57 protein-coding genes, 2 tRNA genes and 1 other RNA gene (1 of these 60 cut by a window edge) are annotated in these 54,976 nt (G+C 71.2%); 35 read left to right on the top strand and 25 right to left on the bottom strand.

Annotated elements, in window-relative coordinates; genetic code table 11:
* Positions 1-1,060, bottom strand: partial view of a PHP domain-containing protein gene (locus AB0A90_RS32935; RefSeq protein WP_357255573.1) — the 5' portion only. The gene continues 11 nt to the left of window position 1, outside the view; 1,060 of the gene's 1,071 nt are visible here — the first part of the coding sequence; it begins with the start codon at positions 1,058-1,060; the stop codon falls past the left edge of the window.
* 29 nt (positions 1,061-1,089) lie between these two features.
* Positions 1,090-1,866, bottom strand: coding sequence for a peptidoglycan DD-metalloendopeptidase family protein (locus AB0A90_RS32930; protein WP_357255571.1), 777 nt, complete (start codon positions 1,864-1,866; stop codon positions 1,090-1,092).
* A 70-nt stretch (positions 1,867-1,936) separates the two neighbouring features.
* Between AB0A90_RS32930 and AB0A90_RS32925 the strand changes: the two genes are divergently transcribed.
* The 3 genes from AB0A90_RS32925 to AB0A90_RS32915 all read left to right on the top strand — a co-directional run bounded on the left by AB0A90_RS32925 (position 1,937) and on the right by AB0A90_RS32915 (position 3,819).
* Complete coding sequence (locus tag AB0A90_RS32925) at positions 1,937-2,320, top strand: hypothetical protein (protein WP_357255596.1); 384 nt, start codon at positions 1,937-1,939, stop codon at positions 2,318-2,320.
* Positions 2,321-2,699: 379 nt separating this feature from the next.
* Positions 2,700-3,227, top strand: a complete 528-nt coding sequence (locus AB0A90_RS32920; protein ID WP_357255569.1) for a tRNA adenosine deaminase-associated protein — start codon at positions 2,700-2,702, stop codon at positions 3,225-3,227.
* A gap of 145 nt (positions 3,228-3,372) precedes the next feature.
* Complete coding sequence (locus AB0A90_RS32915) at positions 3,373-3,819, top strand: nucleoside deaminase (protein ID WP_357255594.1); 447 nt, start codon at positions 3,373-3,375, stop codon at positions 3,817-3,819.
* Positions 3,820-3,829: 10 nt separating this feature from the next.
* Here AB0A90_RS32915 and AB0A90_RS32910 read toward each other — a convergent pair whose 3' ends face one another.
* Both AB0A90_RS32910 and AB0A90_RS32905 read right to left on the bottom strand, forming a co-directional pair.
* The gene (locus AB0A90_RS32910) at positions 3,830-4,984 is read right to left on the bottom strand and encodes a HAMP domain-containing sensor histidine kinase (protein ID WP_357255566.1); all 1,155 of its coding nucleotides are present in this window, start codon (positions 4,982-4,984) and stop codon (positions 3,830-3,832) included.
* Entirely contained in the window at positions 4,981-5,637 is a 657-nt protein-coding gene (locus AB0A90_RS32905; RefSeq protein WP_357255565.1) for a response regulator transcription factor, read from the bottom strand. Before AB0A90_RS32905 ends, AB0A90_RS32910 begins: the two co-directional genes overlap by 4 nt.
* 131 nt (positions 5,638-5,768) lie before the next feature.
* On the opposite strand from AB0A90_RS32905, the gene AB0A90_RS32900 reads away from it, so the two are divergent.
* From AB0A90_RS32900 to AB0A90_RS32885, 4 genes are read left to right on the top strand one after another with little or no spacing between them, the layout of a single operon-like run.
* Entirely contained in the window at positions 5,769-6,293 is a 525-nt protein-coding gene (locus tag AB0A90_RS32900; RefSeq protein WP_357255563.1) for a hypothetical protein, read from the top strand.
* Positions 6,290-7,375 carry a peptidoglycan-binding domain-containing protein gene (locus AB0A90_RS32895; protein ID WP_357255561.1) on the top strand — a complete coding sequence of 362 codons (1,086 nt, stop codon included), beginning with the start codon at positions 6,290-6,292 and terminating at the stop codon, positions 7,373-7,375. The genes AB0A90_RS32900 and AB0A90_RS32895 overlap by 4 nt, the downstream gene beginning before the upstream one ends.
* Positions 7,372-8,067 (top strand): ABC transporter ATP-binding protein, encoded by a 696-nt coding sequence (locus AB0A90_RS32890; protein ID WP_357255559.1) that lies wholly within the window; start codon positions 7,372-7,374, stop codon positions 8,065-8,067. The genes AB0A90_RS32895 and AB0A90_RS32890 overlap by 4 nt, the downstream gene beginning before the upstream one ends.
* Positions 8,067-9,266: an ABC transporter permease gene (locus AB0A90_RS32885; protein WP_357255557.1), complete on the top strand. Its 1,200-nt coding sequence runs from the start codon at positions 8,067-8,069 to the stop codon at positions 9,264-9,266. Before AB0A90_RS32890 ends, AB0A90_RS32885 begins: the two co-directional genes overlap by 1 nt.
* Before the next feature lie 159 nt (positions 9,267-9,425).
* Here the strand turns inward: AB0A90_RS32885 and deoD are convergent, their stop codons facing one another.
* Positions 9,426-10,133, bottom strand: a complete 708-nt coding sequence (gene deoD, locus AB0A90_RS32880; RefSeq protein WP_030328147.1) for a purine-nucleoside phosphorylase — start codon at positions 10,131-10,133, stop codon at positions 9,426-9,428.
* Positions 10,134-10,208: 75 nt separating this feature from the next.
* Here deoD and AB0A90_RS32875 point away from each other — a divergent pair.
* Positions 10,209-10,295: transfer RNA gene (locus AB0A90_RS32875), tRNA-Ser, on the top strand.
* Positions 10,296-10,364: 69 nt separating this feature from the next.
* Here the strand turns inward: AB0A90_RS32875 and AB0A90_RS32870 are convergent.
* Positions 10,365-10,829, bottom strand: a complete 465-nt coding sequence (locus tag AB0A90_RS32870) for an SUKH-4 family immunity protein (RefSeq protein WP_357255555.1) — start codon at positions 10,827-10,829, stop codon at positions 10,365-10,367.
* Positions 10,830-10,979: 150 nt separating this feature from the next.
* On the opposite strand from AB0A90_RS32870, the gene AB0A90_RS32865 reads away from it, so the two are divergent.
* Together AB0A90_RS32865 and AB0A90_RS32860 are read left to right on the top strand one after the other, a co-directional pair.
* Complete coding sequence (locus AB0A90_RS32865) at positions 10,980-11,597, top strand: hypothetical protein (RefSeq protein ID WP_357255553.1); 618 nt, start codon at positions 10,980-10,982, stop codon at positions 11,595-11,597.
* Positions 11,594-12,712 (top strand): NYN domain-containing protein, encoded by a 1,119-nt coding sequence (locus AB0A90_RS32860; RefSeq protein ID WP_357255551.1) that lies wholly within the window; start codon positions 11,594-11,596, stop codon positions 12,710-12,712. Before AB0A90_RS32865 ends, AB0A90_RS32860 begins: the two co-directional genes overlap by 4 nt.
* Here the strand turns inward: AB0A90_RS32860 and AB0A90_RS32855 are convergent.
* Together AB0A90_RS32855 and AB0A90_RS32850 are read right to left on the bottom strand one after the other, a co-directional pair.
* The gene (locus tag AB0A90_RS32855; RefSeq protein ID WP_357255548.1) at positions 12,679-13,815 is read right to left on the bottom strand and encodes an ice-binding family protein; all 1,137 of its coding nucleotides are present in this window, start codon (positions 13,813-13,815) and stop codon (positions 12,679-12,681) included. The two genes, AB0A90_RS32860 and AB0A90_RS32855, sit on opposite strands and share 34 nt — an antisense overlap.
* Positions 13,816-13,930: 115 nt before the next feature.
* Positions 13,931-14,875, bottom strand: coding sequence for a TetR/AcrR family transcriptional regulator C-terminal domain-containing protein (locus tag AB0A90_RS32850; protein ID WP_357255546.1), 945 nt, complete (start codon positions 14,873-14,875; stop codon positions 13,931-13,933).
* 180 nt (positions 14,876-15,055) lie between these two features.
* On the opposite strand from AB0A90_RS32850, the gene AB0A90_RS32845 reads away from it, so the two are divergent.
* On the top strand, positions 15,056-16,681 hold the full coding sequence (locus tag AB0A90_RS32845) for a carboxylesterase family protein (RefSeq protein ID WP_357255544.1): 1,626 nt from the start codon (positions 15,056-15,058) through the stop codon (positions 16,679-16,681).
* Positions 16,682-16,714: 33 nt separating this feature from the next.
* Here AB0A90_RS32845 and AB0A90_RS32840 read toward each other — a convergent pair whose 3' ends face one another.
* Both AB0A90_RS32840 and AB0A90_RS32835 read right to left on the bottom strand, forming a co-directional pair.
* Complete coding sequence (locus AB0A90_RS32840) at positions 16,715-17,209, bottom strand: hypothetical protein (protein ID WP_357255542.1); 495 nt, start codon at positions 17,207-17,209, stop codon at positions 16,715-16,717.
* Between the two features lie 69 nt (positions 17,210-17,278).
* The gene (locus AB0A90_RS32835) at positions 17,279-17,935 is read right to left on the bottom strand and encodes a TetR family transcriptional regulator (protein ID WP_357255540.1); all 657 of its coding nucleotides are present in this window, start codon (positions 17,933-17,935) and stop codon (positions 17,279-17,281) included.
* A gap of 90 nt (positions 17,936-18,025) precedes the next feature.
* Here AB0A90_RS32835 and AB0A90_RS32830 point away from each other — a divergent pair, with 90 nt between their 5' ends.
* Positions 18,026-18,898 (top strand): SDR family NAD(P)-dependent oxidoreductase, encoded by an 873-nt coding sequence (locus tag AB0A90_RS32830; RefSeq protein ID WP_357255538.1) that lies wholly within the window; start codon positions 18,026-18,028, stop codon positions 18,896-18,898.
* Between the two features lie 50 nt (positions 18,899-18,948).
* Here AB0A90_RS32830 and AB0A90_RS32825 read toward each other — a convergent pair whose 3' ends face one another.
* Entirely contained in the window at positions 18,949-19,506 is a 558-nt protein-coding gene (locus AB0A90_RS32825; RefSeq protein WP_357255536.1) for a hypothetical protein, read from the bottom strand.
* A 90-nt stretch (positions 19,507-19,596) separates the two neighbouring features.
* A complete protein-coding gene (locus tag AB0A90_RS32820; protein ID WP_357255535.1) occupies positions 19,597-20,292 on the bottom strand; it encodes an alpha/beta hydrolase in 696 nt (231 codons plus the stop codon).
* A gap of 85 nt (positions 20,293-20,377) precedes the next feature.
* Here AB0A90_RS32820 and AB0A90_RS32815 point away from each other — a divergent pair, with 85 nt between their 5' ends.
* Positions 20,378-20,947, top strand: coding sequence for a TetR/AcrR family transcriptional regulator (locus AB0A90_RS32815; RefSeq protein ID WP_357255534.1), 570 nt, complete (start codon positions 20,378-20,380; stop codon positions 20,945-20,947).
* 103 nt (positions 20,948-21,050) lie between these two features.
* Here the strand turns inward: AB0A90_RS32815 and AB0A90_RS32810 are convergent, their stop codons facing one another.
* Together AB0A90_RS32810 and AB0A90_RS32805 are read right to left on the bottom strand one after the other, a co-directional pair.
* Positions 21,051-21,245 carry a DUF397 domain-containing protein gene (locus AB0A90_RS32810; protein ID WP_357255533.1) on the bottom strand — a complete coding sequence of 65 codons (195 nt, stop codon included), beginning with the start codon at positions 21,243-21,245 and terminating at the stop codon, positions 21,051-21,053.
* A complete protein-coding gene (locus AB0A90_RS32805) occupies positions 21,236-22,003 on the bottom strand; it encodes a helix-turn-helix transcriptional regulator (protein ID WP_357255532.1) in 768 nt (255 codons plus the stop codon). The genes AB0A90_RS32810 and AB0A90_RS32805 overlap by 10 nt, the downstream gene beginning before the upstream one ends.
* 200 nt (positions 22,004-22,203) lie before the next feature.
* On the opposite strand from AB0A90_RS32805, the gene AB0A90_RS32800 reads away from it, so the two are divergent.
* Positions 22,204-22,443, top strand: coding sequence for a flavin reductase (locus AB0A90_RS32800; protein ID WP_357255530.1), 240 nt, complete (start codon positions 22,204-22,206; stop codon positions 22,441-22,443).
* 76 nt (positions 22,444-22,519) lie between these two features.
* Here AB0A90_RS32800 and AB0A90_RS32795 read toward each other — a convergent pair whose 3' ends face one another.
* Both AB0A90_RS32795 and AB0A90_RS32790 read right to left on the bottom strand, forming a co-directional pair.
* The gene (locus tag AB0A90_RS32795; protein ID WP_357255528.1) at positions 22,520-23,356 is read right to left on the bottom strand and encodes a class I SAM-dependent methyltransferase; all 837 of its coding nucleotides are present in this window, start codon (positions 23,354-23,356) and stop codon (positions 22,520-22,522) included.
* A 387-nt stretch (positions 23,357-23,743) separates the two neighbouring features.
* Positions 23,744-23,828 (bottom strand) — tRNA-Ser (locus tag AB0A90_RS32790).
* Between the two features lie 82 nt (positions 23,829-23,910).
* Here AB0A90_RS32790 and ffs point away from each other — a divergent pair.
* Together ffs and AB0A90_RS32780 are read left to right on the top strand one after the other, a co-directional pair.
* Positions 23,911-24,000, top strand: an RNA gene (gene ffs, locus AB0A90_RS32785) — signal recognition particle sRNA small type.
* Between the two features lie 203 nt (positions 24,001-24,203).
* Positions 24,204-27,125 carry a DNA polymerase III subunit gamma and tau gene (locus AB0A90_RS32780; protein WP_357255526.1) on the top strand — a complete coding sequence of 974 codons (2,922 nt, stop codon included), beginning with the start codon at positions 24,204-24,206 and terminating at the stop codon, positions 27,123-27,125.
* Positions 27,126-27,183: 58 nt separating this feature from the next.
* Here AB0A90_RS32780 and AB0A90_RS32775 read toward each other — a convergent pair whose 3' ends face one another.
* Positions 27,184-27,855, bottom strand: a complete 672-nt coding sequence (locus tag AB0A90_RS32775; RefSeq protein ID WP_357255524.1) for a DUF998 domain-containing protein — start codon at positions 27,853-27,855, stop codon at positions 27,184-27,186.
* Positions 27,856-28,057: 202 nt separating this feature from the next.
* Here AB0A90_RS32775 and AB0A90_RS32770 point away from each other — a divergent pair, with 202 nt between their 5' ends.
* The 8 genes from AB0A90_RS32770 to AB0A90_RS32735 all read left to right on the top strand — a co-directional run bounded on the left by AB0A90_RS32770 (position 28,058) and on the right by AB0A90_RS32735 (position 35,752).
* The gene (locus AB0A90_RS32770; protein WP_238433593.1) at positions 28,058-28,366 is read left to right on the top strand and encodes a YbaB/EbfC family nucleoid-associated protein; all 309 of its coding nucleotides are present in this window, start codon (positions 28,058-28,060) and stop codon (positions 28,364-28,366) included.
* Positions 28,367-28,374: 8 nt separating this feature from the next.
* Positions 28,375-28,968, top strand: coding sequence for a recombination mediator RecR (gene recR, locus AB0A90_RS32765; RefSeq protein ID WP_357255522.1), 594 nt, complete (start codon positions 28,375-28,377; stop codon positions 28,966-28,968).
* A gap of 96 nt (positions 28,969-29,064) precedes the next feature.
* Positions 29,065-29,517 carry a hypothetical protein gene (locus AB0A90_RS32760; protein ID WP_357255520.1) on the top strand — a complete coding sequence of 151 codons (453 nt, stop codon included), beginning with the start codon at positions 29,065-29,067 and terminating at the stop codon, positions 29,515-29,517.
* Positions 29,518-29,756: 239 nt separating this feature from the next.
* Positions 29,757-31,427 (top strand): ABC transporter substrate-binding protein, encoded by a 1,671-nt coding sequence (locus tag AB0A90_RS32755; RefSeq protein WP_357255518.1) that lies wholly within the window; start codon positions 29,757-29,759, stop codon positions 31,425-31,427.
* 96 nt (positions 31,428-31,523) lie between these two features.
* Positions 31,524-32,531, top strand: a complete 1,008-nt coding sequence (locus AB0A90_RS32750; protein ID WP_357255516.1) for an ABC transporter permease — start codon at positions 31,524-31,526, stop codon at positions 32,529-32,531.
* Positions 32,532-32,596: 65 nt separating this feature from the next.
* A complete protein-coding gene (locus AB0A90_RS32745) occupies positions 32,597-33,556 on the top strand; it encodes an ABC transporter permease (RefSeq protein ID WP_357255591.1) in 960 nt (319 codons plus the stop codon).
* A gap of 112 nt (positions 33,557-33,668) precedes the next feature.
* Positions 33,669-34,655, top strand: coding sequence for an ABC transporter ATP-binding protein (locus AB0A90_RS32740; RefSeq protein WP_357255515.1), 987 nt, complete (start codon positions 33,669-33,671; stop codon positions 34,653-34,655).
* Positions 34,652-35,752: an oligopeptide/dipeptide ABC transporter ATP-binding protein gene (locus tag AB0A90_RS32735; RefSeq protein WP_357255513.1), complete on the top strand. Its 1,101-nt coding sequence runs from the start codon at positions 34,652-34,654 to the stop codon at positions 35,750-35,752. The genes AB0A90_RS32740 and AB0A90_RS32735 overlap by 4 nt, the downstream gene beginning before the upstream one ends.
* Before the next feature lie 86 nt (positions 35,753-35,838).
* Here AB0A90_RS32735 and AB0A90_RS32730 read toward each other — a convergent pair whose 3' ends face one another.
* On the bottom strand, positions 35,839-36,228 hold the full coding sequence (locus AB0A90_RS32730) for a hypothetical protein (protein ID WP_357255589.1): 390 nt from the start codon (positions 36,226-36,228) through the stop codon (positions 35,839-35,841).
* Complete coding sequence (locus AB0A90_RS32725; RefSeq protein ID WP_357255512.1) at positions 36,222-36,863, bottom strand: HNH endonuclease family protein; 642 nt, start codon at positions 36,861-36,863, stop codon at positions 36,222-36,224. The genes AB0A90_RS32730 and AB0A90_RS32725 overlap by 7 nt, the downstream gene beginning before the upstream one ends.
* A gap of 107 nt (positions 36,864-36,970) precedes the next feature.
* Here AB0A90_RS32725 and AB0A90_RS32720 point away from each other — a divergent pair, with 107 nt between their 5' ends.
* A complete protein-coding gene (locus AB0A90_RS32720; protein ID WP_357255510.1) occupies positions 36,971-38,464 on the top strand; it encodes an MFS transporter in 1,494 nt (497 codons plus the stop codon).
* Positions 38,465-38,494: 30 nt separating this feature from the next.
* Here AB0A90_RS32720 and leuA read toward each other — a convergent pair whose 3' ends face one another.
* Together leuA and AB0A90_RS32710 are read right to left on the bottom strand one after the other, a co-directional pair.
* Positions 38,495-40,246, bottom strand: coding sequence for a 2-isopropylmalate synthase (leuA, locus tag AB0A90_RS32715; protein ID WP_357255508.1), 1,752 nt, complete (start codon positions 40,244-40,246; stop codon positions 38,495-38,497).
* A 237-nt stretch (positions 40,247-40,483) separates the two neighbouring features.
* Positions 40,484-41,755, bottom strand: coding sequence for an MFS transporter (locus AB0A90_RS32710; RefSeq protein ID WP_357255506.1), 1,272 nt, complete (start codon positions 41,753-41,755; stop codon positions 40,484-40,486).
* A 77-nt stretch (positions 41,756-41,832) separates the two neighbouring features.
* On the opposite strand from AB0A90_RS32710, the gene AB0A90_RS32705 reads away from it, so the two are divergent.
* Entirely contained in the window at positions 41,833-42,819 is a 987-nt protein-coding gene (locus AB0A90_RS32705; protein WP_357255504.1) for a DUF5937 family protein, read from the top strand.
* Between the two features lie 13 nt (positions 42,820-42,832).
* Here the strand turns inward: AB0A90_RS32705 and AB0A90_RS32700 are convergent, their stop codons facing one another.
* Together AB0A90_RS32700 and AB0A90_RS32695 are read right to left on the bottom strand one after the other, a co-directional pair.
* A complete protein-coding gene (locus AB0A90_RS32700; protein WP_357255502.1) occupies positions 42,833-43,384 on the bottom strand; it encodes a nitroreductase family protein in 552 nt (183 codons plus the stop codon).
* 85 nt (positions 43,385-43,469) lie between these two features.
* On the bottom strand, positions 43,470-44,258 hold the full coding sequence (locus AB0A90_RS32695) for a hypothetical protein (protein WP_357255500.1): 789 nt from the start codon (positions 44,256-44,258) through the stop codon (positions 43,470-43,472).
* A gap of 256 nt (positions 44,259-44,514) precedes the next feature.
* Between AB0A90_RS32695 and AB0A90_RS32690 the strand changes: the two genes are divergently transcribed.
* Positions 44,515-45,780, top strand: coding sequence for an aspartate kinase (locus tag AB0A90_RS32690; RefSeq protein WP_357255498.1), 1,266 nt, complete (start codon positions 44,515-44,517; stop codon positions 45,778-45,780).
* Positions 45,781-45,785: 5 nt separating this feature from the next.
* Entirely contained in the window at positions 45,786-46,847 is a 1,062-nt protein-coding gene (locus tag AB0A90_RS32685) for an aspartate-semialdehyde dehydrogenase (protein ID WP_357255496.1), read from the top strand.
* Positions 46,848-47,052: 205 nt separating this feature from the next.
* Here AB0A90_RS32685 and AB0A90_RS32680 read toward each other — a convergent pair whose 3' ends face one another.
* Complete coding sequence (locus AB0A90_RS32680; protein ID WP_357255587.1) at positions 47,053-48,417, bottom strand: sensor domain-containing diguanylate cyclase; 1,365 nt, start codon at positions 48,415-48,417, stop codon at positions 47,053-47,055.
* Positions 48,418-48,666: 249 nt separating this feature from the next.
* Between AB0A90_RS32680 and AB0A90_RS32675 the strand changes: the two genes are divergently transcribed.
* From AB0A90_RS32675 to AB0A90_RS32650, 6 genes are all read left to right on the top strand, one after another.
* Positions 48,667-49,008 (top strand): helix-turn-helix domain-containing protein, encoded by a 342-nt coding sequence (locus AB0A90_RS32675; RefSeq protein WP_357255494.1) that lies wholly within the window; start codon positions 48,667-48,669, stop codon positions 49,006-49,008.
* Positions 49,009-49,236 (top strand): hypothetical protein, encoded by a 228-nt coding sequence (locus tag AB0A90_RS32670; RefSeq protein WP_357255492.1) that lies wholly within the window; start codon positions 49,009-49,011, stop codon positions 49,234-49,236.
* A complete protein-coding gene (locus tag AB0A90_RS32665) occupies positions 49,233-49,823 on the top strand; it encodes a CDP-alcohol phosphatidyltransferase family protein (RefSeq protein ID WP_357255490.1) in 591 nt (196 codons plus the stop codon). The genes AB0A90_RS32670 and AB0A90_RS32665 overlap by 4 nt, the downstream gene beginning before the upstream one ends.
* The gene (locus AB0A90_RS32660) at positions 49,820-50,320 is read left to right on the top strand and encodes a hypothetical protein (protein ID WP_357255488.1); all 501 of its coding nucleotides are present in this window, start codon (positions 49,820-49,822) and stop codon (positions 50,318-50,320) included. Before AB0A90_RS32665 ends, AB0A90_RS32660 begins: the two co-directional genes overlap by 4 nt.
* Before the next feature lie 147 nt (positions 50,321-50,467).
* Positions 50,468-51,247: a phosphodiesterase gene (locus AB0A90_RS32655; protein WP_357255486.1), complete on the top strand. Its 780-nt coding sequence runs from the start codon at positions 50,468-50,470 to the stop codon at positions 51,245-51,247.
* Positions 51,248-51,258: 11 nt separating this feature from the next.
* The gene (locus AB0A90_RS32650; RefSeq protein ID WP_357255484.1) at positions 51,259-51,909 is read left to right on the top strand and encodes a histone deacetylase; all 651 of its coding nucleotides are present in this window, start codon (positions 51,259-51,261) and stop codon (positions 51,907-51,909) included.
* A gap of 60 nt (positions 51,910-51,969) precedes the next feature.
* Here the strand turns inward: AB0A90_RS32650 and AB0A90_RS32645 are convergent, their stop codons facing one another.
* A complete protein-coding gene (locus tag AB0A90_RS32645) occupies positions 51,970-52,767 on the bottom strand; it encodes an alpha/beta fold hydrolase (RefSeq protein ID WP_357255482.1) in 798 nt (265 codons plus the stop codon).
* A 282-nt stretch (positions 52,768-53,049) separates the two neighbouring features.
* Between AB0A90_RS32645 and AB0A90_RS32640 the strand changes: the two genes are divergently transcribed.
* Positions 53,050-54,756 carry a bifunctional metallophosphatase/5'-nucleotidase gene (locus tag AB0A90_RS32640; RefSeq protein WP_357255481.1) on the top strand — a complete coding sequence of 569 codons (1,707 nt, stop codon included), beginning with the start codon at positions 53,050-53,052 and terminating at the stop codon, positions 54,754-54,756.
* Positions 54,757-54,976: the final 220 nt, after the last annotated feature.

Genomic DNA, 54,976 nt, shown 5'->3' with positions numbered 1-54,976 from the left:
CGTGCGTCCAGGCGACCAACTGTTTCGCCGGCCAGGTGTTGACCACCGAGTCGACGGGGACGCCGCAGAGGGCGGCCCGCTCACAGCCGAACCGCTGCCAGTCGAGTTGGCCGGGCGCGTGCGCGTCGGTGTTGATGGCGAACCGGCAGCCAGCCTCCAGCGCACGGCGGATCAGGCGCTTCGGCGGATCCTGCCGTTCCGGCCGGGAGTTGATCTCGACGGCGGTGTCGTACTCGGCGCAGGCGGCGAAGACGGCATCCGCGTCGAAGTCGCTCTCCGCCCTGGTCCGGGCGCGGTGCCCCCGGTCACCCGGCCCGGTCACCCCGGCCGGGCGGGACGAGACCATCCGGCCGGTGACGTGACCGAGGATGTCCAGGTGCGGGTTGGCGACCGCGGTCAGCATGCGACGGGTCATCTTCGACCGCTCGTCCTTGAGGCCGCTGTGCACCGAGCCGACCACCACGTCCAGCCGGGCCAGCAGCTCGTCGTCCTGGTCGAGGGAGCCGTCGGCGAGGATGTCCACCTCGATGCCGGTGAGGATCCGGAAGCCCTCGGGCAGCGCCGCGTTCACCTGCGCCACGTGATCGAGCTGCCGGCGCAGGCGGTCGGCGGTCAGCCCCCGGGCCACCGTCAGCCGTGGTGAGTGGTCGGTCAGCACCAGGTATTCGTGGCCCAACTCGACCGCGGCCAGTGCCATCTCCTCGATCGGCGAGCCGCCGTCGGACCAGTCCGAGTGGGTGTGGCAGTCGCCCTTCAGGGCGGCGCGCAGCGCCGTGGCCTCGGCGTCGAGGTCACTGCCCTCGGTCGCCACCAGTCGGCGCAGGTAGACCGGCTCCTCACCGGCCAGCGACTCCGCCACGCATCGGGCCGTCACGTCGCCGACCCCGGCCAACTCGGTGAGCGTGCCGTTGTCCGCCCGCGCGGCCACCTCGGTCGCCGGCAGACCCGCCAACGCCTTCGCCGCCGACCGGAACGCTCGAACCCGGTACGTCGCCTCGTTCGCCCGCTCCAGCAGGAAAGCGATGCGGCGCAGGTCGGCGATGGGGTCCCGGGCCTTCATCCCACCGAACCTAGTCGCTGCGGGGCCGGTCAGGGAGCCTTCGGGCAGCCGTTTTTGCGCTGCCACGCGACGACCTCGGCGGCCGGTTCCCGATTGCCACCACCGCGCCAGGAATCCAGGTACCGAGCCGGCCAGAGCACTCCACGCCGGATCCACCAGCCGTCCTTGCCCTTGCACGGTGGCGAGATGCCGAAGTGCACGTGGCAGACGTTGTTGGCGTTGCCGGTGCGGCCCACCTTGCCGAGCTGCTGCCCGGCGCGGACCCGCACCCCGGCGTCGACGCCGCTGGACACGACGCTCAGGTGCGAACCGTAGTAACGCACCCCGTCGTCGCCCAGCAGGGAGACCGACAGGCCGCCGTTGTCCGGACCCTGCGGCCCGCCCTTCGTGTACCTGTCGACGCGACTGACCTCAAGCACCGTCCCGTCGGTCACCGCGACGAACGGTTCACCGCAGTTGGCGAAGAGATCCGTGGCGGGGTACGCGCCGTGTGTCGGGTGGTAGTCCACGTTGCCGGCGCGTACCGGAAAGACATGCCGCACCCCGGCGCGGGGTGCCGTGGCCGACGGGCTGGCCGACGACGGCTTCGGGCGGGCCGGACCGGTCGCCGTCGGCGTGGCCTTCGGCGCGGCTGTCGGCGACACCGCCTGGTCGGCGGTCGCCCAGACCGCCGACGGCGTCGTCGGAGCGGCGTCGGTCGGCGCTCCCGGTCGGGTGGTCGCGCAGCCGGCGGCCAGCACCGGGGCGAGAAGCAGCAGGATCGGGTACACCGGACGCGCGCGGCGGCTGATCGTCGGCGAGGGCATCCGGTCATCCTTCCAGAGCCGGTACCGTGAGCACGAGTGGCGCGCGTGAGGGAGGGCAGCGACGGTGACCATCGCCCGACCCGATCCTGGCCCGGATCCTGGTGCCGCGCACCAGGTGGCGCGTCTCCCGTCGGGGCTCTTCCCGGCCGGTCCCCCGTCCCGCCCCACCTACCGCGAGCCGCACCCGGTCAGCGGCGGTGGCGTCGCCGCCGGCGGTGGCGCGGCGGCCACCTGGCTGCTGCTGTTCGGCCTGCTCGGCACCGATCTGACGAGCTACGCGTGGTGGACGGTGTTGGCGGGTCTGCTGGCGTGGGTGACCGCGTTGGTGCTGGTCCGCTACGGCGATCGTGGGGTCGCCACCGGGGTGGCCATCGTCACGGCGGGTGGCTGGAGCATCGCCGCTGCCGTGGTGGCGGTCCGCTGGGCCACCAGCGGTGACTGGCCGCTGTGGTGATCCGGGGGCTGCGGACGATTGCGCCGTGTGCCCGGTTGGCTGCGTAGCGAACGCTGTCTTGACGTAGCCGCCGAGACTCGGCACGCTCGGGACCATGGCCTGGACCACCCCGCGACAGGACCCCGATCGCAGTCGACGCCGCCTGCAGTTGCTTGCCGAGTTGGCGGGCGCCCGCGCGGTCCGTCAGCGCAGCCGACCCCAGCGGCAGCGCACCGAGCGTCTGCGCGAGCTCATCGCTACCCGCCGTCGAGTAACCGGCTGATCCGACTTTGTCAGGAATGACCGACCTCTCGGGGCGTTGACGAGTCGCCTGCCGACCCGACCGGCTAACGTGCACGCGTAACGAGTCGACGCTGTGTCGAGGGCTATTGGGGGGACCGTGTCGTACTTCGCTGCGGCCGTGGTGCGCGACGACAGTGGCTGGACCGCCGCCGAGGTCAGCCTGCGTGGCGCCACCGACATCGACGAGGTCGCCGAGCGGCTGCGTGACGTCGACCAGGAGGCCGACGTGTCGCTGCTCTTCGTCGAGGCCGATGACGCGTACCTGGTGATCCTGCGTCTCGACGAGGGCGAGGACCTGCGGGTGTTCGGTTCGGATTCCGCGTACGCCGAGGAGTCTCCGCTGGGCGCGCTGCTGGTCGGTGACCTCAAGACCTCGGTCACCGGGCTCGACGGCGACGAGGAACCACGCCCGGCGTCCACCGGTGACGAGGAGAGCGAGCAGCCCGCCGTCGATCCGGAGGCCGATCCGGTGGGTGAGGCCGACCTGCTGACCAACCTGGGCATCTCCGCGCAGAAGCTGCTGACCCTGTGCACGCACGAGGGGATGCTGCCGGCGGATGTCACCTCCGAGATCTGCCAGGTGCTCGGCTGCGCCGACGAGGTCGAGGAGCTGCGTGAGGTCTGAGCCGGCGGACGCCACCGACCCGGCACTGGAGACGATCCGGCCGGGGCAACCGACTCCCGGTGTGGTGGGACGTGCCGGACCGGGCGCGCACGAGGGCCTGGCCGACCCGGGTGCGGTCGGCCGTCGCCAGCGGCACGAGCTGTGGATGCGCCGCGCCCTGGAGGTCGCCGTCACCGGCACCGCCGGCGCGGCGGCGGGCACCACCGACGTCGACGACGTGCCGGTGGGCGCGGTGCTCTACGGGCCGGACGGGACCGAGTTGGCCATCGGGCGCAACGAACGGGAACTGACCGGCGACCCCACCGCCCACGCCGAGGTGCTGGCCCTGCGCCGGGGTGCCGAGCGGGCCGGCCGCTGGCGGCTGGACGGCTGCACCCTGGTGGTCACCCTGGAACCGTGCACCATGTGCGCGGGGGCGCTGGTGCTGGCCCGGGTCTCCACCGTCGTCTTCGGCGCTTGGGAGCCCAAGACCGGCGCGGCAGGATCGCTCTGGGACGTGCTCCGCGACCGCCGGCTGAACCACCGCCCCGAGGTCTACGGCGGGGTGCTGGAGACCGAGAGCGCCGCCGTCCTGCGCGCCTTCTTCCGCTGAGGTCGCCGGCTCAGGCAGCGGGCAGGGTGACCGTGACGATCAGGCCGCCCGCGGGGCGGGGCTGTGCCTCGACGGTGCCACCGTGTGCGCGGGCCACCGCGCGGACGATGGACAACCCCAACCCGAAGCCCCGCGCACCGGCGACCCGCTCCCGCGACAGCCGGCGGAACGGCTGGAACATCGGTTCGATGTCGTAACCGGCGATCGCCGGACCGGTGTTGGTCACCGTCAGGGTGACCTGGCCGTCGGCCCGGCCGGTGCGCACCTCGACCCAACCGTCGGCGCGCAGGTTGTGCCGTACCGCGTTCTCCACCAGGTTGACGGTGAGCCGTTCCACGAGCACCGGGTCACCGCTGACCGGGGCCGGTGCCAACGACCGGCGTATCGGGACGTCGGGTGCCTGCTTCCCGGCCTGGTCGATGACGTGCGCGCAGACCTCGGCCAGGTCGATCGGCGTACGGTCGGTCAGCTCGTTCTCCGAATCGGCAAGGGTCAGCAGGCCGTCGATCAGCCGTTCGTGCCGCTCGTTGATCGCCAGCAACGACTCACCCAGCCGACGCGTCTCCGCCGACGCCTCCGGCCGGCTGACCGCCAGCTCCACCAGGGCACGGTTGAGCGCCAGTGGGGTACGCAGCTCGTGCGAGGCGTTCGCCACGAACCGGCGCTGCCCGTCGAAGGAGCGGTCCAACCGTTCCAGCATCTCGTCGAACGTGTCGGCGAGTTCGCGTACCTCGTCGCGGGGGCCGGTGAGCGCGATCCGCTCGTGCAGACCACGGCCGGCGGTGTCCGCGCCGGCGATCCGCCGGGCCGTGTCGGTGACCTGGTGCAGCGGCTGCAACGCTCGGCCGGCGAGCAGCCAGCCGAAGGCGACCGCCACCGCCGACACCACGATCAACGCGATGCCACCCTGGGTGAGCAGGGACTCCAGGGCGTTGCGCTTGGCCTCGTCCTGCGCCTCCTGCAACAGGGCGCGCACATTGTCGATGTTCTGCCCGCTGGGCGTCGTGGGGGCGGTCTTCGGCAGGTCGCTCAGTTTCACCCCGAACGGCTGGGGCATCCGCTGATCCACGAGCACGTACGTGACGGCCAGCAGGACCACACCGGCCAGCAGGAAGAGCCCGCCGTAGATCAGGGTGAGTCGGGCGCGGATGGTCAGGCGCTTCATCGGATCTGATACCCCGCTCCGGGCACCGTCTCGATCACCGGCGGGTCGCCGAGCTTGCGGCGCAGCTTCATCACGGTGACCCGGACGACATTTGTGAACGGGTCGATGTGCTCGTCCCAGGCACGTTCCAGCAGGTCCTCGGCGGAAACCACGGCGCCGTCGGCGCGCAGCAACTCGACGAGCACCGCGAACTCCTTGCGGGACAGCGCCACGTGCCGGTCGTCGCGGCGTACCTCGTGCCGGGCCGGGTCGAGCTGGATACCGGCGCGACGCAGCGTCGGCGGGGCCGCCGGACGGGCGCGCCGGGTCAGCGCGTGCACCCGCGCCGACAACTCGACAAGGGCGAACGGCTTGGTCAGGTAGTCGTCGGCGCCGAGCGCCAACCCCGCCACCCGCTCCCGGACCGCTGCCGCCGCGGTCAGCATCAGGACCCGGGTCTCCCCGCCCGCGTCCACGATCGCCCGGCACACGTCGTCGCCGTGCACCACCGGCAGGTCCCGATCCAGGACCACCACGGCGTACTCGTTGACGCCGAGCCGCTCCAGCGCGGCGTCACCGTCGTACGCCACGTCGACCGCGAACGACTCCCTACGCAGCCACTCCGCGATGGCGTCCGCCAGCACGGTCTCGTCCTCGACAACCAGCACTCTCACCCCTCCATGGTCCTCGGGGTGCGGTAACGGCGGCATAACCGCTGACGGTAACGCCGGGGATACGCCCGCTGCCGTGCACTGGGTGTCGACGTCCGACGAGTCGCGTCGGACCCACAGCGGAGGCGGACACCATGCGGCGACAGATGCTCGCGATACCCGTCCTGCTCGCCCTGGCGGTGGCCGGGTGCGGTGCGGGAGGCGACGACGGCGGCGGGGTGGCGACCGCCGGTGGGGCGACGGCGAGCGCCACGGCGAGCGGCGCACCGGTCAGTGATTCGGACAAACAGCTCGCGTTTGCCAGGTGCATGCGGGAGAACGGAGTGGACCTGCCCGACCCGGAGGCGGGCGGCCGTCCCGGCTTCCGGTTCGGCGCGGACGTGGATCGGCAGAAGGTCCAGGCGGCCATGGAGAAGTGCCAGGACAAGCTGCCCAACGGTGGGCAGGGACCGCAGCTCAACCCCGAGCAGGCCGAGCAGATGCGCGCGCTCGCGAAGTGCATGCGGGAGAACGGGGTGCCGGACTTCCCGGACCCGGACGCCGACGGGAGGGTCCGGATCGGGCAGGGCGGCAACGCGATCGACATCAGCGACCCGGCCATGAAGGCCGCGATGGAGAAGTGCCGGCAGAACGCACCACAGTTCGGGGGCGGCCGGTGACCGGCGTTTCCCGACGCGGGCGGCTGCGCGCCGCCGTCATCGGCGGCGTCGTCCTGCTGCTCGCCGCCGTGGGCGTGAGCGCCGCGGTGGGCTTCGGCGGCGGCGGCGACCGTGCCGAGGCCGGCAGCCCACCACCGGCCACCGCGACCGTCACCCGGCAGACCCTGGCCGACTCGGAAACCGCCGAAGGCGAGTTGGGGTACGGCGCGACGCGTACCGCCACGGCGAAGCTCGGCGGCACCGTCACCGCGTTGCCACCGACCGGGTCGACGGTGCAGCGGGGGCGGGCGCTCTACTCGGTCGACAACGAGAAGGTGGTGCTCCTCTACGGCGGGTTGCCCGCGTACCGGACCCTCGCCCCCGGGGTGGAGGGCGCCGACGTCGCGCAGTTCGAGCGGAACCTCAAGGCGTTGGGATACACCGGCTTCACCGTCGACGACGAGTACACCGGCTCCACCGCCGACGCCGTCAGGGACTGGCAGGAGGACCTCGGCCTGCCCGAGACCGGCCGGGTCGAGGCGGGCCGGATCGTGTACGCCGACCGGGAGGTCCGGGTGGAGAGCCACCAGGCGGACGTCGGTGATCTCACGCAACCCGGCCAGGCGGTGCTCGCCTACACCGGTACCAGCCGCCTGGTCACCGTCGAGTTGGACGTGGACGACCAGCGGCTGGCCAAGCGCGACGCGAAGGTCACCGTGCGGCTGCCGGACGCCCGGACGGTGGCGGGCACGGTCAGCACGATCGAGACCGTCATCCAGGCCGGCGCCGCCGGAGAGAACGGGCAGTCCGGCGACGCCGAGACGAAGATCGAGGTGACCGTCGCGGTCGCCGACCCGAAGGCCCTGGCCGGCTTCGACCAGGCCAGCGCCGACGTCGTGTTCACCGCCGCGGAGCGCCCGGACGTCCTCACCGTGCCGGTGTCGGCGCTTCTCGCGCTCGCCGAGGGCGGGTACGGCGTCCAGGTCGCCGAGGGGGAGGCGAGCCGGATCGTCGCCGTGACCACGGGCCTGTTCGCCGACGGCCGGGTGGAGGTCACCGGCGCGGACCTCACCGAGGGCACGACGGTGGTGGTGCCGAGATGACCGGCGAAGTGATCGTGCTCGACCGGGTCAGCAAACGGTACGCCGGCGATGTTGTCGCGTTGGACGACGTGTCGTTGCGGATCGGCCACGGCGAGCTGGTGGGGATCGTCGGCCCGTCCGGGTCGGGCAAGTCGACGATGCTGCACCTGATCGGCACCCTGGACCGGCCGTCGTCGGGCAGCGTGCTCATCGACGGGTACGACGCGGCGAAGCTGACCGACCGGGAGTTGTCCGCCCTGCGGGCCAGCCGGATCGGCTTCGTGTTCCAGCAGTTCCACCTGGCCCCCGGCGTTCCGATCGTGGACAACGTGGCCGACGGGTTGCTCTACTCCGGCGTACCCCTGCGGCGGCGGCGCGAACGCGCGCAGGCCGCGTTGGTCCGGGTTGGCCTGGGCCACCGGCTTGGGCACCGGCCGCACGAGCTGTCCGGCGGGGAACGGCAGCGGGTGGCCGTGGCGCGGGCGGTGGTCGGCGAGCCGACGGTGCTGCTCGCCGACGAGCCGACCGGCAACCTGGACTCCGCGTCCGGTGCCGGGGTGCTGGAGTTGCTGCACGAGCTGCACCGGTCCGGCACCACCGTCCTGGTGATCACCCACGACCGGGAGATCGCGGAGGGGCTGCCCCGGCAGGTGCGGATGCGCGACGGCGCGGTGCGGCACGACTCGGCCGGTACGCCGGGCGGGGTCGGCTGATGGCGACGTTGACGCCGGCCCGGCTGGGACCGGCGGACATCCTGCGGGTCGGCGGGGTGGGCCTGCGGACCCGTCCGCTGCGGGCGTTCCTCTCCGCGCTGGGCATCGCCATCGGTATCGCCGCGATGATCGCGGTCGTCGGGATCTCGTCGTCGTCCCGGGCGGAGCTGGACCGCGCGCTCGACGCGCTCGGCACCAACCTGCTCACCGTCGAGCCGGGCAACACCCTGTTCGGGGCGGACGCCCAACTGCCCGACGAGTCGGTCGCCATGATCGGACGGATCGGCCCGGTGACCGAGGTGTCGGCGACCGGGCAGGTCGCCGACGCCAAGGTCTACCGTTCGGATCGGATCCCGGCCGCGGAGACCGGTGGCATCGCCACCCGGGCGGCCCGTCTGGACCTGCTCGGCACCGTCGGGGCCGAGCTGACCAGCGGTACGTGGCTCAACGAGGCGACCGCCCACTACCCGGCGGTGGTACTCGGCGCCACCGCGGCGCAACGGCTCGGGATCATCGCGGCCGACCCGCAGGTGCAGGTGTGGCTGGGTGGGCGGGGGTTCACGGTGGTCGGCATCCTCGCCGCCGCGCCACTGGCTCCGGAGCTGGACACCGCGGCGTTGGTCGGCTGGCCGGCGGCGACCGACTACCTGGGCTTCGACGGGCACCCCACCACCATCTACACCCGGGCGCAGGAGGCGCAGGTCGAGGCGGTCCGCTCGGTGCTCGGCGCGACCGCCAACCCCGGGGCGCCGAACGAGGTCGAGGTGTCCCGTCCCTCCGACGCGCTCGCCGCCGCCGAGGCGACCGACGACGCGTTCACCGGGCTGCTGCTGGGCCTGGGCGCGGTCGCCCTGCTGGTCGGCGGGGTCGGCGTGGCGAACACCATGGTGATCTCGGTGCTGGAACGGCGCGCCGAGATCGGCCTGCGCCGTTCGCTCGGCGCGACCCGTGGACAGGTACGGACCCAGTTCCTCGCCGAATCGCTGCTGCTCTCCGCACTTGGCGGGATCGGCGGGGTGTTGCTGGGCATCCTGGTCACCTCGGGGTACGCGTTCTCCCAGGACTGGCCGACAGTGGTGCCGGCCTGGGCGATGCTCGGCGGCGTCGGCGCGACCCTGGTCATCGGCGGTTTCGCGGGCCTGTACCCGGCGGTGCGCGCCGCCCGTCTCGCGCCGACGGAGGCGCTGGCCGCCGTCTGACCGCCGTGCCGGCGTGCGGGTCGGGCCGGGGTGGCGCGGGTCGGGGTGGCGTGGGCGGGGCCGGCGCGGGTCGGCCCCAGGCAGAAAAGCGTGATGACTGTGAGGCATCAACATGCCCCACAGTCATCACGCTCTTCGCGGTGACACCCGACCGACGGGTCAGGCGATGATCGTGTCGAGGGCGATCTCGACCATCTGGCTGAAGGTCTGCTCCCGCTCCTCCGAGGTGGTCTTCTCGCCGGTCTTGATGTGGTCGCTGACGGTCAGCACGGTCAACGCGCGGGCCTTGAACCGGGCGGCGATCGTGTAGAGCGCCGCCGACTCCATCTCCACCGCCAGCACGCCGTAGTCGGCGAGGGTGTCGTAGAGGTCCGGCCGGTCCGTGTAGAAGGCGTCCGCCGCCAGGATCGGCCCGACGTGCATGCTGATGCCGCGCCGCTCGGCCACCTCGACCGAGGTACGCAGAAGCCCGAAGTCGGCCACCGGCGCGTAGTCGATCAACCCGTCGAAGCGCATCCGGTTCATGTTCGAGTCGGTGGACGACCCGATCGCGGCCACCACGTCGCGCAACTGGAGGTCGGTGCTGAGGGCGCCGCAGGAGCCGACCCGGATCAGCGTCTTCACGCCGTACTCGTTGATCAACTCGTGGGCGTAGATGGAGGCCGACGGCATGCCCATGCCGGAGCCCTGGACGGAAACCTCGACGCCGTTCCAGCGGCCGGTGAAGCCCAGCATGCCCCGGACCGTCGAGTAGCAGGTAGCGCCCTCGAGGTAGGTCTCCGCGATCCACTTGGCCCGCAGGGGGTCGCCCGGCATCAGGACCCGCTCGGCGATCTCGCCCGGCTTCGCGCCGATGTGCGTACTCATGGCAAAGATCCTGCCAGGCCGGCGCGGGCGATACCGGTTCGGCGTCCGAACCGGCGGTCCTGTACCCTCGTCGGCGGTGGCGTGTCCGAGCGGCCTAAGGAGCACGCCTCGAAAGCGTGTGAGGGTTAACGCCCTCCGAGGGTTCAAATCCCTCCGCCACCGCTCTGTAGTGCAGAAACGCCCGGTTGATCCGCGAGGGTCAACCGGGCGTTTTCGGTAGGTTGCGCCAGTTCAGAGCTCCGACTGGTCGGCGTAGTTGCCGCCGGCGATCTCCCACGAGATGAAGTCCCAGTAGTTGTCCCCGATCATCGCCGGCGCATCCCACTCCTCGATGACCCGCCGCATCTCCTTCTTGGCGTCTTCCCAGCGGTCCGGGTCGCCACCGACGATCGCGGGCGCAAGGCTGGCGACCAGGCGTGACGAGCGGGCATACAACTCAAGCGACGAGTTCACGAACGTCTGTGACGGGATTTCGTCGACGACCAGCACCGCACCCGTGCCTGGATCGAGAAAGAATTCGCCCCCCAACCCGTCGGTGGCGTATCCGAACCGCACCATTCCCTCCCGCATGGTGAGAGCCGGGCCGAGGAGAAAGAGGTCATATTCGTCGAGCCGCAGCGCCTCTGGCAGGTCGACGCCGGCCAGCCGTTCGCGCAGCTCCGGCGACAGCGAATCCCACCCGTCGAGTTCGTCCAAGGATGCCATGGAAGGCAATCTATCGAGCGCCGGCCAGCCGCGCCGGCTCCCTTGCTGGGGGGACGCGGCTGGCTCGCCTGAGGGATTCGGCCGCACCGGCGTCTGGTGATGCTGGAAGGCGTCAGCGACGGATGGTCAGGCAGGAGCGACATGTTCGGATCGGGTTTGCGTGCGACGACATTGGCGGCGGTCGCGGCGGTGGGGGTGGGGGTGGCACCCACTGTCGCCCAGGCCCAACCGCCCAAGGCGACAAGCGCCGCCGCCGGGCGGTCGTCCGTCGCCGGGATAGGGCATTTCGTGTACGACGAGCCCAACACGGTCGGACACCGGATCTGGTTCGGCGTCTACGCGGTGACGACCCTCGACGAGTCGGCGCACGGTCAGTTCCTGTACCGGCACGAGCGGGCGGACGGCACGCTGGCAGCGCAGGGACGGGCCGACGTGACGTGCCTGCGGGTCACCGGAAACGTCGCGATATTCACCGCGATCGTCCCGGAGGGCCAGGGCAGCGCCAAGAACCACGGCTTCTACGTGAAGATCATTGACGGGGGAAGAGGGCCGGATCAGATCGTCGACGCGCAGGCGACGAATGGGAGCGAGCGACCGCCCACCGGCTGCGTCGACCCGGAGACAGACCTTCCTCCGGAATCGGCACCGAGGCCTCGGTACCCGGTTCTCGCGGGCGGATTTGTCGTCCATGCCGCCGCGCCGAGCCGAGCGGGTGCCGACGATCTCCCGGTGGAGCGCCAGGAACGGTCGCAACCGTGATCTGGCGTTTGTGGGCGCACTGGCCGACGTGGTCCGGTTACGCGGCCACGGCCTTCTCGCTCGTGTACGGCGCGTTGGGGTTGTACTGGTGGGCCGGTGGGGACGGGTTCCCCTTCGCGCCGATCGATCCGGAGCGCGTGTCGGGGTCCGTCCTGGAGGGCAGTCGCGTCGAGGTCGTCGCACCGGTCATCGCCGTACTCGGGCTGGCTGGCGCGGTCATCGCGCTGGTGATGACGCGACGTGCCCGGCCCGGTCGCCTGTCCGTGGGGCTGGCTGTCTTCGGATGGCTCATGGCGGGCGGGCTGGTCCTGATCATTCCCGACTACACCCTGATCGTTCTGGTGGCGTTCGCGCCGCTGCTGCTGGTCTTCGCCTTCACCGGCGTGCCCGGCGACCAGGGCGGAATTGGTGACATCCTCTACTGGCACCGGACGAACCTGATCATCATCTTTGTCGGTGGTCTGCTGTGGGCCGCCGCGACCGTCGCCTACCGTCGGCGGGTCCGGGGCGCCTGTGTCCACTGCGGCCGCCGCCACGGGGCCGGTGACGGGCCGTCCCGGCAGACTCTGCTGCGGTGGGGACGGTGGGGCGTCGTGGTCGCCTGCCTCGCCCCGCTGCCCTACGAGATCACCAGGATCGCCTGGGCCCTCGGTTATCCGCTCGGCGTCCCCGCGGACTTCCTGCGGATGATGCGGGAAACGCCAGGGATGCTTGCGGTCGGGCTGGGCTGCGCTGTGGCGTCGGCGGTGGGTGGGGTGCTCACCCATGGTCTGGTGGCACGGTGGGGCGAGGTGTATCCCCGCTGGATCTGGTTCCGGGCCGGCAGACGCGTTCCACCCGCCCTCGCCGTCATCCCAGCGTCGATCGTCGCGGTAACGATCATCCCGGCTGGACTGATGTTCCTCTGGACGCCCGAAGCCCGGGGCACCTGGGCCATGCACGTCCCGAGCCTCTTCTGGATCGCGTGGGGGATCGGGCTCGGCGTCGCCACCATCGCCTACCACCTGCGCCGACGTGGAGCCTGCCGCCGCTGCGGCCAGGGCCACGAACTGGTCGGGTCTGTCCCGTCCGGGGCGGCCGTTCAGGCGACCGAGAACGTCACGGTTCCGGAGTAGGCGCCCGCGACGGCGGTCAGCGGGATCTGGACCGAGACGACGGGGTCCCAGGTCGCTGCGTTGTTGCCGATGCCGTTGGTCAGGGTGAACGCGGTCCGTTCGACATTGATGATCTCCGCGTCACCGGCGGTGGGCTGGCCCGAGGTGAAGGTGCCGATACCGCTGGTCGAGGTGGCGGGCCCCGACCAGTAGGAGACGTTGGCGTTGGAGATCGTGTGGACCGGGATGCCGCCGGTGACGAAGTTCGTCGCGACGACGGTCGCGGTCCAGGTCGGCGCGGACAGCAGGCGCTCGTCCGTCACCGTGACCGGGCCCAGGTTGCCGGACACGACTCCGCCGAGGCTGGCGCTGCCCAGATCGGCTGTCGTCGGCGCGCTGACCGACAGATCCCCGGGTACCGCGCAGGTCGAGCGGGTGATCGTGGCGGTGTCCATGGTGACCGCGCCGTTGATGGCGAGGGTTCGGCCGTCCACCTCGAGCGCCGCGCCCACGGTGATCGAGGTGAAGGCCAGCAGGTTGCCGCGGAGCGTGGAGTTGGCGCCGAGCGTGGCGGAGCTGCCGACCTGCCAGAAGACGTTGCACGCCTGGGCGCCGTTGACCAGGTTCACCATGCTCGCCGCACCCGTGATGAGCGTGGTGGTGGTCTTGAAGATGAAGACGGCGTTCGGGTCACCCTCCGCGTCGAGGGTCAGGTCACCGGTGATGTCGAAGGTGCCCGCCACTGATTCGTACACCCCGGTGGTCTTGGTGGTCCCACCGAGCTGGTCCGAGACGACGTCGGTGGTCGTTCGCGAGACGGCGTCGTTGTACGCGATGGCCAGATCACTCTGACCAGCCACGGCGACTGCGTCGTTGGCGTGCAGGGACCCGTTGAGCTGGCCGGGAGGGAAACCGGTGACCGCGGTACCCGGGCTGACCCCGATGTCACCGTTGACCTCGCTGAGCCCGGTGCTGGTGATCGTGGTGCCGGCGAGGACCGCGAAGGTGGCGGCGGCGCCCAGCGGCACCGGCGGCTCCGCAGCGCTCGCGCTGCGTGGGACGGCCAGCACGGCCAGGATGGTGATCGCACTGACCAGGGTCAGAGCAGTAGCCACTCGGGACATCCCGGTGATCTTGTGGGACGCGTCCGTGATGCCGCAGGTCGCCATGTTTCCTCAGGACACTCGACGGTTGAAAGCCTCTAGCGCCCCATATTGGCATGAAATTCTACAAAATGGACTAAATCGGTCGGTGTTCGAGGAGCTCTGCCATCCCGTCGAGCAGGCGCTGTAGACCGAACTCGAAGAGGCTGTCGGCGTTGAGGTCGATCTCCGAACGGGACAGCCGCGCCAGGTGCGGGAACTCGCCGGCGGTGAGCAGGCCGGCAAACACCTCGGCCTGCGTCACCATCCACTCGTCGTCGGTCAGACCGGTGTCCTGTTGCGCCTCGGCCCCCTGTTGCAGGTTGACCGCCGTGCCGCGTACGTGATTGGCCAGAGTGGCCACCAGGTGGAGCTGGGTGTGCTGGTCCAGGCCGTACCCGGCGAGGGCGCGCAGAGCCCACTCGGTGTGCGCGACGGCGTGTGGCGCCATCAGCGGACGGGTCACCGAGATCACCTGGGCCAGCCAGGGATGCCGGCGGTAGATCGACCACTGGAGCCGGCAGAGCACCTCCAACTGGGCCCGCCACCCGGCCGGGAGCGTCCGGGGCAGACGGTGGGCGGCGAAAGCGGCGTCCGCCATCAGCAGCAGAAGCTGCTCCTTGCCCCGCACCTGCCGATACAGCGACATCGTCGGCACGTCCAGCTCGGTGGCGATCCGGCGCATGCTCAGCCCGGCCAACCCCTCGGCGTCGGCGATCTCGGTGGCGGTGCGTACCACCTGGTCGCGGGTCACCCCTCGGGCCGGACGCTGGCGTGCGTCGACCCGCGCGCCCCGACCAGCCGGCGTCGATTCGGGGCCGGTCACCACCATGCCGACGCCGGGCACCGCCCGGACCAGCGCCTCCTGACGGAGCAGGGTGAGCGCCCGGCTGGCGGTCGCCATGGCGACCCCCCACTCCCGGACGATCTGGCGGGTCGACGGCACCCGGTCACCGGGGCTCAGCTCGCCGGCGGTGATACGCCGCCGTAACTCTCCGACGATGCGCAGGTAGGGCGGAGTGGACTCGTCGAACTCGGTCACGGCGCGCCTCCCCGCGGTCGCCAGTGACCGTAGCGCACTAGAGCGCCGACGGTCGTCCCCGTCGATGATCAGCGGTCGTGTGGCTCGGCGCACTAGAGCTCTCTGGGCGAACGATGAACGGATCGGCAGGCTCAGCGCAACGGCTCGTACGCCGTACCGGCTTCGACTTGGAGGAGAGCCATGACCAGGATCCCGTACCCCCGATGGGCCGTCGTGCTGAGCGCGGTCGCGCTCCTCGCGCCGGCGCTGGCCGTCGGCCCGGCCGCGGCGGCCGACGACCGCCGGAGCGCGGCCGTCGTCCGAACCGATCAGGGCGCGGTACGCGGCACCGTCGCGGCGAGACACCTGTCGTTCCAGGGCATCCCGTACGCCCGTGCGCCGCTGGGGGCGCTGCGCTGGGCTGCACCGCAGCCGGGTCCGGTCTGGACCGGCGTCCGCGACGCGACGAGGCCCGGTGCTGCCTGCGCCCAACTGCAAGGGCTGCCGATGGACCGTGCCTCGGTGGCCGAGGACTGCCTCCACCTGAACGTCACGACCCCGCGTACCGCCGCGCGGACGCCCCGACCGGTCATGGTGTGGCTGCACGGCGGGGACTTCCGGTTCGGCAGGGGAGACGTGTACGACGGGCAGCGACTGGCCGCCGACGGTGACGTCGTGGTGGTCACCGTGAACTACCGGCTCGGCGCGCTCGGGTTCCTGGCCCATCCGGCGCTGGCTGGCCCCGATCGCGTCACCGGCAACTTCGGCTTGCAGGATCAGCAGGCCGCACTGCGGTGGGTGCGGCACAACGCGGCCGCATTCGGGGGCGACCCGGGCAACGTGACCCTGTTCGGCCAGTCCGCCGGGGCGACAAGCGTCTGCGCACACCTCGCCGCACCGAGCTCCGCCGGCCTGTTCCATCGCGCGATCCTGCAGAGCAACTCGTGCGCCAACCCGATCCAGACCCGGGCCGAGGCGGCCAGGGCGGCTGAGGAGTTCGCCCAGAACATCGGCTGCACCGACGCGGCTACGGTCGCCACCTGCCTGCGCGGGCGGGACCCCGGCCGGTTGGTCGCGACGGCCGGCTACCCGGGTGCCGGTGTCGACCTCGGCCCGGTCGTCGACGGCCGCACGTTGCCGGTGGACCCGGCCGCCGCGCTGGCCGCCGGCAGACTGCATCCGGTGCCGGTGCTGACCGGGATGAGCCGGGACGAGTCCCGCCTCGTGGTGTGGGGCATGGAGCGCAGCGGACTGAACTGCCCGGAGCCAGAGCCTGGGTCGGAGCCGCAGCCGGGGGATGAGGCCGAGTCGTGCCCGCTCACCGACGACCAGTACCGGGACCAGGTACGCGGCATGTTCGGTGACCGCGCGGAGGAGGTGCTGGCCCGTTATCCCCGCAGGGGCACGCAGTTCCCCAGCGAGACGTTGGGTGCCGTGCTGACCGATCACGACTACGCCGAACCGATCTACTCCGCGGCGTTGGCCTTCGCCCGACGCGTGCCGACGTACCTGTACGAGTTCGCCGACGACGACGCGCCGTTCTTCGCCGAGGGACCCGAGTCGACCTTCCCCACCGGCGCGTACCACTGCGCGGAACTGCCGTACCTGTTCGCTGTCGACTACGCCGAGGCGCTCACGCCGGCTCAGCAGCGGCTCGCCGACGACATGGTCCGGGTCTGGAGCGACTTCGCCCGGACGGGCCGGGCCGGTTGGCCCCGACTGCACGCTGCCGCCCCGTACGTGCGGGTGTTCGCCGATGGCGGGGCATCGGGCACGACGAGCTTCGCCGCCGCCCACTCGTACGACTTCTGGCGGTCGTTGCGCTGACGCCGTCGCCCGGACGCGTGTGACCGGCAGCGGTCAGCATGGGCCCGCACCCTCCTCGAAGAGGCGGCGGGCCCAGTCGGCGTACCCGGCGATGGTCTTTCGGACCGTGCGGCCGTCGTGCAGGAAGAGGTACGCGCGGTCGCCGCTGCGGGCGAGCAGCCCGTCCAGGCGGTGTGTCCCCTGTGGAGCACGCAGTCGGGTGACCTGCGGGTACCGGGTCCAGACCTGGCCGATGGGCGAACCCGCGGTGATGCCCTCCGGTGTCCGCACCGGGTCACCGACCCACAACAGCACCAGTTTGTCCTCTACGAAGACCGGACTGACCGTGTCGTGGCCGGCGAGCGACGGCCCGCAGGCGTCCAGATTGGTCAGCAGGATGCCGCGTCGGGTCAGCTCCTCCTCGGTGTCACCGAACTCGATGTTACGCAGGCCGTTCAGGTCGATGATCTCCACGTTGCCGGCGGGCCGGCCGTCCGGGATCGGCCCGGTCGGCGGCACTCCGCTGCCAGCGATCGAGGCAGCCGTCATCAACGTGGCAATAAACGCAAATTGTCGCAATTTCATGGAATCCCCCAGTCCCCAACGGGACGGGAGCGCTCAGGTTGCTGCCGGTCCCCGTATTTCTGAGCGGCCTGCGGGATGTGTCTCGAATGGGCCGGCGTTCTGTCCACGGCTGGTGGCCGCCGGGCGCAGGAATGCGAAGGCGTGGTCCAGTAGCGCAGCCCGGTCGACGGTGCCGTCGGACCGCAGCCATTCCTGCGAAACCGTGTCGAGGGCCGCAGCCGCGGCGTTGGTGAGTAGTTCCGCGTCGAACGAGTCCAGCTGTACGCCCGGTCGATCGCGCAGCGCGTCGCTGACGTGTCGGCGCCACTGTGCCCGCTTCTGGTGCAGCCGGCCACGCAGCGACGGGGTCGATTCGATCAAGCGGAGGCTCGTCAGCGCCTGCTCGGACGTGTGGATCTGCTGCTCCCACTGGCGTAGCACCTGGTGCAGGGACTGCCACGGGTCCTCGTCGGCGGGCCGTGCGCGGATGTCGTCGACGACCTGTTCGCCGGTGACGTCCACCCCGCCGAACACGGCGTCTTCTTTCGCCGGGAAGTAGCGGAAGAAGCTCCGTTTGGTCAGCCCGGCGGCCTGGGCGATCTCGTCGACCGTCGTCTCGTCGAACCCGCGTTCCGCGAACAGGTCCAGTGCCACCCGGGCGAGCTCTGCGCGAACCGCGCGTCGCGTACGTTCACGTAGTCCGTCAGCCACGCACCGAAGTATACTTCACAACATTGCATGTCGGTCCTGTCACTCGGTGTCGTATATTGATGACGACCTGAGCAGAGGGAGGCGACCGCGATGACGCTGAACGGCAAAACCGTCCTGGTGACCGGCGGCACGGGTGGAATCGGCAAGGAGACCGCCCGCGGGTTGGCTCGGCTCGACGCCCGTGTCGTCCTCGTCGGGCGCGACCCTGGTCGGGCAAGCGCCGCGGCCGTCGAACTCCAGCGCGACACCGGCAACGGCAACATCGACACGCATACCGCCGACCTGACCCGGCGACGCGATCTGCACCGACTGGCCGACCGGGTGACCGCGCGGTACGGCAGCGTGGACGTGCTGATCAACAACGTCGGCGTGACCAGGGAACGACGCGAACTGACCGAGGACGGCATCGAGACCGCCTTCGCCGCCAACGTCGTCGCGCCGTATCTGCTGACCCACCTGCTGCTGCCGGCGCTGAAACGTGTCCCGGCGGCCCGCGTCATCAACATCACCGGCGGCATTCCGCGAGGACGAATCGACCTCGACAACCTGCAGGGCGAGAAGTCCTACGTCGGGCTGTCGTTCTACAACCAGACCAAGCTGGCGCTGATGGCGATGAGCTACACGTTCGCCGAACGCCTGACCGGGACTGGCGTGACCCTCAACGTGGCCTACCCCGGCCACGCGTACACGTCGATGAACCGGGGCCTGACCAGCAGCACCTACCCGACGCTGGCGCGACCCGTCGTCCCGCTGCTACGTCTGGTGTTGCCGGTCCTCTACGGACACCGAGCGGTGGTCAAGGCGTCGAAATCAAGCATCCACCTCGCCTCCAGCCCGCAGGCGCACGGAATGCACCGGACCTACGTCAACAGCCGGTCCCAGCGCACCGCGTGGCCCGAAGCGGTCCTCGACAAGCGCAACCGCGACACCATCTGGTCGCTCTGCGAGAAGTTGGCCGGCTAGGCCGACCCAGCGCGGAGTCACCCCCGCGCCGGTCGGGTCAACTCGCACGGTCAGCGGCCTTCCTCCCACTGCTCGACCAGCTCGTCCCAGTAGTCGGCGCTGAGCCGACGCCGCCCGTGCGCCAACCAGCCATCGGTGTTCCGTTCCTGGTGCAGCCCCAACTCGGCGAACGGGTCGATCCATGCGCCCGGCTCCGCGCCGAGCCGCGTCAGCGCCGAGTTGATCGGCCACTGCTCGCGCGGGGCGTCGAAGACGTCGGCGAAATGTGGGCCCCACGAAAGCGTCCCGCCCAGCCACACCGCCGCCGACTGGTAGCCGTCGCCGCCGACGAACTCCGCCTCCAGGTACGCCACCGGCCCCGACGTGGACCAGGCCGACAGCAACTCGACGAGCGCCGGCGACAGCACCAGCCCGAACGGCTGGTCGACGCTGGGATCGTCCGCCGCGTAGTCCGGCAGCGACCCGGTCAGCTCGATCATCAGCTGCGGGGTGACCGGCAGCAGCGCGAAGTCCTGCCGCAACTCGCCGAGGACCGCGTGATCCAGCTCGCCGGTCTGCTCCCGGAGCAGCTCGGCGTCCGCGACCACCGCGCTGAGCTGGTAACCCATCCATCCCTCCGCCGTCCACAGCCTGTGGATAGAACATGTGTACGACGGTCGAGTGGTCCGTCGGTGCCTGGCACCGTACCGGTGTTGTGGTCAGACCCGCCCCGGCGGCACCGCGACTGTCCGCACCGCGTCGGCGAGCAGGTGCGGATGGGACAGCATCGGGTGATGGCCGCTGGGAAGTTCGACAGTCCGGGTCGCGCGGGCCGCCTGGGACCGTTGCAGGGCGGGTGGGGTGGCCCGGTCCTCGGCGCAGACGATCGCCGTCGACGGCAGGTGACGCCACCCCGCGTGCCGGACCGGGGTGGTGAGCACCGAAGCGGCCTGTCGGGTCAGGCGGGCGACCGCACCCTCGGCCGCCTGCTCGTCGCAGTCCTGGAGAAACAGGTCGCGCACCGACTCGCGTCGCGCGCCAAATGTGCCGTCCGGAAAGAATTCCAGGTGGGGGGCCGGCTCCGCCGGGCCGAGGTGGGCAAGGGCCTGCCCGACGTCCGGCAGGAAAGAGCTGACGTACACCAGATGAGCGACCTCGCCGACGTCGGCGGCCTCGGTCGCGACCACCCCGCCGTAGGAGTGCCCCACCAGCACCGCCGGACCCACCTCGCGCAGTACCCGTCGGGTCTCGGCGACGTCGGCCGCGAAGTCGGCCGCGGTACCCGTCACCTCACCACAGCTTGGTAGCCGGACCGCGACGCTGCCCAGCCCGTCGGCTCGCAGCGCGCCCGCGACCCGCGACCACCACCACTCCCCGTCGCGGACGCAAGCGCCGTGCACGAACACCACATTCATCGCCGTCTCCCGTCCGGCGGACCCGCACCGGTCCACTCCCTCGTCGACGTTAGACGTAGCGATCGTTACGTGAAAAAGTGGCGGCATGGGACGCCGTCCGCAGCCGGAGATCCGCGAGCGGCTCCTCGACGGGTGCGTCGACCACCTGCTGGAGCACGGACTCCCGGTCACCTCGTTGACGCCGGTCGCGGCGGCGGTCGGAGTCAGCCCACGCATGCTGATCTATCACTTCACCACGAAGGATCGGCTGGTCCGGTCGGCGCTGATCGAGGCCCGGCGGCGGCAGCGGGCGCTGTTCGAGGATGTCTTGCGACACCGCCCTGGCACGCCCTACGTCGACACCCTGGCCGCGGCCTGGGCGACCCTTTCCGGTCCGGCTGCCCGACGCTACGTCCGCCTGTTCAGCGTCGTGCACGCGCTGCCGCCGGCCGAGACGCCGTGGCAGGACTTCCCGGTGATGGCGGTACACGACTGGCTGCCCACGATCGCCGATGGGCTACGCGCCGACCGTCACCCCCAGGCGGATGCGCTGGCCACGTTGGTCCTCGGAGTGACACGCGGGCTCCTGCTCGACGATCGATCGACAGGGGAGCACGACCGTGTCGGTGAGGCGTTCGTCGCCTTCCTCGGCCTGCTGGCCGGCCACCGGCGATGAACCCGGCTGAGGCCGCGCCCAACTCGGTGACCTCGACCGTGCTCGCACCGGAGCTCGCTGGGCGCGCGCTCAGCCGGAGGGGCCACCGCGCCGTCGGAGCCGTTCAGGCCCGTCGGGCGAGCTGACTGACGAACGCGCGCCAGGCCGTCGGCGCGAAGGTGAGCGCCGGGCCGCTCGGGTCCTTGGAATCCCGTACGCCGACCACGTCGGCCAGGTTGTCGGCGACCTCCACACAGTTGCCGCCGTTGCCGCTGCTGCGGCTGCTCTTGCGCCACCGGGCGCCGCCGTTCAGCTCCATGACTCCGCCACTTCCCTGATGAGATCGACCGACTGCCAGTGGGACAGTGCCTCCCCGCGCACGTTCTCCCATGCCGCCATCATGGCCGCGATGTCCTCGGGGTCGCTAGCGACTTGGCCCTGGAGTTGGTTGTCGAGGTAGCCCGCGACCCGGTGGTCGTGACTGTGCGCGATCACGAACGGCCCGTTCAGGCCGGCGTAGGCGCCGACCGTGCCGGGTACGACATGCACCCGGATGTGCGGCTCGGCGCAGGCCCCTGCCACGGCCAGCAGTTGCTCGCGCATCGTCGACCGGCCACCCACCGGTCGGCGGAGGATCGCCTCGTCGATGACCGCCGTGAACTGCGGCGGGTCGTCGCGCTTGAGCACTCCCTGTCGGCCGAGCCGGACCGTGAGGTGCCGCTCGATCTCGCCCCGGGGGATCAGGCCCGCGCCGCTCAACACGGCGCGGGCGTACGCCTCGGTTTGGAGCAACCCCGGCAGGACGGTCGACTCGTATGACCGGAGCGACACTGCCTCCCGCTCGATCTCCTGCCACGGACGAAACCAAATGGGATCACGACGTCTTGAAGTGTCCGGCCAGATGTCCGACACGTCCTTCTGAAGGGCCTCGGCAGCCGCCAGGCGGTGCCGAGCATGCGGGATGCGGCCCTCGGCCAACCACCGCCCCACGGTCTTCGGGTCGACGCCGACGGTCTCGGCGAGAGATTCGGTGGTGTGCCCGGTGTCGCTGAGCGCCACTCGCAACGCGTCGTTCACGGCCCCTCCATCGAGATGTTTCAAATATCTGAGGACCATATCGCTACGCGGTGTATCTGTCTGGTGACGCACCCGAGGGTGGCCTGTAGAAGACGGCGCGACCGGTGGAGGCGCAGCAGCCCGGCGGTGGGCGTCAGTCAGAGGGTCGCCCCGGCGGGGAGGGCGGGGCGACCCTCTTCCACCGCGAAGGAGGCCCGCCCATGCCCCGCCGCCACCGGGATCACGTACCGACTCGCCCCACCTGGCGCTGCGCGGCATGCGGCATCGCCTGGCCCTGCTCGGCGGCGAAGCTGCGGTTGCTCGGCGAGTATCGACACGACCGGCTGGCGTTGACCGTCTACCTGGCGACCCTTCACGCCGAGGCCGGCGAACACCTCACCGACATCGACCCGGCCCGCCTGACCGAACGCTTCCTCTCCTGGGCGCGCGCCCGCACCTGACCGAGCTGCCTCCCTGCGGCGGCTGCGGCGACCCCGCCGACCCCGCTGACCGTGGCGACCGCGGCCACCGCGGCTGTCAGGGTCGCCAGATCGCCACTTCGATGTCCCCTTGCCGCTCGGCGAAGCGGCCGTCTGGTGCTGCCGTCGTCAAGAGCCGCCGCAGCTCCGCCGAGAAGGCCGGGAGCCGGTCGCCGAACAGGTGCGGCGCCGAACTGGACAGCGAGAACACCGCCGAGGTGACCTCGTCCACCGAGCGTTCCACGACGGTCCCCTGTTCGACAGTGATGCGGGTCGGGTCGGTGAAGCCCGCCGCGCCCATGATCTCGGCCTCTCCGGAGGGGGTGCCCGCTGGCAACAACCCCTGGCCGGCCCGACGGATCGGCCCCAGGTAGCTCGCGACCAGGTCGTTGATCTGCTGCCAGGGCGCTCGGGGATACGGCAGGGGGTCGTCCCCGGTCGCGCCCTGATGCGTGTTGGCGCCCACGTGGACCCAGGCTCCGTCGGGCGTGAGCATGTCGCGGACGCGACGAGCTACGAGCGGACGGTCCATCCAGTGGAACGACTGGGCGAACGTGGCCACCCGGAAGGTGCCCAGGTCGGCCGGCAGGGCCTCGGCGCGCAGGTGTCGCCACTCGACGTTGATCACACCGACACCGTCAGCTCTGCGCCGCCCCTCCGCGAGCATGTCCTGGTCGGCGTCGACGCCCACCGCCGCCTCGAACAGCGGCGCGAGCAGCAGCGTCAACGATCCGGGTCCGCAGCCCACGTCCAGGAGTCGGCCGGTGCCGTCGAGGTCGAGCGCGGTACGGATGGCATCGGCGAGGGCAGCCGGGTAGGGCCGCCGTCCGACGCTGTAGTGGCGGGCGCTGCCCGCGTACAAGGTCTCGTCCCACTGCCAGGTCGCCTCGGTCACGACGTCGATGAGACCACGGAACGCGTTGTGGCGTCTCGCGTAAAAGGTTGCGTACGTCGACCCATGTTAATCTCCATCAGCTCACATGATCACCTTGAGCGACCGAGGGGACACCTGGCTGCCGAGGTCCCGTGCGCCGTGGCGGCCCGGGCGAGCAGCACGGCCGGTGGTGAGCGGTTCGATGAGCGGATACAAACGGACCAGCGGTGACGTCGTTCGGCCCGGTCCTCGTCGACGAGGGCGCGACCCGGACCCTCGGCGGCGACGACCTCGAAGCGTGGCTCTCGGCACAGGGCGCGGAGAGTGTCCGGGTGGTGGGCTGACGCCGAGACGACTCAGGGCCGGTCCCCATGGGGCCGGCCCTGTCGTTGGTGCTGCTCAGACGAGCGGAGGATACGAGATTCGAACTCGTGAGGGTGTAAACCCAACACGCTTTCCAAGCGTGCGCCCTAGGCCTCTAGGCGAATCCTCCGCGAGCCAGGATACAGGCCCCCGCGGGCAGGGCCACCCCACCACCCCCTGAAGATCGACCGGCGGTCGGGTAGGCTTGGCGACACCTCCCGTGCGGCGGTATCTCGTGAACCTCCCCAGGGCCGGAAGGCAGCAAGGATAAGCGAGCTCTGCCGGGTGCACGGGAGGCCTTTTTGTCTGTGGGCCGGTTGATCCACTCGACATCCATGATGTCGGGGCATCCCGGGCCTGCGGACACCCCGATTTCCAGGAAGCCGAGTCGATCAAGCGCGGCGGCCAGGTCGATCAAGCCCGAGAGCCCAGGTGCCCCGGCGGGGTGGGTGGTCACCCGCGCCCGACCGGCGCAGAATGGCTCGGTCGAGAGGAGGCGGGACGAGTGACGCTGGCGCTCTACCGCAAGTACCGGCCGCGTACCTTCGCTGAGGTCATCGGCCAGGAGCACGTGACCGAGCCGCTGTCGCAGGCGTTGCGCAGCGGACGGCTCAACCACGCCTACCTCTTCTCCGGCCCTCGTGGCTGCGGCAAGACCACCAGCGCCCGGATCATGGCCCGCTCGCTCAACTGTGAGCAGGGCCCCACCCCCGAGCCGTGCGGCAAGTGCGCGTCCTGCCGCTCGCTGGCCACCGACGGCGCCGGCTCGATCGACGTGATCGAGATCGACGCGGCCAGCCACGGTGGTGTCGACGATGCCCGTGAGCTGCGCGAGCGTGCCTTCTTCGCGCCGGCCAACAGCCGCTTCAAGATCTACATCATCGACGAGGCGCACATGGTCTCGACCCAGGGCTTCAACGCCCTGCTCAAGCTGGTCGAGGAGCCACCGGAGTACGTCAAGTTCATCTTCGCCACCACCGAGCCGGAGAAGGTCCTCGGCACGATCCGGTCGCGGACCCACCACTACCCGTTCCGGCTGTTTCCGCCGAAGGTGGTCCGCCCGTACCTGGAGCAGCTCACCCAGGCCGAGGGCGTCGCCGTCGAGCCGGCGGTCTTTCCGCTTGTGGTCCGCGCCGGTGGCGGCAGCATGCGGGACAGCCTCTCCGTGCTCGACCAGCTCATCGCCGGCGCCGGCCCGGAGGGGGTCAGCTACGCCCGGGCCGTCGCGCTGCTCGGGGTCACCGACTCCGCGCTGATCGACGAGATGTGCGACGCGCTGGCCGCCGGTGACGGCGCGGCCGCGTACGCCACCGTCGACCGGGTCGCCGAGGCCGGCCACGACCTGCGCCGGTTCGCCGCGGACCTGCTCGAACGGCTCCGCGACCTCATCGTGATCCAGCAGGTGCCGGACGCCGCCGCGAAGGGCCTGATCGACGGCCCCGCCGACCAGATCGAGCGGATGGCCGCCCAGGCCGCGCAACTCGGGCCGGGCACGCTCTCCCGCTGCGCCGACATCGTGCACGACGGTCTGATCGAGATGCGTGGCACCACAGCGCCCCGCCTGCTGCTGGAGCTGATCTGCGCCCGGATGCTGCTGCCCGGCGCGGACGACTCCACAGGTGGCCTGCTCCAACGCCTCGAACGCATGGAACGCCGGCTCACCCTGAGCGGCACCGACGCGCCGCCGGTCACCGCCGGCTCCGCGCCGGCCGCCCACCCGGGAGTACGCCCACAGCCGAGCCCCCCGGTCCCGGCTGCCGCACACCCCGCACCCGTCAACGCCCCCACCTCCGCGCCGCCGTGGGCGGTCGACCCGGCCGCGTCCCCGACCCAGAGCGCCGGGGGTGCTCCCGCGTCGGCTGCTGCGGTCTCCGGCGTACCCGCCTCGCACGGCCCGGTCGGTGGCACACCGGCTCCGACCTCCGGTGCGTCTGCCTCGCACGCCCCGACCTCCGGTGTACCTGCCTCGCACGCTCCGACCTCTGGCGCGCACGCGTCGGCCGCCGACTCGCCGATCCCGGCGTCACCCGGTGCGTCGGCTGTCGCCGGGTCGGCACCCGTTTCGCCCGCCGCGGCCCCGCGTCGTGTGGTGCCACCGTCGGCGGTGCTGCCCGACCCGGCCACGCCCCAGCCGCCCCGACCGGGAGCGCCGGCCGCGGCGCTGGACGCCGTCGCGGTCCGCCGCGTCTGGCCCGATGTGGTGGGCAAGGTCAACCGCACCAACAAGCGGATCGCCGCCCTGATGCGCGACGCCGTGGTGCGTGAACTCGACGGCGACATGCTGGTGCTGACGGTGAAGTCCACCGTGCTGGCCAAGATGATGGCCGATCACGCGGCGGTGCTCACCGACGCGCTCTACGAGGAGTTGGGCGGGCGCTGGCAGATCCGCTGCGAGGTCGCCGGCGAGCGCGGTGGCGTCTCGTTGTCCGGTCCGCAGCGCGCGCAATCCGCCGCGCCGGCCCGACCCGCCGCCCCGGCCCCTGCGGCGAATCCGACCGCCACGCCGAACGCCCCGAGCGGGAACGCCGTTGCCGGCCCGCCGAACGCACCGCCTGCCGCGCCGAACCCGTCGGCCGCGGCCAACCTGCCGGGTGGGCCGCCCAGCGCGCCCTACCCGAGCAGCGCCGCCAGCCCGGCGACTGCGCCGCCCGTCGCGCCGAACTCGACAAGCGTCGCCGGCTCGGACGCCCGTGGTGGCCTGCCGGGAGGCGCGGTTGCGCGTGCCGGTGGGGGCGGGGAGGGCTACGGCGCGCACGGCTCGGGTCGGCAGGGCGGAACGCAGCCCGGGCCAGCGGACGCCTCGGCAGACGACGAGGACGACTGGCCGGCGGCGGCCCGCCCTGGCGGTGGCGAACCGACCGCCGAGGCGACCGATGACGAGGACTGGCCGGAGGCCGCCCGTCCGGGTGGCGCATCGGCGGGGAACGACCCCGGCCCGGATGCTGGACCGGGTGGCCCCGGCACGGCACCAACCCCGACCGGCCCGAACGGCAGTGGCCCGAACGGCAGTGGCGCAAACGGCAGTGGCCTGCACGGCCGTGGCGCGAACGGCAGTGGACCAGGCGGCAGCACTAACGGCAGCGGCGCGAACGGCGGCGGCGCACCGGTGAGCAGCGCCATCGCCGCGGCTCGCGCGGCGGCGGCGGGGCGCGGTGTGCGTACCGGATCGGCGGCCCGGCCCGTCGCGGACGCCGAGTGGGCGGGCGAACCGCCCTACGACCCGGACTTCGACGGCCCGGTGCGGGGTGGTCGACCGGGTGGCGCGGCGCCGGCGACACCGGTCTACGAGGGGTTCGATCCGGGCGACGAGCCGTTGGACGAGGTCATCGACGAGAAGACCGCCCGGGAGTCCAGCGAGGAGCAGGCGGTACGGCTGCTGCGCGAGACGTTCGGCGCCGAGAAGATCGACGAGGTAGACGCCCGTTAACCCGCCCCCGGCTCGGCGATCTTGCACTTTCGGTCGCCGTTTCGTGGAGAATCACCTCTTATTTCGGGGCAGAAAATGCAAGATCGCGCACGGGGCGGGTCTCGGCCAGCAGGACGCCCAGGCAGCAGGCCCAGAGGGGGAAGGGCAGCACGGCCACCCGTTCCATGCCGCCCACCCCGATCCCCATGCCCTGCTGGGCGAAGAACAGCACCGTCCCGACCAGCGCGATGATCCCGGCGGCGAGGGTGATCCGTCGCCACCGGCCGAGCGTCGTGCTGGCCGGTGCGAGGCCGGCGAGGAGCAGACCGACGTTGCCCGTTCCCATGATCAGGAACGCGCCGAGGACGTGCAGGTTCTCGTCCACGTCGGCCGGGTAGCGGGCCGCCAGGGCGTACCCGCCGGTGGCCAGCAGCAGGAGGATCTGCGCCGTGCGCACCACGCCGCCGCGACCGAGGAGCCGCCAGGTCAGCAGGAGCCCGGCGGCGAGCAGCACGGCGGTGACCAGCATCGCGGCGTTCATCAGCGGGTGCCAGGGCGAGCACACGTAGCGGGGTCGGGTGGTGTCCCAGATGCCGCAGTGGGCGTTGCCGAGGTCGCTGATGTTGTGGGTGGCCCAACTGTAGGCCGGCTGCCGCCAGCGCAGTCCGGTGATCAGGCTGGCGACGAGGAAGACCGGTGCGGCTGCCACCCAGCACAGCGCGCCGGCCCGGCCGGTGCGGTTGAGATTCATGCCGTTGAGCACACCAGCGCGACGGGTCCCGGCGCACTACCGACAGATGGCCGTTTCGGGGTAGTGACAGCCGTACCCGGAGGGCTCGCCGTGTGGCACACACCGGACGGGGGCGTGGTCGGTCCCAGCGGATAGGCTGGGCGGCGGCCGAGCAGACGAGTGCGAGAAGGAGCCATCCGTGCGCCCAGGTGGACAGCCGAACATGCAGCAGATGCTGAAGCAGGCGCAGAAGATGCAGCAGCAGATCGCCGCCGCGCAGGCCGAGCTGGCCGAGGCCGAGCTGACCGGCACCGCCGGCGGTGGGCTGGTCACCGCGACCGTCTCCGGCGCCGGTGAACTCAAGGCCATCAAGATCGACCCGAAGGCCGTCGACCCGGACGACGTGGAGACCCTTGAGGATCTGGTCGTCGCGGCCGTGCACAACGCCGCCGAGGCGGCACGGGAGCTGACCGAGCGCAAGATGGGTCCGGTCGCCGGCGGCATGGGCGGCCTCGGCCTGCCCGGTTTCTGAGCCGGCAGATGTACGAAGGTGCCATCCAGGACCTGATCGACGAGTTGGGCCGGTTGCCGGGCGTGGGTCCGAAGAGCGCTCAGCGGATCGCGTTCCACGTCCTGTCGGCGGATCCGGCCGACGTCAACCGGTTGGCCGGCGCGTTGCGCAAGGTCAAGGAGCTGGTCCGGTTCTGTACGACCTGCTACAACGTGGCCGAGTCCGAGCAGTGCCGGATCTGCCGGGACCCGCGACGCACCGACGAGGTGCTGTGCGTGGTGGAGGAGCCCAAGGACGTGGTCGCCATCGAGCGGACCGGTGAGTTCCGCGGTCGCTACCACGTGCTGGGCGGCGCGATCAATCCGCTGGAGGGGATCGGTCCGGACAGCCTGCGCATCCGGGAGCTGATGATCCGGCTCGGTGGTGGCGGCATCCGGGAGTTGATCCTGGCCACCGACCCGAACACCGAGGGCGAGGCGACCGCCACCTATCTGGCGCTGATGGTGAAGCCGATGGGTATCTCGGTGACCCGACTGGCCAGTGGGTTGCCGGTCGGCGGCGACCTGGAGTACGCCGACGAGATCACCCTCGGCCGGGCCTTCGAGGGGCGCCGGGCCGTCTGACGGAGACGCCAAGGATGCGTGCCACTGGCGGACGGTCGCCACACTCGGTGGGATACGACTGAGTGGTCGGCGTACCCCTGGGGGTGGCGAGTGGCGATGCGGCAGCCGGTCCAGCAGTCCTGGACTCCGGCGGTGCTGGTGGTCGTGGTGGCCCTGGCCATCGCGGGCCCCGTCGTGGCGGTCGAGGTGTGGATGCGGCGAATGGCCGCGGACAGCCGCGTGGAGCAGGCCGAGGCCGAAGCAACCATGACTCGCGTCACACAGGCGTACGCCGACGCGGTGGTGGCCGACGGTGACCCGGCGCCGACCGACGACCGGTTGGCGGCGGCCGCGGAGGGCATGGGGATGCAGGTGCGGGAGGTGCGAAGGCTGCCCGACCTGATGGTGATCGTGTACCGGGAGGAGCCCGTCAGCGCGATGATCTCGGTGAGCATGGTCTACGTCTGCCACCGCGTGACCTTCCACGACCTGGGCACGGCCGCGGCGGGTTCGGTTTCCGAGCGGCTGGCGGACTGCCCACCACCCGTGCCCTGGCCGACGCCCTTCTGACGCGTCCCGACGTCGCCAACGCCGGCTTTCGATGGCCGACCGCGCGACGTCCGGCGCCCAGCAGATCTATGTCGCTCCCTGTCTGCGTCGTGCCGTCGACTGTCAGACCTCGGGACCAAGGTGTCGGCTTGGTAGCGATTGCCTAACGCCCGTTCCGCTTGACGTGTGACATGTCATAGCCTCCCGCACACGGACCGAGCCACAGCTCGGCGTGGTCATGCGCATGACAGAGGTGAGAGATGCAGGCGAGAAGGCTTAAAACGGCCGTGGCCATCGCGGCCGTTGCCGCTCTGGCGGTCGGTGCGGCCGGCTGCGCGGAGAGCGAGCGCGGCGACAGTGGCGAGGCCAAGACTGGCGGCACCTTCATCTTCGCGGGTGCCGGTGACCCGAAGAACTTTGACCCGATCTTCAACGATGACGGTGAGTCGTTCCGGCCGGTCCGGCAGATGTTCGACACCCTGGTGAGTCACAAGCCGGGCACCGCGGAGCTTCAGGGCGGCCTGGCGGAGAGCTGGGAGCACGACCCGGAGGGCAAGGTCTGGACGTTCAAGCTCCGCCAGGGCGTGAAGTTCCACGACGGTACGCCGTTCAACGCCGCCGCGGTCTGCTTCAACTTCGACCGCTGGTACAACATGAAGGGCGCTGCCGCCCAGTCCCAGATGATCTACTACATGGACGTCTTCGGGGGCTTCGCCAAGAACGAGAGCGAGTCCGCCGGCAAGCCGCTCTACAACAAGTGTGAGGCGCAGGGCGACGGCACCGCGGTCGTCACGCTGAACCAGTACAAGGGCGCCTTCCCGGGTGCCTTCGCGCTGACCTCGCTCTCGATCGCGAGCCCGGACGCGCTGAAGAAGTACGACGCCAACACGGTGAAGCAGAACGGCGACTCGTTCGAGTACAGCGCCTTCGCGACCACCAACCCGGTCGGCACCGGCCCGTTCACCTTCGGTGGCTGGGACAAGGCCAAGAACGAGATCACCCTGAACCGCAACCCGGACTACTTTGGCGACAAGGCCAAGGTGGACAAGATGATCATCAAGATCATCAAGGACGAGAGCACCCGCAAGCAGGAGCTTCGTGCCGGCACCGTCCAGGGCATCGACTTCCCGGCCCCGGCCGACCGCAAGGCGCTCGAGGGTGAGGGCTTCCAGGTCGTCAACCGCCCGGCGTTCAACGTCCTCTACCTCGGCCTCAACCAGAAGAACCCGAAGCTGAAGGACCTGCGGGTGCGCCAGGCGATCGCCTACGCCCTCAACCGCCAGCAGCTGGTGCAGACCAAGGGTCCGGGTGGCGCGAAGGTCGCCGACGAGTTCCTGCCGGACACCGTGCTCGGCTACGCCCCGGACGTGCAGAAGTACGAGTACAACCCGGAGAAGGCCAAGCAGCTCCTCAAGGACGCTGGCGCCGAGGGTCTGACGCTCAACTTCTACTACCCGCCGGACGTCACCCGGCCGTACATGCCGAACCCGCAGGAGATCTTCACCGTCCTCGCCAACGACCTGCAGGCCGTCGGCATCAAGGTCAACGGTGTTCCTCGCCCGTGGAACGGTGGCTTCAAGGACGACGTGCAGCAGTTCGGCAAGCACGACCTGCACATCCTCGGTTGGACGGGTGACTACAACGACCCGGGCAACTTCGTCGGCACGTTCTTCGGCCGGGGCAAGATCGAGTTCGGCGACCAGTCGATGACCGAGATGTTCGACGCCATCGCCAAGGCTGACGGCATCGTCGACGAGGCGGGCAAGAAGGCGGCCTGGGAGCAGGTCAACCGCGACATCGCCGCCAAGTGGCTGCCGGCCGTTCCGGTCTGGCACGCTCCGCCGGCCATCGTCGTCACCAAGGACGTCAAGGGCCTGGTGGCCAGCCCGTTGACCGACGAGCGATTCAACACGGTCAGCATCAGCAAGTGACGTCCCTCGGCTGAGGCCGTAGGCGTGATCGGCCCGGTCCGGGGTTCCTCCCGGCCCGGGCCGATCCGCGATCTTTGAGAGTCTGGTGTGTGAGAGATGTTGCGAGTCATAGTTCGCCGCCTGTTGCAGCTGGTGGTGACCCTCATAGCGCTGTCGGCGCTGATCTTCATCTGGCTGCGGAACCTGCCCGGCGGCCCCATCGAGGCACTGCTCGGCGAGCGGGCGACGCCCGAACGTCGCGAGCTGCTGACCAAGGCGCTCGGCTACGACCAGCCGATCCTGGTGCAGTACGGCAAGTTCATGCAGCGGGTGTTGACAGGCGATTTCGGCAACTCGATCCGGACCGGTGACCCGGTCACCGAGGTGATCAGCCGCGCCTTCCCGGCCACCATCGAGCTGGCCGTCGCCGCGATGATCATCGCCGTCGGCCTCGGTGTGCCGCTCGGCTACCTCGCCGCCCGCTGGCGCGGACGGTGGCCGGACAACCTCACCATCGCCGGCACCCTGCTCGGCATCTCCATCCCGATCTTCTTCCTGGGCTACCTGCTCAAGGACGTCTTCACCCAGAACATCCACTGGTTCCCGCCGTCCGGGCGGCTCACCACCGGACTGGAAAACACGAACGTCACCGGCTTCTTCGTGCTCGACGGCCTGTTGACCCGCGAGTTCGACGCCAGCGCGGACGCGTTGTGGCACCTGATCCTGCCGGCGATCACCCTCGCCACCATCCCGCTGGCGGTGATCGTGCGGATCACCCGCGCCAGCGTGCTCGACGTCCTGGACGAGGACTACGTACGGACCGCCGAGGCGAAGGGCCTGCGTCACCGGACGATCCGCGGCCGGCACATCCTGCGCAACGCCCTCCTGCCCGTGGTCACGACCATCGGCCTGCAGACCGGTGCGCTGCTCTCCGGCGCGGTGCTCACCGAGAAGGTCTACAACTGGGGCGGCATCGGCACCCTGATCACCGACTCGATCAGCGGCGGCCGCGACTACCCGGTGCTCCAGGCGATCATCCTGCTGGCGGCGCTGGTCTTCGTGGTGGTCAACCTGCTCGTCGACCTCTCCTACGCCTTCATCGACCCGAGGGTGCGTGTGCGATGAGTGACCCGATCACCCAGGCCGGCACTCCGGCTCCCCGTTCCGGGGACGACAAGCCACGTCCCGGCATGAGCGAGCGCAGCATCGGCCTGCTCGGCGACCGCAAGAAGGCACGGCTCGACGAGTTGGCCCAGGCGAGTGCCTCCGACCGGGGCGGGATCAGTCTCGTCCGCGACGCCCTGCGCCGGCTGCGGCGCAATCCGGTCGCCGTCGTCGGGGCCGTGATCGTGGGGCTGTTCGTCCTGGTGGCGATCTTCGCCCCGCTGATCGCACCGCACGACCCGGTGCAGCGCTTCGACGAGTTGACCAAGGGCCTCACCGTGGACACCATCCCGGGGGCCAGCAGTGGGTTCCCGTTCGGCTCCGACCCGCTCGGCCGGGACTTCCTGTCCCGCATGATCTACGGCGCACGGCAGACGCTCTTCGTGGGCGTACTCGCGACCCTCATCGGTCTCGCGCTCGGGGTCCTGATCGGTGCGATCGCCGGCGCCTTCGGCGGCTGGGTCGACGTGGTCCTGATGCGACTCACCGACGTGATGCTGGCCCTGCCGAGCCTGCTGCTCGCCATCACCCTGGTCGCGATGGCCAGCCGGTCGAGCCAGTGGACGGTCATCTTCGCGGTGGCAATCGTGAGCGTGCCGATCTTCGCCCGGCTGCTGCGCGGCTCGATGCTGGCCCAGCGGGAGAGCGACCACGTGTTGGCCGCCCGCGCGCTCGGCGTCAAGGAGCGCAACATCGTGCTGCGGCACATGTTGCCCAACTCGTTGACCGCCGTGATCGTGCAGGCGACCCTGACCTTCGCGGTGGCCATCCTGGACGCCGCGGCGCTGTCCTTCCTGGGCCTCGGCGACCCGGACATCAACCGGGCCGAGTGGGGCCTGATGCTCGGCGTGGACGGCCAGCGCTACTTCGAGGTCCGCCCGGAGTTGGCGTACTACCCCGCGCTCGCGATCATCGTGGTCGCGCTCGGCTTCACCCTGCTGGGTGAGGCGATGCGCGATGCGATCGACCCGAAGAACCGGCGGTGACCACGGTGAGCGCTGTCAGCGCGCCCGGACCCCGTCTCGGGCGAGCGCGAGGAGTGAGCTTGCGAGCCCCGCAGTCGCGAGCGAAGGACCAAAGCAGTGAGGAAGTGACTCGATGAGCCTGCTCGACGTCCGTGACCTGAGCGTCGTGTTCCAGCGGCGCGGCGAGCGGCCCTTCACGGCCGTGGACAAGGTCAGCTTCACGGTGGAGCCGGGGCAGACGGTCGGCCTGGTCGGCGAGTCCGGCTGCGGCAAGAGCGTGACCAGCCTGGCCATCATGGGTCTGCTGCCCAAGCGCGGTAACAAGGTCACCGGGGAGGTGCTCTTCGACGGCACCGACCTGCTGAAACTGCGACCGGACGACATGCGCGACCGACGCGGCCGGGAGATCAGCATGATCTTCCAGGACCCGCTCTCCTCGCTGAATCCCGTCATCCCGATCGGGGTCCAGGTGGCCGAGGTGTTGGAGCGTCACCAGGGCCGGGACCGCAAGCAGGCGCTGCGCGAATCGCGGGACCTGCTCGACGCGGTCGGGATCCCCGACCCGCAGCGGCGACTCAGCGAGTACCCGCACCAGATCTCCGGCGGGATGCGCCAGCGCGCGCTGATCGCCATCGCGCTGGCCTTCAAGCCTCGGCTCCTGATCGCCGACGAGCCGACCACCGCGCTCGACGTGACCATCCAGGCGCAGATCCTCACCCTGCTCAAGCAGTTGGTCGACGAGACCGGCACCGCGCTCGTCATGATCACGCACGATCTGGGCGTGGTGGCCGGGCTCTGCGACACCGTCAACGTTCTCTACGGCGGCAAGGTGGTCGAGCGGCAACGGCGGCACGAGCTGTTCGCGCACGCCCGGCACCCGTACACCCACGGGCTGCTCAACTCGGTGCCCCGGCTGGACTCACCGCGCGGTGAGCGACTGCACGCGATCCGCGGTTCGGTCGCCGACAACATCCCGTGGGTCGAGGGGTGCGCGTTCGCGCCGCGCTGCGACAACGTTGTGGACGCGTGTCTCGAGGGACCGCCGCCCCTCGAACCCACCGCGACCGGCGGCGACCTCCGCTGCAACAACCCCGTCTCCGAGGAGGTGGCGGCCCGATGACCGAACAGACCGGACCCCTGATCGAGCTGCGCGACGTCAAGGTCCACTTTCCGATCAAGAGCGGCCTGCTCTTCGACCGCACCATCGGGTACGTCTACGCGGTGGACGGGGTGTCGCTGAGCATCCGCAAGGGCGAGACGTACGGCCTGGTCGGCGAGTCGGGCTGCGGCAAGTCGACGTTGGGTCGCGGCCTGCTGCGGCTCGTCGAGCCGACCGAGGGCGAGATCGTCTTCGACGGCATCGACGTGCGCTCGCTCAAGGGCGAGGCCATGCGGCAGGCCCGCCGCCGGATGCAGATGATCTTCCAGGATCCGCTGTCCAGCCTCGACCCCCGACAGTCGGTGGAGTCGCTGTTGGTGGAGGGGCTCAAGGCGCACGGGTTGGCCGGCGACAAGGCCGAGACGAACCGGCGGCTGCGCGAGACGCTGGAGGCCGTCGGCCTGCCCGCGTCGGCCCTCGGCAAGTATCCGCACGAGTTCTCCGGCGGCCAGCGCCAGCGGATCGGCATCGCCCGCGCGTTGGTGCTCAACCCGGACCTGATCGTCGCCGACGAGCCGGTCTCCGCGCTTGACGTGTCGATCCAGGCCCAGGTGCTCAACCTGCTGGAGGACCTGCAGAACGAGCGTGGCCTGACGTATCTGATCATCGCGCACGATCTGGCGGTGGTGCGTCACATCGCCGACACGGTGGGCGTCATGTACCTCGGCGGGCTGGTGGAGGAGGCGTCCAGCGACGACCTCTACCGCGAGCCGATGCACCCGTACACCCGGGCGCTGATGTCCGCGGTGCCGGTGCCCGACCCGCTGGTGGAGGACCGCCGGGAGCGGATCCTGCTCGCCGGTGACCTGCCGTCGCCGACCAACCCGCCGTCGGGCTGCCGGTTCCACACCCGGTGCCCGTGGGCGCAACCCACCCGGTGCGCCGACGAGCGGCCGGAACTGCGCGACGTCGTCGGCGGACACCGGGTGGCCTGCCACTTCGCCGAGGACATCGCTGCCGGTCGGATCCGGCCGCACGAGGTCGAGGTGGAGCTGGTCCGCCCGAGCGAGGGCACCGGCCCCGTCGACCCGCCGGGCGAGTTGATCCCCACCCCGTGACGCAACCAGGGGCCGTCCGGGAACGGACGGCCCCTGGGCGGCGCGTGCTCCGGGTGACTCAGCCGACGGTACGTCGCTCGGGTGGCTCAGCCCTCGGGGCGGTGCAGCAGGCCCACCGCGACGCCGTGTACCGCGTCCAGTCCCGCCGGGTCGGCCAGCGCGACCGACGTGCCGGTCACCGTGTACCACTCGTCGGCGTCCTTGTACTGCACCCGCAGGGTGACCTTGCCGTCCGCGTACTCGGTGCGCAGCGTCAGGTCACCGGTGACCACGCCGACCTCGTCGGTCATCACACCGCCGGGGCCGGGCACGATGTCGGTGGTGCGGCTCTGCGGGCCGGCCGCGCCCCCCGAATCCGCGACCATGCCGGCGCCCGGTACGGCGGCGGGGGTCTCGGCGGTGCCGTCCGCGGTCATGCCGGCGGCGGCCGGGACGCCTTCCCCGGCGGCGGTCACGTGTCGCTCCCCACTCAACAGCCCTCCAACATGTCGGTCAGGGCGGTCTTCTCGGCGCTTGTCACCGTCAGCCGCCAGTAGTGCTTGACCGTCACCCAGTCCTGGGCGTACTTGCACCAGTACGATCGGTTTGCCGGCTTCCACTGGGACGGGTCCTGGTCACCCTTTGCCCGATTGGAGGACGCGGAAACCGCGAAGAGCTGCGGACGGGTGGTGTCGTTGGCGAAGTCACCGCGCTTCGCGTCGTCCCACTCGTCGGCACCGGAGCGCCACGCGTTGGCCAACGGCACCATGTGGTCGATGTCCACGTCGGAGGGATCGGAGAAGCTGCGACCGTCGTACACGCTCTCCCAGCGCCCACCGACCACGTTGCAGCCGGAGAGCTTCACGTCCTTGCCGTCGCGCTGGAGGATGCTGTCCCGCACGTCGCAGTTCTTGCCGGTGTCCCGCCAGTGCGGGAAGTGGTCCCGGCTGTAGCCCTTCATCGAGCCGGCGGTGGCCACGGTGAGCTGGCTCAACTGCTCTGCCGCGTTGCCGCCGTCGTTCGACGACGGTGGTGTGGTCGGCTCGTCCTGCGGGACACAACCGGCCACGCCGAGTGCCAGCGCCGCGGCGAGCGCGATCACCGCCGCTCGCGGTCCTGATCTGGTACGCACAGACGACACCTCTCCAGCTTGCGGTCTCCCGGCGATTGCGCACAGTACCCGGGAATGGTTTCGGCGTTTCGTGGCGTCTCCCACATGATGCAAGGCAGATTGGTGGGATGACCGCACCCGTACCGGCGCCCGCCCTCCGGATGGGCACCACCGCCGGCCGGGGCACGCTGCTCGCCGCCGTGCTCGCCTCTGGCATGGTCTTCCTCGACAGCACTGTCGTCAACGTGGCCCTGCCGAAGCTCGGGCAGGATCTCGGCGCGAACGTGGCCGATCTTCAGTGGACCATCAACGGCTACCTGCTGATGCTGGCGGCGTTCGTGCTGCTCGGCGGCGCGCTCGGGGACCGCTTCGGTCGCCGGCGGATCTTTCTCATCGGGGTGGTCTGGTTCACCGCCGCCTCGGTGCTGTGCGGGCTGGCCCAGGACACCGGCATGCTGATCGCGGCCCGGTTCCTCCAGGGCGCCGGTGGCGCGCTGCTCACGCCCGGGTCGCTGTCGGTGCTCCAGGCCAGCTTCCACCCCGACGACCGGGGCCGGGCGATCGGTGCCTGGGCTGGGCTGTCCGGGGTGTCCACCGCGCTGGGACCGTTCATCGGGGGCTGGCTGATCGACACGCTGTCCTGGCGCTGGATCTTTTTCCTCAACCTACCGATCGCCGTGCTCGTGGTGCTGGCCACGCTGCGCTGGGTGCCGGAGAGCCGGGACGAGAGCGCCTCCCGGACCGCGGGGCCGGGTCGGACCCGACGGCGCTTCGACGTCGGAGGAGCACTGCTCGGCGCGCTCGCGCTGGCCGGCGTCACGTACGCCCTGATCGACGCGCCGGCACGTGGCTTCGACTCCGCCCCGGTGCTGATCGCCGCGCTGGTCGGGGTGCTGTCCGCGGTGACGTTCGTGCTGCTGGAACGACGGCGGGGCGACGCCGCGATGCTGCCCACCGGGCTGTTCGGCAGCCGGCTCTTCTCGGTGCTGAACATCTTCACCGTGGTCGTCTACGCGGCGCTCGGCGGCTTCACCTTCTTCTTCGCCGTCTACCTGCAGAACGTGGTGGAGTGGTCGGCCTTCCGCACCGGCATCGCGTTGCTGCCGATGACCCTGCTGCTGTTGGTCGGGTCGGCCCGAGCCGGAGCGTTGTCGGCGCGGATCGGGCCGCGGCTGCCGTTGGCCATCGGGCCGGTGGTGGCCGCGGTCGGTCTGCTGCTGCTGCGCGGCGTCGGCCCGGGCGCGTCGTACTGGACCGACGTGCTACCCGGGGTGCTGCTCTTCGGCATCGGGCTGACCCTGGTGGTGGCACCGCTCACCGCATCGGTGCTGGCCGCCGTGCAGGACCGGTTCTCCGGGGTGGCCAGCGGCTTCAACAACGCCGCGTCCCGGGCCGGCGGACTGCTCGCGGTGGCGGCGCTGCCGCTGCTTGTCGGCCTGTCCGGCAGCGGCTACGCGCAGAAGGCCGAGCTGACCGACGCGTTCCGGGGCGCCATGGTCTGGTGTGCCGGGCTGTTGCTGGCCGGGGCCGTGCTGGCCCTCGTGCTCGTGCACCGGCCGCCCCGCGCGGCCCCACCGTCGCAGCCCTGCCACTCGATGCCCGCGGCCACACCCCCGAGATAGGCAACCACCTCGGGGGCGCGGCGCGTGCGGTCAGCCGCGGGCGCGGTTGACGGCGCTGGTGACCGCCTTGATCGAGGCGGTGACGATGTTGGCGTCGGTGCCGACACCCCAGACCGTCCGACCGTCGACCTCGCACTCCACGTACGCGGCGGCCTGCGCGTCCCCACCCGAGGAGAGCGCGTGCTCGTGGTAGTCGAGCACCCGCACGCCCACCCCGACCGACTGGAGCGCGTTGACGTACGCGTCGATCGGGCCGTTTCCGATCGCGACCAGGGACCGCTGCTCGCCGCCCACACCGACCTGGGCCTCGATCTCGACCTTGCCGTCGGTGGTGCCGATCGTGTAGCTGTTCAGTCGGACCGCCGGGTCGGGCTGGTGGTCGAGCAGGTAGTGCGTCGCGAAGATCTCCCACATGGCGCTCGGGTCGACCTCGCCGCCGTCGTGGTCGGTGACGTGCTGCACCACCCCGGAGAACTCGATCTGGAGCCGGCGCGGCAGGTCCAGTTGGTGCTCGCTCTTCATGATGTACGCGATGCCACCCTTGCCGGACTGCGAGTTGACCCGGATGACCGCCTCGTAGGTGCGGCCCAGGTCCTTCGGGTCGATCGGCAGGTACGGCACGGCCCAGGTGTGCTCGTCCAGCGGCACCCCGGCGGCCTTCGCGTCGGCGGCGAGGGCGTCGAAGCCCTTCTTGATGGCGTCCTGGTGGGAGCCGGAGAAGGCGGTGTAGACCAGGTCGCCCGCGTACGGGTGGCGCTCGTGCACGGGCAGCTGGTTGCAGTATTCGACGGCCCGCCGGATCTCGTCGATGTTGGAGAAGGAGATCATCGGGTCGATGCCCTGGGAGAACAGGTTGAGCCCCAGCGTCACCAGGTCGACGTTGCCGGTGCGCTCGCCGTTGCCGAACAGGCAGCCCTCGATGCGGTCCGCGCCGGCGAGCAGGCCCAGCTCGGCGGCGGCGACCCCGGTGCCGCGGTCGTTGTGCGGGTGCAGGCTCAGCACCACACTGTCGCGGCGCGGCAGGTGCCGGTGCATCCACTCGATCGAGTCGGCGTACACGTTGGGGGTGGCCATCTCGACGGTGGCCGGCAGGTTGATGATCAGCGGCCGGTCCGGCGTCGGGTCGATCACGTCGATCACCCGGGAGCAGACCTCCAGCGCGTACTCCAGCTCGGTGCCCGTGTACGACTCCGGCGAGTACTCGTAGAAGATCTCGGTGTCCGGGGTGTGGATCTCCGCGTACTTCTGGCAGAGCCGCGCGCCGGTCGTGGCGATGTCGGCGATGCCGTCCCGGTCCAGCCCGAAGACCACCCGCCGCTGGAGGGTGGAGGTCGAGTTGTAGAAGTGCACGATGGCCCGCTTCGCGCCGCGCAGCGACTCGAACGTCCGCTCGATCAGGTGCTCCCGGCACTGCGTGAGCACCTGGATCGTGACGTCGTCCGGGATCATGTCCTGGTCGATGAGCTGCCGGACGAAGTTGAAGTCGGTCTGGCTGGCCGACGGGAAGCCGACCTCGATCTCCTTGTAGCCCATCTGGACCAGCAGCTGGAACATCCGCCGCTTGCGCTCGGGCGACATCGGGTCGATCAGTGCCTGGTTGCCGTCGCGCAGGTCCACGGCGCACCAGCGCGGCGCGGCGTCGACGTGCCGGGTGGGCCAGGTGCGATCCGGCAGGTCGATCCGGAACTGCTCCCGGTACGGCTGGTAGCGGTGGTACGGCATCCGGCTCGGGCGTTGCCGAGCGATCGGATCGGTCTCGGCGTCGGTGACAGGTTGAGCCATCTCAGAGTGCTCCCTGGAACATGTGGCGTCAGCAGATCGGAAGGTGTCGGCGGAATGCCGGGCAACGGTGCGCGGCGGTGCCGAGAAGAAAATCGGATGTGCTGGACGGCGCGATGCGACTCCGCGACGAGGTGCCGGCCGGTCAGGCCTCGTCGCGGCGGCTAAGGAGGAGCAGCGCCCGCCACATGACCACGTCACCCTACGTGATGAAACGGAGGGGGGAAAGGCAGGTCCGGACTATGGGACCAGTGTTCCGGCCTGTTCCGGGGCCTCGGCACCCAGTCGTGGAGTCCGTTCGGCCCAGGCCACCACCGGTACGACAGCCAGCCCGACGAGCACGAAGATCGCCGCGGCCGGTAACCAGCCCCACCCGCCGTTGGTCACCCCGAGCGCGGTCAGACCGACCGGGGCGATCAGGTACTGCACCTGGGAGCCGAGCCGGAAAGCCCCCACGTACGCGCCGCGCTGGGCGGTCGGCGGCAGGGTGGCGGTGAGCCCCCAGGCGCCCGCTGACTCGATCAACTCGGCCAGGATCAGCACCAGGGCGGCGGCCACCAGCACCACCACGGTGAGCAGGCCCCGGGTCAGCCCGGAGAGCGGCAGGACCAGACAGAACAGGGCGATCAGCAGGGCACCCCGGCGGGAGGCTCGGGCCGCGCCCGGCGCGGTGTCGGCGCCCCGGCTCAGACGTACCTGGAACAGCACGACCAGGACCGTGTTGAGCAGCACCAGCCCGGCGATCACCGTCTTCGGGGCATCGGTGTGGGTGAGGATCCAGAGCGGCAGCACCGTCAGGTAGAGCGTCTGGTGCGCGGTGAGCAGCCCGGACAGCAGGGACACCGCCACGAACGGGCGGTCGCGGAGCACGGCGAGCCGACCCATCGGCTCCACCGGCCGGGTGACCTGCGGCAGCCGGGGCAGTCGCCGCACGAAGAGAGCCGTCACCAGGAAGACCGTCGCGATGAACCAGACCATTCCCCGGTACGCCGCCATCGTGTCCACCGTCAGCACCACGCCGCTGATCACCGCACCCAGCCCGAAGCCGACGTTCAGCGACGAGCGCTGGTACGCCATCGCGGTGACCCGTTCGGCCGGGGGCAGCGCGTTGATCGAGTAGACCTGCACGGCCACGCCGCTCGCGGCCTCCACGGCGGCCAGGGCCACCACCACGGCGAGGAACCCGGCGAAGCCGCCGACGAACGGGTACGTCGCGAAGAGCGCCGCGTTCAGCACCAGTCCGACCACCCAGACCCGCTGCGGTCCGTACCGGTCGCTGAGTCCGCCCAGCGGCACCGTGCCCAACAGCGACACCCCCGCCGCGATGGACAGCCCCAGCCCCACCTGGGCGGCGCTGAGCCCGAGCGCCCGGGTGAAGAAGACGGCGCTGCCGGCGTGGAACAGCCCGCTGCCGACGGCGTAGACCATGGCCTGCACGGCCAGGGCGCGGGTCAGCCCGGCCGGCGGTACGACGTCTCGGACGGCGGTACGGATCGATTCTCTGGTCCCCATGGTCGGGGAGTGAATCGGGTCCCCAAGACCTCGGTCGAGTCTTTTAGGCTGGACCGAATCCTGCTCCTGGGGGGCGTGTGTCCGAGTTGCGGTTCAGCCTGGCCGACGTGGCGGGAGTGCGGCTCGCCGTGTCGCCGGTCAACGAGACGGTCATGAGCATGTGGGCGCTGGCCAACCCGGCCCGCTACGCGGTGCACCTGCCCTGGATCGACCGGGCCCGGGTGACGTTGCGTCGTCCCGAGGTGGCCGACCGGGTCCGACCTCTGGTGGGGTTGGCCGTGCCGGGTCGCTGGCTGCCCGACTTCCTCACCCCGGCGGCCCGACCGAACGTGGAGATGGCCGAGCAGCTCGACCAGATCGCCGCGACGCCGCCGGCCGTGGTCGCCCAGGACCTGCTGGCCACCACCTGGCAACGACCGCTGAGCCCGTTCGGGCAGGCGCTGCTGGCCGACCCCGCCGGGCTGCTGCCGCAGGTGGTCGACGCGGTGCGGGTCTGGCACGACGAGGCGATCGCCCCGGACTGGCCGCGGATGCGGGCGCTGCTCGACGCCGACGTGGCGTACCGGGCCGCCCAGCTCGCCGAGAGTGGCGCCGGTCGGTTCTTCGAGCAGCTCCACCCGAGCCTGCGCTGGCACGGCGACCGGGTGGTCAGCGACGACACGTTCGAGCGGGACTTCGACCTCCGCGGTCGTGGGCTGGCGCTGAACCCGACGGTCTTCACCGAGCAGCACGTGCTGTGGAACCTGCTGGAAGATTCGCTGCCGGCCGGCGCGTACCCGGTCCGTGCCGTCGGGACGCTCTGGGAGGCGACCGGGCCGCCGCCCGGCGACCCACTGGCCCGGGTGATCGGCCCCGGCCGGGCCGCGCTGCTGCACCTGCTGGTGACGGCGTCGACCACCACCGACCTGGCCCGACTCACCGGGATGTCCGCCGGAAACGTCTCCCAGCACCTGGCCGCGCTGCACGCCGCCGGCCTGGTCTCCCGGTCCCGCCAGGGTCGGCACGTCCTCTACCGCAACACCGAGGTCGCGGCCGTCCTGCTTCGCGCCAGCGGCGGCGAGTAGGCCCGCCGACCGGTCAGCCGAGCAGGAGTTCGGCCAGCGGTCGACGGCGGCGCAGACCGGTCTCCTCGGCGACGAGGTCGGCCGGGAGGCTGAGTGGATCACCGAGTTGCCCCACCGCGAGCACCGCGTACGGCCGCACGTCGGCGGGCAGGTGCAGGTCGGCGCTGAGTCCGACGCGATCCACGGTGAGGACCTGGCGCACGTGCAGCCCGAGCGCGGTGGCCTGCACGGTGAGATGGGCGACCGCCTGACCCAGGTCGTACGCGACCCCGTCGGGTGGCGTGGCGTCGGGCGCGGTGTCGCCGTCGACGTGCGCGGCGAGCAGCAGGGCGGCGGCACGGTGTGCCCAGCGTTGGTCGCGCTCGGGCAGGTTGACCAGAATCCGCTTCCAGGTCTCGTCGTCGCGGTGGCCGAGGGTGAACCGCCAGGGTTGGCGGTTGCCCAGGGACGGTGCCCAGCGGGCCGCCTCCAGGAGGAGGGACGCGTCCGTGGCGTTCAACTCCTCGGTGGGGTGGAACGCCAGCGGACTCCAACGGTAGGCGAGCAGCGGAGTGAGATCGGCCATGCTCCGGATCGTCCCGTATGGGCGATTCGCCCTCCAAGGGTGGGGTGACCAAATGTGGGCAAGGGCACCCGTAACGGGATGAAGATCAGGGCGTTCCCGCGCTTGGGCTGTCCGACGGGTCAGGGGTCGGCGGCGCGGCGGTGTCCAGCGGATCCCGGTCGACCACCACCGGGCCGGCCAACTGCACAGTGGCCGGCGCCGGGCCCGGCGGTCCGGCCAGCCGCAGCGTCCCCGACCCGGTCCGCACCCCGGTCGGAGTGCCGTCCCGCTCATAGCAGTAGATGCCCACCTCCACCGGGGCGTTGAGCGACGCCGAGGTGGAGTCCACCGAGTAGCAGGTGCCGGTGAGGCCCTCGGGTGGGCTGGCGGGAGCGACCGCCAGCGGTGCGCGCCGGTCGGTGAGCACGTCCAGCCAGTCGGTGAGCGGATGCTGGACCCGGGGGTCCGACCGGCGGGGGATCGCGTCGTCGCGCTCACCGAGGCGTACGCAGCTCGCCGACTCCGGTCGCCCGGCCGACGGCAGGGCGCACTGGAACAGCCCGTCGCTCGTGGCGGCTATCGAGACGTCGGCAGTGCCACCCCACGCGCCACCCGGCACGTCGACCCGCCAACTGCCGTCGTTCGCGCTGGTGAACGTGATGGTGCGAGCCGGCTGACCGGTCTGGCTGTACGCGTACTGCGCCACCAGGTGGCGATCCTGGGCGGCCGCGGCCAGGGCGGCCAGGTCGTCCCGCGCGGTGTCCACCGCGACCGGCCCCGGATCGGCGGGCGGCGGGGCCGGGGGGCGCGCATCGGCGCAGGCGACCAGGAGAGCCGGCAGGGCGAACACGAGCGGCCCGAGCACGCGGACGGCCGGGCGGATGAGGACGGGCACCGGCCCATTCTGGTGGGTCCGGACTGCTGGTGGGCGCCAGCGGGTGACGGCTCGCGCCGGCGTGTCGGACGGTTCGTCGCCGCGTACCGCCGGGGTTGGTGGGAGCGGCCCGGCCGCCCCGCGCGGGCCGGATGGTGGGATCACCTGACCCGGCATCGTTACCCGCCGGATACCCTCAGGGGGACTGACATGCGCCGCCGGCCCCGGTTCCGGCGGCGTCGGCACGCTCAGGGTCGCTGGGAGGGAGTGCACCGTCGTGGCACTCGTGGTGCAGAAGTACGGCGGGTCCTCCGTCGCCAACGCCGAGCGGATCAAGCGGGTGGCCGAGCGCATCGTCGCCGCCCGCAAGGCCGGCGACGACGTGGTGGTGGTGGTCTCCGCGATGGGGGACACCACCGACGAGCTGCTGGACCTGGCCAACCAGGTCAGCCCGCTGCCTCCGGGCCGCGAGCTGGACATGCTGCTCACCGCCGGGGAGCGGATCTCCATGGCGTTGCTCGCCATGGCCATCCACAACCTGGGGTACGAAGCCCGCTCGTTCACCGGCTCGCAGGCCGGCGTCATCACCACCTCGGTGCACGGCCGCGCGCGGATCATCGACGTCACCCCGGGGCGGCTCAAGGGCGCGCTCGACGAGGGTTCGGTGGTCATCGTCGCCGGCTTCCAGGGTGTCTCGCAGGACACCAAGGACGTCACCACGCTGGGCCGCGGTGGTTCGGACACCACCGCCGTGGCGCTCGCCGCCGCCCTGCACGCCGACGTCTGCGAGATCTACACCGACGTGGACGGCATCTTCACCGCCGACCCACGGATCGTGCCCAACGCCCGACACATCCGGCAGATCACCTACGAGGAGACGCTGGAGTTGGCCGCGTGCGGCGCGAAGGTGCTGCACCTACGTAGCGTGGAGTATGCCCGTCGGGCGGGGTTGCCGATCCACGTCCGTTCGTCATACTCGACCAACACCGGCACGATGGTCACCGGATCGATGGAGGACCCTTCCGTGGAGCAGGCACTGATCACCGGCGTCGCGCACGACCGCAGCGAGGCCAAGATCACGATCGTCGGGGTGCCCGACGAGCCGGGTGCCGCCGCGCGGATCTTCGACACCGTCGCCGGCGCCGAGATCAACATCGACATGATCGTGCAGAACGTCTCCACCGAGGGCACCGGTCGGACGGACATCTCGTTCACCCTGCCCAAGGCCGACGGCCCCACCGCGATGGCCGCGCTCAGCAAGATCCAGGAGCCGGTCAAGTTCAAGGGCCTGCTGTACGACGACCACGTCGGCAAGGTCTCGCTGATCGGTGCCGGCATGCGTTCGCACCCGGGTGTGGCCGCCGGCTTCTTCGCCGCGCTCGGCGCCGCCGGAGTCAACATCGAGATGATCTCCACCTCCGAGATCCGGGTCTCCGTGGTCTGCCGCGACACCGACCTCGACGCCGCCGTCCGCGCCATCCACGACGCGTTCGAGCTGGGCGGCGACACCGAAGCCGTGGTCTACGCGGGGACGGGTAGGTAGCGCCGATGACGGCGCTGCCCACCCTCGCCGTGGTCGGAGCGACAGGTGCCGTCGGCACCGTGATGTGTGAGCTGCTCTCCGGTCGTCGCAACGTCTGGGGTGAGATCCGCCTGCTCGCCTCCGAACGCTCGGTCGGCAGGCGGGTGCGCTGCCGGGGTGAGGACGTCGTCGTCCAGGCGCTGACCCCGGAGGCGTTCGACGGGGTCGACGTGGCGATGTTCGACGTGCCCGACGAGGTCTCCGCCGAGTGGGCGCCGATCGCCGTCGAGCGCGGTGCGATCGCCGTCGACAACTCCGCCGCGTTCCGGATGGACCGGGACGTCCCGCTGGTCGTTCCGGAGATCAACCCCGAGCAGGTCCGCAACCGGCCCCGGGGCATCATCGCCAACGCCAACTGCACCACCCTCGCGATGATCGTCGCGGTCGCGCCCCTGCACCGCGAGTACGGCCTGCGGGAACTGGTGCTCGCCTCCTACCAGGCGGTCTCCGGTGCCGGCCAGGCCGGCGTGGACATCCTGCACGACCAGCTCACCAAGGTCGCCGGGGATCGCGCGCTCGGCTCGCGCACGGGCGACGTCCGCCAGGCCGTCGGCGACGACCTCGGTCCGTTCCCGGCCCCGCTGGCGCTCAACGTGGTGCCCTGGGCGGGCTCGTCCGCCGACGGTGGCTGGTCGTCGGAGGAGATGAAGATCCGCAACGAGTCGCGGAAGATCCTCGGCCTGCCCGACCTCAAAGTGTCCGCCACCTGCGTCCGGGTGCCGGTGGTCACCGCTCACTCGGTGGCCGTGCACGCGGTCTTCGGCACCGAGGTGGATGCCGAGGGCGCCCGCGAGGCGCTGCGCAACGCGCCCGGGGTCATCCTGGTCGACGATCCCGCCGCCGGGGAGTTCCCGATGCCGATCGACGCCGTCGGCACCGACCCGTCCTGGGTCGGCCGGATCCGCCGCGCCCTGGACGACCCGCGCGCTCTGGACTTCTTCGTCACCGGCGACAACCTCCGCAAGGGCGCGGCCCTCAACACCGCCCAGATCGCCGAACTCCTGGCCAAGGAGTTCCGCACCCCCTAACAACCCCACCCCACCCACCCCGCCCCGCCCCGCCCCACCCCACCCCGCCCCGCCCGCGTGCGCCCCGCGCCCCGCCATCGCGGTCGATCATGGAGTTGTGGTGGGCGAATTATCCAGCTCTAAGCCTTTTGCGGGGCACCACAACTCCTTGATCGACGCCGGTAGGGGGCGGGGGTTGGGGGTTGGGTTGGGGGTGGGGGGTGGGTCAGGCTGCGGAGAGGTGGACTCCGTCTCGGCCCTGGCGTTTTACCGCGTAGAGGGCCTGGTCGGCTCTCTTCAGGGTGCGGTCGGGGGTTTCGCCGGGGCGGGGCAGTGCGACGCCCACGCTGATTGTGCGGCCGATGCGCCGAGCCGCCTCGGTCAGCCGTTCGGCGATCCGGACCGCCTCCTCGGGGCGACTCACCTCGATCACCGCGACGAACTCGTCGCCACCGATCCGGTACAGCTCGTCGCCGTGCCGGAGTGCCTCCTCGAGAGCGCGGGCCAACCCGACGAGCACCCGGTCACCGGCCTGGTGGCCGTACGTGTCGTTGACGATCTTGAAGCCGTCCACGTCGATCGCCAGCAGGGCCGTACGTCCCGGGGTGGCCGCCGCGATCCGCTGCCCGAACGGGCCGGTGTGCCGCAACCCGGTCAGCGGGTCGGAGCTGGCCTGCTCGCGCAGTCGGGCCAGCGTGCGGAGGCGGTCCAGGTTGGTCCAGGCCTGCCCGGCGAGCAGTTCCATCAGGCTGACCGTGGTCGGGTCCGGGCGCAGGGCACGTTCGTCGGCGACCAGCAGCATCCCGCCGGCCTCCGGTGACCCGACCGGAACGGCGACCACGGTCTGCACCCGCGCCTGGGTCAGTGGTCGGTAGTCCTCGGTCGGGGGGTGCCCCGCCTCGCCCAGCGTGTACCCGGCGCCGTAGCGGTGTGCCCGGTCGACCATCCGGGCCAGGGCCGCCGGGCCAGCCTCGGTCAGCTCGGCGCGGATCCGGGTCTCCAGGTCGCTCGGCGTTGCCGGGGGAGGGCCGAGTTGGCCGGCGACGAGCAGGAGCGCGGTGGAGAGGGTGGAGACCTCCCGGGCGGCGCGGGCCGCCGCGTTCATCAGCTCCGCTTCGGTGAGTGCGGAGGAGAGTGCGGCGGTGTGCCGGAGCAGCTTCTCGCTGCGGCTCTCCTCCGGTGGGCCGCCGAGTGCGGCGATCCGCGCGCCGAGCCGGTCGGCCAGCCACTGCGCCGTCTCCCGCCACAGCTCCAGGTCGGCTGGCTCACTCCACTGCAGGTCGAGTACGCCGATCGCCCGTCCGGTCGGGTCCAGCACCGGGACGCACAGCTCGGCGGTCACGTCCGGGCGTACCGGAAGGTAGTCCGGGTCGGTGGTGACGTCCGGGACGACGGCGGGGGCGCCGGTGGCGTACACCCGCCCGACGATGCCGGTTCGCTCCGGCACGGTCGCGAAGACCTGCCAGGCCCCGGTCGCCGCTACGCAGCGCAGACGGTCGTGGGCCGCGAGCAGCACGGAGATCGTCGCGTGGGTGTGCCGGGACAGCGCGGTGACCGTCCACCGACAGGCCTCCGGCACGCTCGACGCCATCGGGAGGCGGGCGATGACGTCACGGCTGACTCGCTGATGATCCACTCGCACGTCGTTCCAGGTAGGGGAGGGGCCGGCCGGCGCCGAGCCGCGCGATCAAGCGTACCACGGTGGCGGGATCCTCAGGGCTTCGTACACACGTGCTATCCACAGGCTGTGGACACAGCCTGTGGGCGGTGCCACCGGGTGTCAGAGTTGACGATCGCGTTTGCGCCTGCCAATAATAGTTGGCATGAGCCAAGGTGAGCTATGGGAGAGCTGAGCGGCGACCGGCTGGTCGAGGTCCTTGCCACGCTGGCCAGCCCGCACCGACTGCGGGTGCTCGCCGCGCTGACCGGTGGACGTGCGTACGTCTCGCAGCTCGCCCGCGATCTGGGCATCAGCCGCGCGCTGCTGCAGGTGCACCTCAAGAAGTTGGAAAAGGCCGGGCTGGTCACCGCCCATCTGGAGTTGTCCGAGGACGGCAAGGCACTCAAGTACTACGAGACCGCGCCCTTCTCGTTGCACCTCACGCCCGACATGGTGGCGGCCGCCGTCACCACCCTGAGCACCGCCGGAGACGGCGATGCCGTATCGAAAGGAAACAGTTAGATGGACGTCACCGCCTCGGTCTTCCTCGTCGTCGTCGCCGCCCTGCTCATCTCGGTCGTCTGGTACGCGGGCGTCCGCACGCGGACGGCGGTCGCCGGCGAACTGCAGCGGCAGTACGCCGAGCAGGCCGCCGAGACCCAGCGGCTGCTCACCGACGTGAGCGCGCAGTTGGCCGACCTGAACCGGCGCACCGCGGACATGCAACGCATCCTCAAGGACGCCGAATGACAGCCCTCGGCCTCAGCCCGCCGGTCACACTCCTCAACGTCCCCAACGCCATCACCGCCGTACGCACGGCGGGTGCCGTCGGGCTCGCCGTGGCGGCGCTGACCCAGCGCAGCGCGTACCTGCTGGTCGCCGCCTACCTGCTCTACTGGATCGGAGACATCCTCGACGGTGCCGCCGCCCGGAGCCTGGGACAGGAGACGCGTACCGGCGCGGTCTTCGACATCGTCGCGGACCGTGCCTGCACGTCGGCCTGCGCCGCCGCACTCATCGTGCTGCGGCCCGCCACGGCCCTGCCGATCGCGGTGTTCCTGGTCCAGTTCATGGTCATCGACCAGTTGTTGAGCCTGATGTTCCTGCGCTGGCCGCTGCTCAGCCCGAACTACTTCGCCCGCGTCGACAGGCGCGTCTACCTGTGGAACTGGTCTCCGCCGGCCAAGGCGCTGAACACCGCCGCGGTGGTGCTGCTGGCGATCTTCGCGCCGATGCCTGTGGCTGTCACGTTCGCCCTCGCGGTCGCCGCGGTGAAGATCGTCTCGTTGGTCTGCGCCGCCAAGCTGCCGGCGGGACTCCCGCCTGCCCGACCATGATCGCCGTTCTGGTGGCCGCAGGCGTCGGGCTGCTGTCGGCCTTCCTGCCGTTCACCCCGGCCGAGCCGTACCTGATCGCGACCGTGGCCACGACAAGCGCGCAACCCGTGGCGCTCGGCGTGGCCGCCGCTGCCGGGCAAACTGCCGGCAAGGTCCTGATCTTCCTCGGCGCGCGCGGCGCGATCCGCTCGACGTGGCTGCAACGGCGGCTCCGCGGACGTCCGCCCGCCGCGCCGGCCCGACCCGGTCGACTGAGCACGATGCTGGCGCACCCGAAGGCGGCCGGCGCGCGACTCGTCGAGGTGCTGGAACGCCCCCACCAGTCGACCGGGATGCTGCTGGTCAGCGCCGTCAGCGGCCTGCCTCCGCTGCTGGCCGCCAGCGTCTACCTGGGACGCACACCCATGCGTCCGGTCACCTTCGCCGTGACGTGCCTGCTGGGCCGGGCGATCCGCTTCGTAACTGTCGCGCTGGCCCCGCAACTCGCCGGCTACTGAAACGGTGGCCGTCAGCCCGACCTCGACGACGGGCCGGAACGCGCCGGACCGCCCATCGGACCGGCCTCGCCAGGCGCCTCGTTCCGGGACCCGGAAACACCGCGCCCAGCGATAGCGTGAAGCTCCCGACGCCGAGGAGGCGAGCCCATGCTCATCGCTCAGCTCAGCGACCCGCACCTGACCACCGGTCTGCTCGCCGCCGCACCGGCCGCCGGGCTGCACCGTGCGCTCGGCCGGGTGCTGGCAGTCCGGCCGCGGCCGGACTGCGTCGTGATCAGCGGCGACCTGGTCGACCACGGCCGACCCGACGAGTACGCGGCGCTGCGCGAGCTGATCGGCCGGTTCCCGGTGCCGGTGCACCTGGCCGCCGGCAACCACGACGACCGCGAGGCGCTGCTCGACGCCTTCGGCGGCACACCGTGGCTCGGGGGCGGGTTCTCAACCCATTACCACGTCGATCACGAGGCGGCGTCGGTCGTGGTGCTCGACTCGCTCGTCCCCGGCAGCAGCAGCGGCCAACTCGGCGAGGAGCAACTCGGTTGGCTCGACGGGGTGCTGGCCGGGCGATCCGAGGTGCCCGCCGTGGTCTTTCTGCACCATCCGCCGGTCGCGGTCGGCATCCCCGCGGCCGACTCCCTCCGGCTTGCCGACTCCGACGCGTTCGCCGAGGTGATTCGTCGGCACCCGCACGTCGTCCGAGTCGCCGCCGGCCACCTGCACCGCCCGGTCACCGCGGACTACGCGGGCACGGTGCTCACCGTGGCCCCCAGCACCTGGAAGCAGAGCACGCTCACCATGAGCACCGACGAGCAGATCGGCTGGGTCGACGAGCCAACCGCCTTCCTGCTGCACCTGGTCGAGGCGGGCGGGTGCGTGACGCACACCGTGCAGGTGAGTCACTCGGCCGGTCAGACCTGCACCTCCTGAGGGAGCCCGTCGTGGTGGTCTGGTACGTCGCGTACGGCTCGAACATGCACGCCGCGCGCCTCGGGTGGTACATCGGTGGTGGCTGCCCGCCCGGTGGGAGGCGCACGTACCCGGGCTGCCGGGATCGGCGCCCACCGAGCCGGTCGGTCCCGGTGTCGCTACCCGGCGGGATCTATTTCGCCGGTGAGTCCCGGGCCTGGACCGGGGGCATGGCCTTCTACGACCCGCACCTGCCGGGCGAGGCCGCCGCCCGCGCCTATCTGGTCACCGAGGAGCAGTTCGCCGACATCGCCGCCCAGGAGATGTACCGCCCGGCGGGTGCCGCCGCCGACCTGATCCCCGCGACCGGGGCGGCGATCGAGGCGGCCATCACCGACGGACGGGCCACGCTCGGCCCCGGCCGGTACGAGACGTTGGTCTGCCCCGGCAGCCGCAGCGGCGTCCCCCTGCTCACCTTCACCGCGCCCGAGGGGGCGTCGGCCACCCCGTGCCGGCCGCCCGCGCCGATCTACCTCGGCATGATCGCCCGTGGTCTGCAAGAGGCACACGGCTGGCCGGCCGAGCGGATCACCAGCTATCTGGCCGCCCGGCCCGGCGTGGCCGACGGATGGCGCACCGACGCCGTCGCCGCCCTGGTCAGCGAGGTGCTGGTCGACGTGTGACCGCCGGGCGGTCCCAGCCCGCAACTCGGCCCGGCACGTGGCCCGCTGGTGGGCAGGCCGTCAACCGAGCAGGAACTCCCGCAGCGCGGGAGCGAGCGTCGCCGGCGGCACGTCGTGGTAACCACCGTCGAGGCTGATGGATCGGCCGCCCGGGACCGCCTCGGCCGCGGCCACACTCGCGTCCCTCAGCCACTGTGGACTGCCGGTGCTGTGCACCCCGAGAGTCGGCACCGTGATGGCCGCCAGCCGGTCGGTGGGCAGTCGCCCTCCGGCGGTGACGATCGAGTCGTACACCAGGGTGTGCGCGATTGCGGTCAGTCCGCCCCACATCGGCTGCGACCGCATCCCGGTGATCTGCTCGGCCGGCAGCCCCACCGCGTCGCTGAGGAAGAGCCCCACCGCGGCGTCCCGGTCGTCGGCGGCGATCAGCTCGATGAGCTGCGGGGTGATGTCCTTGCGGACGCCCACGTGCGGGCCGACCTGGAACGGTGGCTCGAACAGGACCAACCTGGTCACCGGAAGGCCCTGCGCGGTGGCGAGGGCGGCCAGGACCGCCCCGGAAGAGATGCCGTAGACGGCGGCGGAACCACCCGCCGCGGCGATCAGGGCGGCCAGGTCGTCGATCTCGCGACCGATCTCGTACGGTGCGGTGTCGCCGCTGAAGCCGCGCCCCCGACGGTCGTAGCTGAAGGTGGTGAAATCCGTCGCCAGTGCCGCACCCAGGTCGCGCGTCGCGTTGCGATCACTGAACGCGCCACCGACCAGGATGATCGCCGGCCCGGCACCTGACCGTTCAAACGCGATGGGTGTGCCGTCGGCTGACCGCACCTGCTCCGCCACCGGTGTCGTTCCGCTCACGATGTCGCCCCCAGCCCTCGTTGGTCGTCCCGTCCTTTCTAGACCCTGCGTACGACGATGTCCGGCAGACCGCGGCAAACGACGCTCGATCCGGGGTGCGGGCGTACCCGCAGCTCCGATCCGCCGCCTGGGTCGCCCCGGCGGCGTCCGGATGAGAGGCTGTCGGGGCAGGCGGCCATCCCCAACCGCCGCCAACCGCGACCCTGACGACGGTGTCGCTCGACGGCCCGGTCGACCCAGAGGCCGGGCCCCGCGCGGGCGCCGATTCTTCCGAGGAGATCCATGTCCACAACCGGGATGCGACGGGCCGCTGTCGGCCTGACCGCGCTCGCGGTGGCCGCGTTCGGCGCGGTCGCCACCAGCCCAGAACAAGCCGACGCGCGACCGAAGCCGGTCGACGTCACGCTGCTGGCCCTCAACGACTTCCACGGCAACCTCGAACCGCCGACCTCGTCCAGCGGCACCATCGCCGGGCAGACCGCGGGCGGCGTCGAATACCTGGCGACCCACCTGGCCGAGATGCGGGCCGCCGCCAAGAAGAAGAACACCATCACGGTCGCCGCCGGTGACCTGATCGGCGCGTCCCCGCTGCTCTCCGCCGCGTTCCACGACGAGCCGACGATCGAGGCGCTGAGCATGGCCGGGCTGGACTACGCCAGCGTCGGCAACCACGAGTTCGACGAGGGCGCCGCCGAGCTGCTGCGGATCCAGAACGGCGGCTGCCACCCGGTGGACGGCTGCGCCGACGGCACCCCGTACCGGGGCGCCGGCTTCAAGTACCTCTCCGCGAACGCCTTCAAGACCGCCACCGGCAAGCCGCTGCTGGCACCGTACGCGATCCACAAGGTGCAGGGCGTCAAGGTCGGCTTCATCGGGATGACCCTGGAGGGCACCCCGCAGATCGTCAGCCAGCAGGGCGTCGCCGGCCTCACCTTCGCCGACGAGGCGGACACCGCCAACCGGTACGCTCGCGAGCTGCGCCGCAAGGGCGTGGAGACGATCGTCGTGCTGCTGCACGAGGGCGGCGCCCAGGCGTCGACCGGTGGGATCAACGACTGCGTCGGCATGACCGGGCCGATCGTGGACATCGCCAACCGGATGGACCCGTCGATCGACGTGGTGGTCAGTGGGCACACCCACCAGGCGTACAACTGCGACATCAACGGCAAGCTGGTCACCAGCGCCAGCTCGTTCGGTCGCCTGGTCACCGACATCGACCTGAAGATCGACCGTCGGAGCGGGGACGTCATCTCCGCCGCCGCGAACAACGTCGTCGTCACCCGCGACGTGGCCAAGGACCCGAAGCAGACCGCACTGATCAACCACTACAAGACGGTGCTCGGCCCGGTCGCCGGCCGCCAGGTCGGCGTGACCAGCCAGGCGATCACCCGGAGCCAGGAAACCCTCTTCGGTACGAGTCTGGGTGAATCCCCGCTGGGCAACCTGATCGCCGACGCCCAGCTCGCCGCCACCGACGACGAGGAGGGCGCGGTCGCCGCCCTCATGAACCCGGGCGGGGTCCGCGCCGACCTCGACGCCGGCCCGGTCACCTACGAAGAGGCGTTCACGGTGCAGCCGTTCGCCAACAACCTGGTGACGCTCGACCTGACCGGCGCGCAGCTCTACTGCGTACTGGAACAGCAGTTCGTCACCAACCGCACGCTGTACCCGTCGTCGACCGTGGGCTATGTGGTCGACCCGAACGGCACCACCGGCACGGTGGCCGACCCGTGCGCCGGCACCCGTGTGGTCCGGGGCAGCCTCACCCTCGGCGGGACCGCCGTCGACACCGCCGCCACCTACCGGGTGACGGTGAACAACTTCCTGGCCGGCGGCGGCGACGGCTTCAGCGCCCTCACCGGCGGGACCAACCAGGTCACCGGCCAGATCGACCTGGACGCGTTCGTGGCGTACCTGACCGCGCAGTCGCCGGTCTCCGCCCCGACGCTGGACCGCATCCGCACCACCGCCGAGGTCCCCGCCGCCTGACGGCCGACCCCGCGACATCGGGCCCCGGAGCACCCGCTCCGGGGCCCGACCCGTCCCAAGCGCCACCGTGTCCCCCGCAGCCCTGAGTCCGCGCGCTCGCGTCCCGCGCGCTCGCGTCCCGCGCGCTCGCGTCCCGCGCGCTCGCGTCCCGCGCGCTCGCGCTCGCAGCCTGCGCCCCGCGCCCCGCCGCGCCCCGCCGCGCCCCGCGCCCCGCCGCGCC

Origin of the sequence: Micromonospora sp. NPDC049204 (assembly GCF_040647935.1) — a bacterium.
Classification (GTDB): domain Bacteria; phylum Actinomycetota; class Actinomycetes; order Mycobacteriales; family Micromonosporaceae; genus Micromonospora.
Note: the sequence above shows the minus strand (reverse complement) of the source record. Positions and strands in the feature narration are given on the sequence as shown.

Excerpts from the sequence above, each read along its gene's own strand:
- AB0A90_RS32900 (WP_357255563.1), top strand. The coding sequence starts at position 5,769 with ATGCGGCGACAGATGCTCGCGATACCCGTCCTGCTCGCCCTGGCGGTG.
- AB0A90_RS32720 (WP_357255510.1), top strand. The coding sequence starts at position 36,971 with ATGACCGCACCCGTACCGGCGCCCGCCCTCCGGATGGGCACCACCGCC.
- AB0A90_RS32845 (WP_357255544.1), top strand. The coding sequence starts at position 15,056 with ATGACCAGGATCCCGTACCCCCGATGGGCCGTCGTGCTGAGCGCGGTC.
- AB0A90_RS32655 (WP_357255486.1), top strand. The coding sequence starts at position 50,468 with ATGCTCATCGCTCAGCTCAGCGACCCGCACCTGACCACCGGTCTGCTC.
- AB0A90_RS32815 (WP_357255534.1), top strand. The coding sequence starts at position 20,378 with ATGGGACGCCGTCCGCAGCCGGAGATCCGCGAGCGGCTCCTCGACGGG.
- AB0A90_RS32710 (WP_357255506.1), bottom strand. The coding sequence starts at position 41,755 with ATGGGGACCAGAGAATCGATCCGTACCGCCGTCCGAGACGTCGTACCG.
- deoD (WP_030328147.1), bottom strand. The coding sequence starts at position 10,133 with ATGAGTACGCACATCGGCGCGAAGCCGGGCGAGATCGCCGAGCGGGTC.
- AB0A90_RS32735 (WP_357255513.1), top strand. The coding sequence starts at position 34,652 with ATGACCGAACAGACCGGACCCCTGATCGAGCTGCGCGACGTCAAGGTC.
- AB0A90_RS32810 (WP_357255533.1), bottom strand. The coding sequence starts at position 21,245 with ATGGAGCTGAACGGCGGCGCCCGGTGGCGCAAGAGCAGCCGCAGCAGC.
- AB0A90_RS32740 (WP_357255515.1), top strand. The coding sequence starts at position 33,669 with ATGAGCCTGCTCGACGTCCGTGACCTGAGCGTCGTGTTCCAGCGGCGC.
- AB0A90_RS32750 (WP_357255516.1), top strand. The coding sequence starts at position 31,524 with ATGTTGCGAGTCATAGTTCGCCGCCTGTTGCAGCTGGTGGTGACCCTC.
- recR (WP_357255522.1), top strand. The coding sequence starts at position 28,375 with ATGTACGAAGGTGCCATCCAGGACCTGATCGACGAGTTGGGCCGGTTG.
- AB0A90_RS32770 (WP_238433593.1), top strand. The coding sequence starts at position 28,058 with ATGCAGCAGATGCTGAAGCAGGCGCAGAAGATGCAGCAGCAGATCGCC.
- AB0A90_RS32855 (WP_357255548.1), bottom strand. The coding sequence starts at position 13,815 with ATGTCCCGAGTGGCTACTGCTCTGACCCTGGTCAGTGCGATCACCATC.
- AB0A90_RS32840 (WP_357255542.1), bottom strand. The coding sequence starts at position 17,209 with ATGACGGCTGCCTCGATCGCTGGCAGCGGAGTGCCGCCGACCGGGCCG.
- AB0A90_RS32800 (WP_357255530.1), top strand. The coding sequence starts at position 22,204 with ATGCCCCGCCGCCACCGGGATCACGTACCGACTCGCCCCACCTGGCGC.
- AB0A90_RS32675 (WP_357255494.1), top strand. The coding sequence starts at position 48,667 with ATGGGAGAGCTGAGCGGCGACCGGCTGGTCGAGGTCCTTGCCACGCTG.
- AB0A90_RS32930 (WP_357255571.1), bottom strand. The coding sequence starts at position 1,866 with ATGCCCTCGCCGACGATCAGCCGCCGCGCGCGTCCGGTGTACCCGATC.
- AB0A90_RS32680 (WP_357255587.1), bottom strand. The coding sequence starts at position 48,417 with ATGGCGTCGAGCGTGCCGGAGGCCTGTCGGTGGACGGTCACCGCGCTG.
- AB0A90_RS32775 (WP_357255524.1), bottom strand. The coding sequence starts at position 27,855 with ATGAATCTCAACCGCACCGGCCGGGCCGGCGCGCTGTGCTGGGTGGCA.
- AB0A90_RS32670 (WP_357255492.1), top strand. The coding sequence starts at position 49,009 with ATGGACGTCACCGCCTCGGTCTTCCTCGTCGTCGTCGCCGCCCTGCTC.
- AB0A90_RS32885 (WP_357255557.1), top strand. The coding sequence starts at position 8,067 with ATGGCGACGTTGACGCCGGCCCGGCTGGGACCGGCGGACATCCTGCGG.
- AB0A90_RS32820 (WP_357255535.1), bottom strand. The coding sequence starts at position 20,292 with ATGAATGTGGTGTTCGTGCACGGCGCTTGCGTCCGCGACGGGGAGTGG.
- AB0A90_RS32755 (WP_357255518.1), top strand. The coding sequence starts at position 29,757 with ATGCAGGCGAGAAGGCTTAAAACGGCCGTGGCCATCGCGGCCGTTGCC.
- AB0A90_RS32760 (WP_357255520.1), top strand. The coding sequence starts at position 29,065 with ATGCGGCAGCCGGTCCAGCAGTCCTGGACTCCGGCGGTGCTGGTGGTC.
- AB0A90_RS32665 (WP_357255490.1), top strand. The coding sequence starts at position 49,233 with ATGACAGCCCTCGGCCTCAGCCCGCCGGTCACACTCCTCAACGTCCCC.
- AB0A90_RS32700 (WP_357255502.1), bottom strand. The coding sequence starts at position 43,384 with ATGGCCGATCTCACTCCGCTGCTCGCCTACCGTTGGAGTCCGCTGGCG.
- AB0A90_RS32660 (WP_357255488.1), top strand. The coding sequence starts at position 49,820 with ATGATCGCCGTTCTGGTGGCCGCAGGCGTCGGGCTGCTGTCGGCCTTC.
- AB0A90_RS32910 (WP_357255566.1), bottom strand. The coding sequence starts at position 4,984 with ATGAAGCGCCTGACCATCCGCGCCCGACTCACCCTGATCTACGGCGGG.
- AB0A90_RS32640 (WP_357255481.1), top strand. The coding sequence starts at position 53,050 with ATGTCCACAACCGGGATGCGACGGGCCGCTGTCGGCCTGACCGCGCTC.
- AB0A90_RS32890 (WP_357255559.1), top strand. The coding sequence starts at position 7,372 with ATGACCGGCGAAGTGATCGTGCTCGACCGGGTCAGCAAACGGTACGCC.
- AB0A90_RS32685 (WP_357255496.1), top strand. The coding sequence starts at position 45,786 with ATGACGGCGCTGCCCACCCTCGCCGTGGTCGGAGCGACAGGTGCCGTC.
- AB0A90_RS32915 (WP_357255594.1), top strand. The coding sequence starts at position 3,373 with ATGCGCCGCGCCCTGGAGGTCGCCGTCACCGGCACCGCCGGCGCGGCG.
- leuA (WP_357255508.1), bottom strand. The coding sequence starts at position 40,246 with ATGGCTCAACCTGTCACCGACGCCGAGACCGATCCGATCGCTCGGCAA.
- AB0A90_RS32830 (WP_357255538.1), top strand. The coding sequence starts at position 18,026 with ATGACGCTGAACGGCAAAACCGTCCTGGTGACCGGCGGCACGGGTGGA.
- AB0A90_RS32745 (WP_357255591.1), top strand. The coding sequence starts at position 32,597 with ATGAGCGAGCGCAGCATCGGCCTGCTCGGCGACCGCAAGAAGGCACGG.
- AB0A90_RS32825 (WP_357255536.1), bottom strand. The coding sequence starts at position 19,506 with ATGGGTTACCAGCTCAGCGCGGTGGTCGCGGACGCCGAGCTGCTCCGG.
- AB0A90_RS32865 (WP_357255553.1), top strand. The coding sequence starts at position 10,980 with ATGTTCGGATCGGGTTTGCGTGCGACGACATTGGCGGCGGTCGCGGCG.